The organism is Actinomadura sp. NPDC047616 (assembly GCF_040642915.1).
In the GTDB taxonomy this organism is placed as follows: domain Bacteria; phylum Actinomycetota; class Actinomycetes; order Streptosporangiales; family Streptosporangiaceae; genus Spirillospora; species Spirillospora miaoliensis.
Map to the genome: position 1 here is coordinate 1 of NZ_JBEYTB010000008.1, position 57,671 is coordinate 57,671.

General features: G+C 71.9%; 48 protein-coding genes and 1 pseudogene (1 of these 49 running past the window's edge). 13 read left to right on the forward strand and 36 right to left on the reverse strand.

From position 1 onward, the window contains the following. Positions 1-91 precede the first annotated feature (91 nt). From ABZ801_RS19845 to ABZ801_RS19855, 3 genes and pseudogenes are all read right to left on the reverse strand, one after another. Positions 92-1,657: an ABC transporter substrate-binding protein gene (locus tag ABZ801_RS19845; protein ID WP_360699545.1), complete on the reverse strand. Its 1,566-nt coding sequence runs from the start codon at positions 1,655-1,657 to the stop codon at positions 92-94. Between the two features lie 171 nt (positions 1,658-1,828). After that, positions 1,829-2,458 (reverse strand): annotated as a pseudogene (locus ABZ801_RS19850) (iron reductase); the annotation flags it as partial. A 71-nt stretch (positions 2,459-2,529) separates the two neighbouring features. Then, a complete protein-coding gene (locus ABZ801_RS19855; protein WP_360699547.1) occupies positions 2,530-3,741 on the reverse strand; it encodes a cytochrome P450 in 1,212 nt (403 codons plus the stop codon). Positions 3,742-3,810: 69 nt separating this feature from the next. Between ABZ801_RS19855 and ABZ801_RS19860 the strand changes: the two genes are divergently transcribed. The 3 genes from ABZ801_RS19860 to ABZ801_RS19870 all read left to right on the forward strand — a co-directional run bounded on the left by ABZ801_RS19860 (position 3,811) and on the right by ABZ801_RS19870 (position 8,143). Then, positions 3,811-4,695: a helix-turn-helix domain-containing protein gene (locus ABZ801_RS19860; protein WP_360699549.1), complete on the forward strand. Its 885-nt coding sequence runs from the start codon at positions 3,811-3,813 to the stop codon at positions 4,693-4,695. 374 nt (positions 4,696-5,069) lie between these two features. Further along, positions 5,070-6,641 (forward strand): hypothetical protein, encoded by a 1,572-nt coding sequence (locus ABZ801_RS19865; RefSeq protein WP_360699551.1) that lies wholly within the window; start codon positions 5,070-5,072, stop codon positions 6,639-6,641. A 23-nt stretch (positions 6,642-6,664) separates the two neighbouring features. Continuing rightward, the gene (locus ABZ801_RS19870) at positions 6,665-8,143 is read left to right on the forward strand and encodes an amidase (protein WP_360699553.1); all 1,479 of its coding nucleotides are present in this window, start codon (positions 6,665-6,667) and stop codon (positions 8,141-8,143) included. Positions 8,144-8,150: 7 nt separating this feature from the next. Here ABZ801_RS19870 and ABZ801_RS19875 read toward each other — a convergent pair whose 3' ends face one another. Then, on the reverse strand, positions 8,151-8,612 hold the full coding sequence (locus ABZ801_RS19875) for a heme-binding protein (protein WP_360699555.1): 462 nt from the start codon (positions 8,610-8,612) through the stop codon (positions 8,151-8,153). Positions 8,613-8,860: 248 nt separating this feature from the next. On the opposite strand from ABZ801_RS19875, the gene ABZ801_RS19880 reads away from it, so the two are divergent. Continuing rightward, positions 8,861-10,810, forward strand: a complete 1,950-nt coding sequence (locus ABZ801_RS19880) for a helix-turn-helix domain-containing protein (protein ID WP_360699557.1) — start codon at positions 8,861-8,863, stop codon at positions 10,808-10,810. Positions 10,811-10,859: 49 nt separating this feature from the next. On the opposite strand, the gene ABZ801_RS19885 is transcribed toward ABZ801_RS19880, so the two are convergent. The 8 genes from ABZ801_RS19885 to ABZ801_RS19920 all read right to left on the reverse strand — a co-directional run bounded on the left by ABZ801_RS19885 (position 10,860) and on the right by ABZ801_RS19920 (position 18,779). Next, positions 10,860-12,221 (reverse strand): MFS transporter, encoded by a 1,362-nt coding sequence (locus tag ABZ801_RS19885; RefSeq protein ID WP_360699559.1) that lies wholly within the window; start codon positions 12,219-12,221, stop codon positions 10,860-10,862. Beyond that, entirely contained in the window at positions 12,205-12,618 is a 414-nt protein-coding gene (locus ABZ801_RS19890; protein WP_360699561.1) for a non-heme iron oxygenase ferredoxin subunit, read from the reverse strand. Before ABZ801_RS19890 ends, ABZ801_RS19885 begins: the two co-directional genes overlap by 17 nt. A gap of 10 nt (positions 12,619-12,628) precedes the next feature. Continuing rightward, on the reverse strand, positions 12,629-13,840 hold the full coding sequence (locus tag ABZ801_RS19895) for an FAD-dependent oxidoreductase (protein WP_360699563.1): 1,212 nt from the start codon (positions 13,838-13,840) through the stop codon (positions 12,629-12,631). After that, positions 13,840-14,175, reverse strand: coding sequence for a Rieske 2Fe-2S domain-containing protein (locus ABZ801_RS19900; RefSeq protein ID WP_344939786.1), 336 nt, complete (start codon positions 14,173-14,175; stop codon positions 13,840-13,842). Before ABZ801_RS19900 ends, ABZ801_RS19895 begins: the two co-directional genes overlap by 1 nt. 147 nt (positions 14,176-14,322) lie before the next feature. After that, entirely contained in the window at positions 14,323-15,042 is a 720-nt protein-coding gene (locus tag ABZ801_RS19905) for an iron-containing redox enzyme family protein (protein WP_344939788.1), read from the reverse strand. Positions 15,043-15,185: 143 nt separating this feature from the next. After that, positions 15,186-16,643 carry an aldehyde dehydrogenase family protein gene (locus ABZ801_RS19910; RefSeq protein ID WP_360699566.1) on the reverse strand — a complete coding sequence of 486 codons (1,458 nt, stop codon included), beginning with the start codon at positions 16,641-16,643 and terminating at the stop codon, positions 15,186-15,188. A gap of 2 nt (positions 16,644-16,645) precedes the next feature. Further along, positions 16,646-17,146 (reverse strand): RidA family protein, encoded by a 501-nt coding sequence (locus ABZ801_RS19915; protein ID WP_360699568.1) that lies wholly within the window; start codon positions 17,144-17,146, stop codon positions 16,646-16,648. Next, entirely contained in the window at positions 17,139-18,779 is a 1,641-nt protein-coding gene (locus ABZ801_RS19920) for a gamma-glutamyltransferase (protein WP_360699570.1), read from the reverse strand. Before ABZ801_RS19920 ends, ABZ801_RS19915 begins: the two co-directional genes overlap by 8 nt. Before the next feature lie 316 nt (positions 18,780-19,095). On the opposite strand from ABZ801_RS19920, the gene ABZ801_RS19925 reads away from it, so the two are divergent. Continuing rightward, complete coding sequence (locus ABZ801_RS19925; RefSeq protein WP_360699572.1) at positions 19,096-20,703, forward strand: hypothetical protein; 1,608 nt, start codon at positions 19,096-19,098, stop codon at positions 20,701-20,703. Between the two features lie 8 nt (positions 20,704-20,711). Then, positions 20,712-21,434, forward strand: coding sequence for a DUF1275 family protein (locus ABZ801_RS19930; protein ID WP_360699574.1), 723 nt, complete (start codon positions 20,712-20,714; stop codon positions 21,432-21,434). Positions 21,435-21,514: 80 nt separating this feature from the next. Here ABZ801_RS19930 and ABZ801_RS19935 read toward each other — a convergent pair whose 3' ends face one another. The 3 genes from ABZ801_RS19935 to ABZ801_RS19945 all read right to left on the reverse strand — a co-directional run bounded on the left by ABZ801_RS19935 (position 21,515) and on the right by ABZ801_RS19945 (position 24,149). Then, complete coding sequence (locus tag ABZ801_RS19935) at positions 21,515-22,123, reverse strand: pyridoxamine 5'-phosphate oxidase family protein (protein ID WP_360699576.1); 609 nt, start codon at positions 22,121-22,123, stop codon at positions 21,515-21,517. 160 nt (positions 22,124-22,283) lie between these two features. Next, a complete protein-coding gene (locus ABZ801_RS19940; RefSeq protein ID WP_360699578.1) occupies positions 22,284-22,484 on the reverse strand; it encodes a hypothetical protein in 201 nt (66 codons plus the stop codon). A 213-nt stretch (positions 22,485-22,697) separates the two neighbouring features. After that, positions 22,698-24,149: a hypothetical protein gene (locus tag ABZ801_RS19945; RefSeq protein ID WP_360699580.1), complete on the reverse strand. Its 1,452-nt coding sequence runs from the start codon at positions 24,147-24,149 to the stop codon at positions 22,698-22,700. A 493-nt stretch (positions 24,150-24,642) separates the two neighbouring features. Between ABZ801_RS19945 and ABZ801_RS19950 the strand changes: the two genes are divergently transcribed. Continuing rightward, positions 24,643-26,163 carry a ricin-type beta-trefoil lectin domain protein gene (locus ABZ801_RS19950; RefSeq protein WP_360699582.1) on the forward strand — a complete coding sequence of 507 codons (1,521 nt, stop codon included), beginning with the start codon at positions 24,643-24,645 and terminating at the stop codon, positions 26,161-26,163. Between the two features lie 101 nt (positions 26,164-26,264). Then, complete coding sequence (locus ABZ801_RS19955) at positions 26,265-27,878, forward strand: beta-1,3-glucanase family protein (RefSeq protein ID WP_360699584.1); 1,614 nt, start codon at positions 26,265-26,267, stop codon at positions 27,876-27,878. A gap of 728 nt (positions 27,879-28,606) precedes the next feature. Here the strand turns inward: ABZ801_RS19955 and ABZ801_RS19960 are convergent. Then, positions 28,607-29,341 (reverse strand): TetR/AcrR family transcriptional regulator, encoded by a 735-nt coding sequence (locus ABZ801_RS19960; RefSeq protein ID WP_360699586.1) that lies wholly within the window; start codon positions 29,339-29,341, stop codon positions 28,607-28,609. A gap of 90 nt (positions 29,342-29,431) precedes the next feature. On the opposite strand from ABZ801_RS19960, the gene ABZ801_RS19965 reads away from it, so the two are divergent. Beyond that, entirely contained in the window at positions 29,432-30,466 is a 1,035-nt protein-coding gene (locus ABZ801_RS19965; RefSeq protein WP_360699588.1) for an amidohydrolase family protein, read from the forward strand. Between the two features lie 619 nt (positions 30,467-31,085). On the opposite strand, the gene ABZ801_RS19970 is transcribed toward ABZ801_RS19965, so the two are convergent. The 5 genes from ABZ801_RS19970 to ABZ801_RS19990 all read right to left on the reverse strand — a co-directional run bounded on the left by ABZ801_RS19970 (position 31,086) and on the right by ABZ801_RS19990 (position 36,034). Beyond that, positions 31,086-31,496, reverse strand: coding sequence for a VOC family protein (locus ABZ801_RS19970; RefSeq protein WP_344941049.1), 411 nt, complete (start codon positions 31,494-31,496; stop codon positions 31,086-31,088). A gap of 340 nt (positions 31,497-31,836) precedes the next feature. Next, a complete protein-coding gene (locus ABZ801_RS19975; RefSeq protein ID WP_360700408.1) occupies positions 31,837-32,061 on the reverse strand; it encodes a hypothetical protein in 225 nt (74 codons plus the stop codon). Positions 32,062-33,029: 968 nt separating this feature from the next. Continuing rightward, complete coding sequence (locus tag ABZ801_RS19980) at positions 33,030-33,386, reverse strand: VOC family protein (RefSeq protein WP_360699590.1); 357 nt, start codon at positions 33,384-33,386, stop codon at positions 33,030-33,032. Between the two features lie 835 nt (positions 33,387-34,221). Beyond that, complete coding sequence (locus tag ABZ801_RS19985; protein ID WP_360699592.1) at positions 34,222-35,526, reverse strand: sterol desaturase family protein; 1,305 nt, start codon at positions 35,524-35,526, stop codon at positions 34,222-34,224. Between the two features lie 376 nt (positions 35,527-35,902). After that, entirely contained in the window at positions 35,903-36,034 is a 132-nt protein-coding gene (locus ABZ801_RS19990; RefSeq protein WP_360699594.1) for a hypothetical protein, read from the reverse strand. Between the two features lie 601 nt (positions 36,035-36,635). Here ABZ801_RS19990 and ABZ801_RS19995 point away from each other — a divergent pair. Next, the gene (locus tag ABZ801_RS19995; RefSeq protein ID WP_344939828.1) at positions 36,636-37,121 is read left to right on the forward strand and encodes a hypothetical protein; all 486 of its coding nucleotides are present in this window, start codon (positions 36,636-36,638) and stop codon (positions 37,119-37,121) included. A gap of 1,288 nt (positions 37,122-38,409) precedes the next feature. On the opposite strand, the gene ABZ801_RS20000 is transcribed toward ABZ801_RS19995, so the two are convergent. Beyond that, positions 38,410-38,919, reverse strand: coding sequence for a hypothetical protein (locus ABZ801_RS20000; protein ID WP_360699596.1), 510 nt, complete (start codon positions 38,917-38,919; stop codon positions 38,410-38,412). Positions 38,920-39,825: 906 nt separating this feature from the next. Next, positions 39,826-40,587: a helix-turn-helix transcriptional regulator gene (locus tag ABZ801_RS20005; RefSeq protein WP_360699598.1), complete on the reverse strand. Its 762-nt coding sequence runs from the start codon at positions 40,585-40,587 to the stop codon at positions 39,826-39,828. A 54-nt stretch (positions 40,588-40,641) separates the two neighbouring features. On the opposite strand from ABZ801_RS20005, the gene ABZ801_RS20010 reads away from it, so the two are divergent. Further along, positions 40,642-41,850, forward strand: a complete 1,209-nt coding sequence (locus ABZ801_RS20010; RefSeq protein ID WP_360699600.1) for an MFS transporter — start codon at positions 40,642-40,644, stop codon at positions 41,848-41,850. Positions 41,851-41,874: 24 nt separating this feature from the next. Here ABZ801_RS20010 and ABZ801_RS20015 read toward each other — a convergent pair whose 3' ends face one another. The 12 genes from ABZ801_RS20015 to ABZ801_RS20070 all read right to left on the reverse strand — a co-directional run bounded on the left by ABZ801_RS20015 (position 41,875) and on the right by ABZ801_RS20070 (position 54,437). Continuing rightward, entirely contained in the window at positions 41,875-42,903 is a 1,029-nt protein-coding gene (locus ABZ801_RS20015) for an oligopeptide/dipeptide ABC transporter ATP-binding protein (protein WP_360699602.1), read from the reverse strand. After that, positions 42,900-43,997 (reverse strand): ABC transporter ATP-binding protein, encoded by a 1,098-nt coding sequence (locus tag ABZ801_RS20020; RefSeq protein ID WP_360699604.1) that lies wholly within the window; start codon positions 43,995-43,997, stop codon positions 42,900-42,902. Before ABZ801_RS20020 ends, ABZ801_RS20015 begins: the two co-directional genes overlap by 4 nt. Before the next feature lie 10 nt (positions 43,998-44,007). After that, positions 44,008-44,901 (reverse strand): ABC transporter permease, encoded by an 894-nt coding sequence (locus ABZ801_RS20025; protein ID WP_360699606.1) that lies wholly within the window; start codon positions 44,899-44,901, stop codon positions 44,008-44,010. A gap of 10 nt (positions 44,902-44,911) precedes the next feature. Further along, entirely contained in the window at positions 44,912-45,838 is a 927-nt protein-coding gene (locus tag ABZ801_RS20030; RefSeq protein WP_360699608.1) for an ABC transporter permease, read from the reverse strand. Beyond that, on the reverse strand, positions 45,838-46,908 hold the full coding sequence (locus ABZ801_RS20035; RefSeq protein WP_360699610.1) for a LacI family DNA-binding transcriptional regulator: 1,071 nt from the start codon (positions 46,906-46,908) through the stop codon (positions 45,838-45,840). The genes ABZ801_RS20030 and ABZ801_RS20035 overlap by 1 nt, the downstream gene beginning before the upstream one ends. Before the next feature lie 51 nt (positions 46,909-46,959). Next, the gene (locus ABZ801_RS20040) at positions 46,960-48,468 is read right to left on the reverse strand and encodes an ABC transporter substrate-binding protein (RefSeq protein WP_344939850.1); all 1,509 of its coding nucleotides are present in this window, start codon (positions 48,466-48,468) and stop codon (positions 46,960-46,962) included. A gap of 30 nt (positions 48,469-48,498) precedes the next feature. Next, positions 48,499-48,870, reverse strand: a complete 372-nt coding sequence (locus ABZ801_RS20045) for a hypothetical protein (RefSeq protein ID WP_360699612.1) — start codon at positions 48,868-48,870, stop codon at positions 48,499-48,501. Between the two features lie 14 nt (positions 48,871-48,884). Beyond that, positions 48,885-49,838: a DUF6772 family protein gene (locus ABZ801_RS20050; protein ID WP_344939855.1), complete on the reverse strand. Its 954-nt coding sequence runs from the start codon at positions 49,836-49,838 to the stop codon at positions 48,885-48,887. Further along, positions 49,835-50,962 carry a hypothetical protein gene (locus ABZ801_RS20055; protein ID WP_360699614.1) on the reverse strand — a complete coding sequence of 376 codons (1,128 nt, stop codon included), beginning with the start codon at positions 50,960-50,962 and terminating at the stop codon, positions 49,835-49,837. The genes ABZ801_RS20050 and ABZ801_RS20055 overlap by 4 nt, the downstream gene beginning before the upstream one ends. Positions 50,963-51,193: 231 nt before the next feature. Beyond that, positions 51,194-51,847 carry a sulfotransferase family protein gene (locus ABZ801_RS20060; RefSeq protein ID WP_360699616.1) on the reverse strand — a complete coding sequence of 218 codons (654 nt, stop codon included), beginning with the start codon at positions 51,845-51,847 and terminating at the stop codon, positions 51,194-51,196. Positions 51,848-51,975: 128 nt separating this feature from the next. Then, positions 51,976-53,016: a 3-oxoacyl-[acyl-carrier-protein] synthase III C-terminal domain-containing protein gene (locus tag ABZ801_RS20065; protein WP_360699618.1), complete on the reverse strand. Its 1,041-nt coding sequence runs from the start codon at positions 53,014-53,016 to the stop codon at positions 51,976-51,978. Between the two features lie 8 nt (positions 53,017-53,024). Continuing rightward, positions 53,025-54,437 carry an arylsulfotransferase family protein gene (locus ABZ801_RS20070; protein ID WP_360699620.1) on the reverse strand — a complete coding sequence of 471 codons (1,413 nt, stop codon included), beginning with the start codon at positions 54,435-54,437 and terminating at the stop codon, positions 53,025-53,027. Between the two features lie 1,609 nt (positions 54,438-56,046). On the opposite strand from ABZ801_RS20070, the gene ABZ801_RS20075 reads away from it, so the two are divergent. Both ABZ801_RS20075 and ABZ801_RS20080 read left to right on the forward strand, forming a co-directional pair. After that, complete coding sequence (locus ABZ801_RS20075) at positions 56,047-56,184, forward strand: hypothetical protein (protein WP_360699622.1); 138 nt, start codon at positions 56,047-56,049, stop codon at positions 56,182-56,184. Then, positions 56,185-56,871, forward strand: a complete 687-nt coding sequence (locus tag ABZ801_RS20080; RefSeq protein ID WP_360699624.1) for a DUF4253 domain-containing protein — start codon at positions 56,185-56,187, stop codon at positions 56,869-56,871. It begins immediately after the preceding gene. Positions 56,872-57,620: 749 nt separating this feature from the next. Here ABZ801_RS20080 and ABZ801_RS20085 read toward each other — a convergent pair. Then, positions 57,621-57,671 carry the final stretch of a hypothetical protein gene (locus ABZ801_RS20085; protein ID WP_360699626.1) on the reverse strand. The gene runs 117 nt beyond the window's last position, so only the last 51 of its 168 coding nucleotides appear in the window; the start codon falls outside the window, past its right edge; its stop codon occupies positions 57,621-57,623.

Sequence of the window (57,671 nt, forward strand, 5' to 3'; positions counted from 1 at the left end):
TCTGGCACAACGACAAAACCGCCCAGCCCACCGCCCGATCCCTGACCGCCTACGATCACTGACCGCAACCAGACAGCTTGGAATCAATCATCTAGTTGTAGCGCCAGGTCTCGGCGTTCCAGAAGAAGCCGTAGCCGTGGTGACCGAGGGTGCGCTGGGCCGGCCCGGTCAGGTTCTTCGGCACGGCGTTGATGGTCTTGAGGTAGGCGATCCACACGAACGGCGGGTCGTCCTGCAGGGCCTGCTGGAAGGCGGTGTAGGCGGCCTTGCGCTTGGCCGGATCCAGGGTGGAACGGCCCTCCTCCAGCGCCTTGTCGGCGGCGGGGTTGGCGTAGGAGCCGTAGTTGGAGCCGCCCTTGGACAGCGCCTGGGAGGAGGCGAACGGCCCGTACACCGAGGAGTCGGGGTCGTAGGGGGTGCCCCAGCCGACCACGAACATCTGCAGGTCACCCCAATGCTTGCGCACCCAGTCCCTGGGACGCGGGTTGGGCACCACGTCGAAGCCCTGCTGCTTGAGCTGGGTGGCCGCCACGTTCAGGATGGCCACCCGCAGCGAGTCCTCGGCGAACGTGCTCAGCTCGAACCGGACCGTCTTACCGTCCTTGGCCCACAGGCCCTGGGCGTTCTTGGCGTACCCGGCCGACCGCATCAGCTCGCCGACCTTGGCCGGGTCGTGGGCGAAACCGGGGGCGGCGGCGTAGGGGCTGGTGTCCAGCGGCCCCTTGGCGGGCGAGCCGTAGCCCAGCACGACGCTCTTGGTGATGGCGTCGCGGTCGACGGCGTGGTTCATCGCCTGCCGCACCCGGCGGTCGGCGAAGACCGGATTGGTCATGTTGAACATCAGCGCCCGGTAGTCGGCCGTCGGGTAGACCTCCACGCGGTGCCCGGTGGCCTTGCCCGCCTGCTGGGGCGCGAGGTTGGCGGCGTCGACCTCGCCGTTGCGCAGCTGGATGAGCCGGGCCGAGTCGTCCGGCACGTACTTGATGACGATCTTCTTCAGGCCGGGCCTGCCCTCGTAGTAGCCGTCGAAGGCGGTCAGCTCGGCGTACTGGCCGGGCTTGTAGGTCGTGAGCGTGAACGGCCCGGTGCCCACCGGCTGCCGGCCGAACACCGGATCGGTGAGCTTCCTGCCCTGCAGCAGGTGCTTGGGCAGCATCCCCATCGACAACGCGTCCAGCATCGGCGCGAACGGCCTGTCCAGCTCCAGCCGCACCGTGGCCGGGTCCGGCGTGGTGACCGAGCGGACCATCGCGAAGTTGCGCGACAGCGGCGAGTCCGCGCCGGCGTTCTTGACGGTCTCGATGGTGAACTTGACGTCGTCGGCGGTGAACGGCCGTCCGTCCTGCCACTTGACGCCGGGCCGCAGCGCGAAGGTGTAGCTCTTGCCGTCCGGCGCGACTTGCCAGGAGCGCGCGAGCCCGGGGACGACCCTGTTGTCCTTGTCGTGCCGGGTCAGCCCGCGGAACACCAGCTCGGTCACCGGATCGGTGTGCTCGTCCTGCAGGCCCGGATTGAACGTCTCGGGCTCGTCACCGATCGCGTACGTCAGCACGCCGTCCTTCCCCGAGGCGGGATCGTCACCCTGCCCGCACGCCGACGCGAACGCCGCCACGACGACGGCGACGGCCATCACGGCTACAACCGGACGTTTCACCATGCGGCGCATTATTGCAAACAAGGCGCAGTAGCGACCAATTCGCGACTGGGCCGCGCCTTCGCACCGCGAAGCTCCCGTCCTGTTCGCCGTTCCGGTCGCCGCGGCACGTCTCCGCGCGCGGCTTCGCGCACCCGGTCACCGGCGCCCGGCAGCGCAGGGACCCGCCCGGCATCACGCGGGTGAAGTCTCGACCTCCTCGCGTTCCGCCCTGGCCTGTCGTGAGGACGTGAGGCGCTGTGCTCGGTACACGAAGGCGGTGACCCCGGCGGCGAACAGCGCGAACCCGATCCAGATCAGCGTGCGCGTGACATTGAGCCCGGCGCCGTCGACGCCGGGAGTGCGCCAGCCGTCACGGCCACTGGCGGCCACGACGAGCACCACGACGATCGTCGCCGCGACGCAGGTGCGGCCTATGGCGCGTCCCAGCAGATCGAGCCGGCCCCGCCCGGGGCGGCTCGCCGGTGCCAGCAGCCGGACCAGCAGCAGCGCCGCGACGGGCAGTTGAAGCAGCCAGACGGTGGTGCGGAACCAGCCGTCGAACCACACGTTCGTGCCGTACAGCAGGGTGTGCCAGACGCTGAGCACGTACACCGCCAGGATCGAGGCGTGCAGCACCCGCCAGACCCGCGCGCCGATCGACCTGCGCGCGTAGAAGGCGAGGCCGAGCGGGATGGCGAGGTAGAAGGCCAGCAGTCCGATGAAAATCGCGACCTTTCCCGTTCCGCTGGAATACGCGCCGGGGACGAAGGTGTCGACGAACGCGCTCCAGGTCCGCCCGGCCCATCCGTGCCGGTCCTCGTTGCCGCAGGCATCGGCCGCCGAGGCGGAACTGCCGGGGCCTCGTGGAGCAGCCACCGGCGGGACGCATGGGTTCAGGCGGTGTTCCAACGCGCGGGCAGGGCGGTGGGACCGCGTAGGGCAGCGCCCACCTGGCTGGTGATGCGGACGTGCTCCTCTGTCCCGTCCTGCAGCCGGAGGTTGGGGAGGCGTTGCAGCAGTACGGACAGGGCGGTGGTGAGTTCGGCGAGCGCGAGCCATGTTCCGGCGCAGGTGTGCGGGCCTTGGCCGAAGGCCAGCATCGCCGTCTCGCGTCGGGTGATGTCGAAGCGATGCGGGTCGGGGTAGACGGCGGGATCGCGCAGCGCCGCGTTGATCGAGAAAATCATCGGCGTGTCCGCGGGGATGTCGATACCGTTCCAGGTGGTGGCCCGCGGGCACAGACGCGGCAGCAGGCCCACCGGAGGCTCCCAGCGCAGCCCCTCCCAGACCGCCCAGGCGACGTGCTCGTCCGGGGCCCGGGCGACCGTCTCCAGTTGGTCCGGATGGGTCAGCAGCGCGGTCAGCGTGTTGGCGAGCGCGAGCATGGTGGTGTCGGCACCCGCGGGGAACAGCAGCCGCAGGAACGCGAACACCTCCTCGTCGCCGAGCCGGTTGCCGTCGACGGATTCGGTGACCAGCATGGAGACCAGGTCGTCGCCGGGGCGGCGTCGCCGTTCCGCCAGGATCGGGCCGATGTACTCGGTGAACTCCCCTGAGGCCGTCATCGCCGCGTCCGGCTCGAAGGGGAAGTAGAACAGGTCGTGCGCCCACCGGCGCACCGTGCTCTCGTCCTCCACCGGCAGGCCGAGCAACCGGCTGATGACCAGGACGGGATAGCGGGTGGTGAACTCGGCGACCAGGTCGGCCTCGCCGCGTTCGGCGAAGCGGTCGACCAGCTCGTGGGCCAGCGGCTCGAGAACCGGCTCGACGTACCGGGCGACCCGGTTGCGGCGGAACGGCGGCGAGGCGACGGCGCGGTTGATCCGGTGCTCGGTTCCGCTCATGCACTGCAGGGTCCTGCCGAGCACGGGGCCGGTCGTCAGCGGGTAGATCGCCGCCGCCGGGAAGGTCTCCTCGTCCCTGAACGCCGCGCCGACCAGCTCGTGCGTGAGCAGCAGGACCGCATGCGCGCCCGCGAACGGGACGATCGCGTACGGCCGCACCGCGCGCAGGTCGGCGAGGAGTTCATGAAGGGCCGGGACGTCCTCGAACGCGAAGTCGACACCGTTGACGTCGACGGCGTCCGCGAGCGGTCGGGTGCCCATCGCGTCCTCCCGTGATACGAATATTCGTATCGATGAGATGAATAGTCGCATTCGAGGCTAGGAGGGCCGGTGGTGGATGGCAAGGGCCGGCCGGCGTCCCCGCCGACCGACCGCGCGATCGCGGTGGTGGAACTCCTCGCCGCACGGCGGAAGCCGGTCAGCGCCGCCGAGGTCGCGGACGCCCTCGGGCTCAGCCGCTCGACCGTCGGCGCGATTCTCGGCACGCTCGCCGACCGCGCCTGGGCGCGACGGCTGCCCGACCTCACCTACGAGCCCGGCCCGCGCCTGGCCGCCATCGCCCTCACCTGCGGCCGTCCGGCGGCTCCGGACGGTGCCGACGAGGCGATTCGCCGGCTGTCCGAACGCGTGGGCTGCGGCGTGGCGTTGGGCCTGGTCACTCCGAACGGCTTGACGTTCGTGGCGGTCACCGCGGGCGAGGGCCGTCTTCCCGCGGGCATCACCACCGGCACCGTCCTGCCGTTGCACGCTCCCGCGGGGGCGGCGTCGGTGGCGTTCAGCAGCCGGGAGCGGCAACGGGAATGGCTCGCCACCGCGCCACCCGACTGCCACGCGGCGCTCGCCGAGGTGTTGGAGCAGATCCGGACCGACGGGGTCGCGCTGTGGGGCATCGACGCCGCGGCCCCCGCCGCACTCGACGTGCTGGCCGAGGTGGTCGAACACCTGTCGGACAACCCCGCGTCACAGGACCTTCGCGGACGCGTCCTGGCCCTGCTCGCCGACATCAGCGGACGCCCCTACGGCGCCGCCGACGTCACCGCCGACGCCCCGCTTCCGCTGAGCCACCTCGTGGCCCCGGTGTTCGACGCCGCCGGCCGCGCCACCTGGGAGCTGCAGGTGGGCCCGCTCCGCGCCGCCGTGGGCCGCGCCGAACGCCGGCACTACATGACGGAACTGCGCCGCACGGCCGACCGGCTCAGCCAGACGGCCCGTTGAGTTCGCGCCCGCCCAACCGAGCACCCGCTCTTCCGCGGGACGGCCGCCGGACGCCCGCACCGCACGGCCAGGTCGCCGAGACCAGGGATGCTCTCCATGTGTGATCGCATGACCTACTCTGCGTGACGGCGCCGCGCTTCGTGCACCGCCCCGGCCGCGTCGCCGGCGCGCCGGGGTCCGGAACCCTGCACAAATTGTCCGCCGGGCGGATGTGCACTTTTCTCATTGTTCGTCGATAAACGATCGGCCAGAGTCTCTCCCACCGCCGGTCAACCGGCGGGAACGCCGCCCGCAACAATGCCGAAAACTCCGCTTAACAAATCCTGCCGCCCCTCCCCCGACTCCGCCTTTCCCCCGTCTTGGAAGGTGCCGCTTTGTCCGCTGCCCACTGGATCTATCTGCTCGGCCTCGCCGCCCTCATCGCCACCGTGGTGGCCCGGAGGAACGTGGTGGCGCTGGCCGTCGTCGCCACGTTCGTCACCGGCCTCGCCTACGGCGGCAGCGTCGTCACCGGGCTCGGCTCGGTCTTCAACGCCGCCGTCCTCGCCACCCGGGAGCTGCTCCCGATCTTCGTCATCATCGCCCTGGTCACCGCCATGCTCGGCGCGATGCGGCGGCTCGGCGCGGACGCGATGATGGTCCGGCCGCTCGGGCGGTTCTTCCGCAACGGCCACGTCGCGTACGTGGTCATCGCGGTGGTGACCTACGCGCTGTCGCTGTCGTTCTGGCCGACGCCGGTGCTCCCGCTGATCGCGGCGATCCTGGTGCCCGCCGCCGTACGGGCCGGGCTGGCGCCGTTCGGGGCCGCGCTGGCGATCGCCATCACCGGGCAGGGCATGGCCCTCAGCTCCGACTACATCATGGGCGTGGCGCCGGCGCTGTCGGCCGAGGGCGCCGACGTCCCGGCCGGGCCGATCGCGGACCGGGCGATGGTGATCTCGCTGATCGCCGGGGTGGTCGCGCTCGCGGTGGCCTACCTGCGGGACGTGCGGACCAAGATGCTCGACCCGATGGCCTCCGCCCTGGTCGTCCTGCCCGCCGCCGAGGCGGGTTCCGCCGGGAGCACCTCGGTGGGGGCCGGGTCTCCCGGCACGAACGCCGCCGCCGCGGCGGGGACGGACGCGGCGCCGTCCGCGGCGACGGGCGGAGCCGCGGCGACGCTCACCACCTCACCGGCCCCCGGCGAGGGTGCGGGCGGCGGCTCGGAGGACACGGCGGACGCCGCCGGCCCCGGCTCGCCGTCCAGGGCGCGGATCATCGCCGTGGCCGTGCCGCTGGTGTTCGCGGCGCTGCTGGTCTTCATGCTGCTGGGACGGTTCACCTCGCTGGTGCCGAACATCGACGACGGGCAGGGCGCCCCGCTGGTCGGCGGCACCGCCGCGCTCGCGCTGGTCGTCATCGCGCTGACCGCGAACCGCGCGAACTGGCTGGAGGACGTCTGCGAGCACTTCACCGAGGGCATCGCCTTCGCGTTCCGCACGATGGGGATGGTCATCCCGGTCGCCGGGTTCGTCTACGTGGGCCTGTCGGACTACTCCGCCGACATCCTCGGCCTGCCCGAGGACGCGCGGGCCCCCGCGTTCCTGCTGGACGCGATCAAGCACGTGGAGCCGTACATCCCGCACGTGCCGGTGTTCGCCTCGTTCGCGATGCTGCTGGTCGGAATGGTGATCGGGCTGGACGGCAACGGCTGGCCGGGGCTGCCGTTCACCGGGTCGCTGGCGCACTCGCTGGGCGAGGGCTCGGGCGCCGACGTGTCGACGCTGGCCGCGATCGCGCAGAACGGCGCGAGCTGGACCGGCGGCGGCACGCTGGTCATCTGGTCCTCGCTGATCGTGGTCGCGGGGCTGACCGGGGTGTCGGTGGTCGAGCTGGCGCGGCGGCTGTTCGTCCCCGTGGTCGCCGGTCTGGTGGTGGCCACGGCGATCGCCTCGGTGGCACTGTGACGGGGATGGAGACGAGGAGCCCGATGAGCACGCACGTGGACGACGCCACGTCCCCGAACGGCACGGCCTCCCGCGCCGCGGTCCCGAACCCGGTGGATCCGGCGGGGGCCGGCACCGTCACCGGGACGGCCGAGCTGGTCCGCACGGGCGCGCTGGCCGCCCGCGAGGTGGTCGACGCGGCGCTGGCCCGCATCGCCGAGCTGGATCCGGAGCTGGGCGCGTTCGTGCACGTCGACGAGGACGGCGCACGTGAGCGGGCGCGCGAGATCGACGCCATGGTGGCCCGGGGCGTCGATCCGGGGCCGCTGGCGGGCGTCCCGTTGGGCGTCAAGGAGTTGCACGCGGTGGCGGGCTGGCCGTACGCCATGGGCAGCGCGCTGCACGCCGACCGGATCGCCGGGCACACCTCCACGCTGGTGGCGCGGGCCGTCGCGGCGGGGGCGATCCCGGTCGGGCTGACGGCGTCGCCGGAGTTCGGGCGCGCGTCGTTCACCGCGTCGTCGCTGCACGGGGTCACCCGCAACCCATGGAACCCGGCGCTGACTCCGGGCGGTTCCAGCGGCGGCTCGGCGGCGGCGGTGGCGGCCGGGATGGTCCCCGTCGCCACCGGCACGGACGGCGCCGGCTCGCTGCGGATCCCCGCGTCGTACTGCGGTCTCGTCGGTTTCAAGGGCACCTACGGGCGGGTGCCGCGCGGGCCGTACCACCGGGGGACGGCCGAGAACGACCACTACGGCGTCCTGACCCGCACGGTGCGGGACACCGCGCGGTTCCTGGACTGCGTCTGCGGCAGCGACGAGTACGACCGGTCCTCGCTGCCCGCGCCCGCCGAGCCGTTCGAGACGGCGCTGGCCGGGGTCGACCTGCGCGGGTTGCGGGTGGCGTGGACGCCGGATCTGGGGAACGCGCCGTGCGATCCGGAGGTGGCGGCGGTGGTGCAGGCGGCGGCGGAGGCGTTCGTCGCGGCCACCGGCGCGCGCCGCGTGCCCGCCGAGGTGGACCTGGAGGCGGCGTGCGGCGCGGCGTTCCGCACCCTGTCGGTGCCGGACGTGCACGCCGAGCTGCGGGCCGCGCCGCCCGGCCGGCTCCGCGCCGTCCATGCCACCGTGCGCCGCTACGGGGACGCGGCGGCGGCGCTGGACGCCGACGCCCTGGTGGACGCGCACGAGACCAGGGCGCGGTTGGTGGCGGCGCTGGCCGCCGCGTTCGACCGGTTCGACCTGCTGCTCACCCCGGCCACGCAGGTGCCCGCGTTCCCCGCCGAGGGGCCGATGCCGACCGAGATCGCGGGGCGTCCGGTGGACCACTGGGGCGCGCTGGCGGTCACGTTCCCGTTCAACCTGTCGGGGCATCCGGCGATCTCGGTGCCGGCCGGGACGGCGGGAGGCGCCCCGGTGGGCCTGCAGATCGTCGGGCGGCGGCACGAGGACGTGCGGGTGCTGGCGGCGGCGGCGGCCGTCGAGGGGCTCGGCCTGTGGCCGCCGCCCGCCCCGTCCCGTTGAGCCCGGTTCAGCCGGACGTGGCGGCGGCCCGGGGCGCGATCTTCTCCTCGAAGGCGCGCAGGGCCGCCGCCCCCACCGCCTTGTCCTGTTCGCCGTTGCCGCCGCTGACGCCGACCGCGCCGATGACCTGGCCTTCGTAAACGATCGGGAAGCCGCCGACGAAGATGGCGAACTTCCCGGGGTGCATGTGGCTGATGCCAAATGCCTCGTTGCCGGGCAGCGCGGGCCCGTTCGGCGGCTCGTTGAACTTGTGGGTGTCGCGCTGGTGGCCGGCGGCGGTGAACGCCTTGGCGATGGCGATCTCCACCCCGGTCAGCCGGGCCCCGGTCATGCGGTGCAGGGCGATCGGGTGCGCGCCGTCGTCGGCGATGCAGATCGTCTCCTTGACCCCGATCCGCTCCGCCTCGGCCTCGGCGGCCTCCAGCAGCACCAGGGCGTCCTCCAGGGTGAGCCGATGAACGGTCTGCATTCTTCGCTTCCTCTCTGTTCCCGATTCACGGAATCAATGAATTGCCGTGCGCCGTCGGCCGGTGCCGTTCTCCCGCCATTCGGGGTATTGCCCCGTCCGATTCGATGCCGCAAAATGAGAGGAGCGGAAAAAGGATTCCCTGCCCTCGCCCGCCCGTCCCGTCCCGCGGTCACGGCAGTCAGTCTCCGGGACCTCGGCAAACCGGACTATGTACACTTTGCCGAACTATCGGGACAGGATGTGGGCACATGGCACATCAGCATGCGGAGACCGCCTCCCCGGACCACCTCGGCGACGCGCCCGGCACCGCCCCCGGCGGCGCCGTCCCGGCGGCGGCCCCTCCCCCCGGTGACGACGGCGCGGACGCCGAGGGCCGGATCACCGTCGGCGCCCTGCTCGCCGAGCCGCTGCTGCGCGGCGGCCTGGTCGCGGGCGCGGCCGGGCTGGACCGCCGGGTCGCCTGGTGCCTGCCGCTCTCGGAGACGCGGCGCTACGCCGAGGACACCGCCGGCGCGGCGGACCTGCCGGGCATCGCCGTGCACCTGCCCGCGACCGTGCTGGCCGCCGCCGAGGGGGCGGACGGTCCGGGCGCGCTGGTCCAGGAGCTGGCCCGGCGCGGCGCCGCCGCGCTGCTGGCCTGGCAGCCCCCGGGCACCTGGTCCGACCTGAAGGCCGCCGCCAGGGCCGCCGACCGCGCCGGGATCCCGCTGCTGTGCCTGCGCGAGGAGGCCGACTACCGGACGGTGAGCCGGCTCGTCGGGCAGAAGGCGCTGGCGCAGACCTCGCACGTCCTGGAGTACGGCGCCCGCGTGCACCGCACCCTCGCCGACGTCCTCGCCCGCGGCACCGGCGTCCCCGCCATGGCGCACGCGATCGCCAGCCTGTCCCGCTGCCCGGTGCTCATCCTGGACGAGGACGGCGAGCGGCTGGCCTGGGAGGAGCCGCCGGACGGCGCGGCGAGCGATCCCGGGCCGATCATCGCCGCGCTGCCCCCGGCCGGATCTCCGTCCGCGGCCGGCGACGGAGCGGGGGGCGGTGCCCATCCGGTCGAGCTGGACCTGCGGCCCGCTCCCGGCCGCGCCCCGGTGCGCGTGCTGGTCACCCCCATCGTGGTGGGCGGCGAGCCGTACGGGCGGCTGGTCATGATCGAGCGATCCTGGCCGCCCGACGAGCACGACCTGGCCCAGCACCGCGTCATCGCCGAGCACGGCGCGACGCTGACCGGATCGGAGATGCTGCGGCAGCGCTCGGTACGGGCGGCCGAGGAGCGGGCCCGGGGCGACTTCGTCGAGGCGCTGGTGCACGGCCGGTTCGCCGACCCCTACGAGCTGGGCGCCCGCGCCCGCCACCACGGGTTCGACGTGACGGGGCACTTCGCGGTGCACGTGGTGGCGGCGTCCTCGCTGCTGCCGGTCGGCCGGGACTACCTGCGCCACACGCTCACCGCCGCCCGGATCGCGCAGTCCATGGAGCCGGAGGGCACCACGCTGACCGCCGCGATCGGCTCCACGATCGTGGTCATCCGGCAGCTGGCGTCCGACGACGACCCGCTGGCCGGGCGGCAGGAGGCGGGCCGGTTCGCCCGGCGGCTGCGGCGGCGGCTGCTGGACGCGCTGGGCGACGACCTGCGGGTGACCCACGGCCGTCCGGGCCGGGGCGCGGCCGGGGTCGCCACCAGCTACTACGAGGCCCGGCTGGCGATGGGGCTGGCCTGGCACACCGGCGCCGACCACGTGTGCGGTTACGACGACCTGCGGGTCTTCGCGGCGCTCAAGGAGGCGGCGGGCAGCGCCGAGGGGCAGGTGTTCGCGAGGGAGACGCTGTCCCCGTTGCGGCAGGCGGGCGGCGACGACCTGGAGGCGATCGTGCTCGCCTACATCAGGGCGTCCGGGAACCTGAACGCCGCGGCGCGCTCCCTCAACCTGCACCGCAACACGATGCTGTACAAGCTCGACCGCGCCTCGCGAGCGCTGCGCATGGACATCCGCACGGCCGAGGCGCAGTTCATGTTCTGGCTCGCGCACCACATCGAGACGCTGAGCTCGGTCACCCAGACCCTCGCCGACGAGCTGTCCCCGCCCGCCGGCGACGCCCAGGGGCGCGCGCCGGGCGACGGCGGCGAGGCGGCACGGACGGCGCGGGCCAGAGAAGGCAGTGACGGCCCCGGGCGACGGCGGACGCCCCGCGCGGGCACCTGACGGCACGTCACCGCGAAACCGGAAAACCCGGTCGTGCGTGCGGGAGGCGCTACGCGGCGGGGGCGCGGCCGGCGAACGACGCCAGCAGCCCGAGCACCGCGATCGCGGCGCAGCCGGCGAAGACGGCGCCGAACGCCGGGCCCCGGTCCAGCACGGCCGCGACCCACGCCGCGCCCAGCGCCGAGCCGCCGAAGCGCAGCAGGTTGAACAGGCCGAGCCCGGCGCCGTACCCGCCCGCCCGCGAACGGGTCGCGCCGGTCGCCGCCGGGGTCTGCACCAGCGCCACGCCCGCGCCCGTGAGCAGCAGCGCGGCCAGCAGCCACGGGACGGCGGCGTGGACGACGAAGACCGCGCACACCAGCGCCTGCCCGGCGACCAGCAGCACCAGCCCGCCGCGCAGCACCCGGCGAGGACCGGCCCGCTCCATGAGGACGCCGACGACCGGCGCGAGGACCGACATCGCGATCGGCAGGCACAGCAGCAGCCCGCCCGCGGCGAAGGTCGCCACGTGCCGTTCGGTCGTCAGGTAGAGCGGGACGCCGAGCAGCGTCGCGCCGAGGCAGAACATCTGCGCCAGCACGGTCAGGCACGACCGCAGATACCGGACCTCCAGCAGCAGCCGCGGCGGCAGGAACGCGTCGGCCCGGCCGCGTTCGGTGAGCAGGAAGGCCACGGCGGCCAGCAGCCCGGCGGGCGCGCCCAGCCACACCAGCGGGGAGGACAGGCCCAGCGGGGCGACGGCGGACGCCGCGCCCAGGCCGAGCGCGGCGGCGAGGGTCAGCAGGACGGCGCCCCGCCAGTCGAGCGGGACCCGCCGGGGCCGGTCGCGCGGTACCAGCCGCAGGGCGAGCACGGCCGCCGCCAGTCCCAGCGGGACGACGGGCCAGAACACCGCGCGCCAGCCGAACCAGGTGGCGAGCCCGCCGCCGAGGGTCGGCCCGGCCGCCTGCCCGACGCCGTTGGCCGCGGCCCACAGCGCCAGCGCCCGGCCCCGCCCGCCGCCGGGGAACAGCGTCACGATGAGCGCCATCACGGTCGGGAGCATGGCGGCGGTCGCGACCCCCTGCACGGCCCGTGCCGCGACGAGCGCGGGCAGGCCGGGGGCGAGGGCGGCGGCCGCCGAGGACGCGCCGAGGACCGCCATCGCGGCGGCGAACACCCTGCGGTGGCCGTACCGGTCGCCGACCCAGCCGGAGACGGGCAGCAGCACCGCGAAGGTGACGGTGAACGCGACCACCAGCAGCGACCCGGCCGACACCCGGACGCCGAGGTCGTCGAGGATGTCGCTGAGCGGCACGTTGACGATCGTGTTGGCGACAGTGCCGGTGAACGTCCCGGTCAGCAGGGGGACGAGCGCGGCCCACGGGCCCCCGCCGGGGCCGCGTCCCGCCGGTTCATCGCTGGTGGACACCCTGCCGCCGGCGTCGCGGGCCGGGCTGCTCCACGCCCGGCGGGATGGCCACCAGGATCCTGCCGTCCTCCTCCCGCACCGGGTAGACCCGCACGGGACGGGTGGCGGGCGGCGTGATCGGCTCGCCGTCGGCGAAGTCGAAGACGCTGCCGTGGCAGGAGCACAGCAGCCCGTCCTCGGTCACGCGCCCGGAGGACAGCAGGCAGTCCAGGTGCGTGCAGTAGTTCGACATCGCGTGCACCACGCCCTCCGAGCGGGCGACGGCGATCTCGGCCTCCCCGACGAAGAAGCGGCGGACCACGCCTTCGGGCACCTGCCCCGACCGGGCCACGTACTGGTACTCGGGGGCTTCGCCCGCTCCGGTCGCGGGGGACTCGGGCAACTCGGCGGACTCCATCGCGGGCTCCTCAGCTCAGCAGGTCGGTCAGGTCGGCGTCCTCGTCGCGCAGGACGTCCGGATCGGGGGCGGCGCCCGCGGCGATCAGCTCGCGCGCCACCGCGACCTCGCCGCCGCGGTCGACGGCGAACACGCCTCGCAGCACGCCCCCGGCCAGGTAGAACGCGGCGAAGTCGAAGTCCTCGACCCGGCCGCGCACGACCAGCCGGTCGGCGCCGCCGGTGAACCCGGCGCACTGCAGGTTGCGGTCGAACTGGTCGGACCAGAACCAGGGCGGCGCGGTGTGCGCGGTCTCGCGGCCGAGGATGGTCTTGGCGACGGCCATGCCCTGCGCGTTGGCGTTGTCGAAGTGCTCGGCGCGGATCCGCCGGCCCGCGAGCGGGTGGTGGAAGACGGTGACGTCGCCGGCGGCGTACACGCCCTCCTGGGTCGTGCGGCAGTACTCGTCCACGACGATGCCGCCGGCGATCTCGACGCCGGTCCCGGCGACGGGTTCGACGTTGGGCACCATGCCCGCGCCGACCACGACCAGATCGCCCTCGACGGTGGCGCCGCCACTGGTGGTGATCACGGCCGCGTCCGCCGTCTCGCGGTACGTCTCGACCTTCTCGCCGGTGCGCAGATCCACGCCGGCGTCGCGCTGGAGGGCGGCGAGCGCGTCGCCCACCGGCTCGCCGAGGACGTGCCCGAACGGCTGCCCCGCCTGCTCGACCACGGTGACCTCGGCGCCCAGCGCGCGGGCGGTGGAGGCGACCTCCGAGCCGACGAACCCGGCGCCGATGACGATGACCCGCGCTCCCGGCCGCAGCTCGGCGCGCAACCGGTCGGCGTCGGCGACGGTGCGCAGGTAGCGGACGCGGTCGCCCGCCACGCCGGGCAGCCGGCGGGGGCGTCCTCCGGTCGCGACCAGCACGACGCCGGCCGTCTGGACCGTGCCGTCGGCGTACTCGACCGCGCGGTCGGCGGGGCGGATGGCGGCGACCCGGGTGCCGGTCCGCAGTTCGACGGCGTTGTCGGCGCACCACCTCGGGGTGAGCAGGAACAGCTCGTCCCGGTCCTGGTCGCCGGCCAGGTAGTCCTTGGACAGCGGCGGCCGCTGGTAGGGCGCCTCGGGCTCCTCCCCGACCAGGGTGAGGCGGCCGTCGAAGCCGCGGCGGCGCAGCGTGCGGGCGGCGACGGCGGCGGCCTGCCCCGCGCCGACCACGAGGACGGACTCGATCATCACGACTCCTTGGTGGGGACGCGCGGCCGCGGGTCCACGTAGACGGTCCCGCCGTCGACGCGCACGGCGTAGGTGGGCTGGCACTCCTCGCGGTCCTCGACGCGGCCGGTCTCCGGGTCGATCTTCCACTGGTGCCCGGGGCAGATCACGCGCCCGTACAGCAGGGTGCCCTTGGTCAGCCGGCGCTGCTTGTGCACGCACAGGTCGTCGAGCGCGTACACGGTCTCGCCGACCAGGAACAGCGCGATGTGCCGTCCGGCGACGGTGACCGCGAGCCGCCGGCGGCGGCGCACGTCCGCCAGGGCCGCGGCCTCGACCCAGTGGTCCGTCGTCATCTCTCTCCGTTCCGTTCCTCGTTGCGGGGCGGTCCGCCGCGGACCCGGCCCCGACCCGCTCCGGGTACCGCGCGGGGCGGGTCCGGGTGCTGCGGGGCCGGGCGGCGGCGGGACGCGCCCCACCGCCGCCCGGCCGCGGCCGGTCCGTCAGGCGCCGGACCCCACCAGGTCCGGCTTGACGTAGTAGTCGTAGAGGCCCTGCGTGTAGGAGAAGCGCATCTCCGCGCCCCACCGGCACATCTGCAGGCAGCGCTGCTGGAGTTCCGGCGTGTCGGCGTGGTCGAGCACGATCTGGTAGCCGCGCTCGCCGTGCACCACGTCGGAGGTGATGTGCAGGTCGAAGAACTCGATCTCGTCCTCGGTGAAGCCGTACACCTCGCGCAGCGGCACGATCTGCTTCTTGTAGATGCTGGGCACCTGCGACTCCAGCCCGACGACCAGCGCGGCGGTGGCGACCACGAAGTGCTCGCGCATCGCGACCGAGTAGCACCACGCCTGCAGGCCGCGGGTGATGGGGTTCATGTTGGCCGGGTCCTCGACCCGCTCACGGGTGGTGCCGCACGCCTCGGCGAACCGGATGAGGAGGTCGGTGTGCCGGATGTCGGCCAGCTCCTCCTCGTACATGTTCTGGAGGGTGAAGTCCTTGGCGCCGGTGAACTGGTCGGGGGTGTTGGCGTAGACGTAGCCCAGGTAGTCGGCGAACGGGCCCACGTAGTGGTAGTGGTTCTCCGCCCAGCGGGCGAAGTGCTCGCGCTTCAGCTCCCCTTCCGCCCAGGCGCGGCTGAACGAGGCGTTCTTCGCCTCCCGCCCCTTGATGGCATTCTCGAGTTCCTTACGGAATTCTTCCTTGGACAGCAGTTCCGCCATTTTGGGCTCCTTTCTCTCCGTCAAGCTAAAAGCGCGCCGGGGTCGCCTGCCATGGCCGGAGCGCACAGCGCCGGGCGGATCCGGTGTGCACCTTGCACGAGGCGGCGCCACGCCCCGTCCCGGGGTCGCCGTGACGCCGCCGGTCACGGCGAGATGTAGACGCTCTTCTCCTGGGTGTAGAAGAGCATCATCGATTCACCGGCCTGTTCCTTGAATGTCTGCGTGCTGGATTCCTTGAGGCCGCCGAAGGGCACGGTCATCGCCATTCCCGTGGTCGGCTGGTTGACCTTGACCAGGCCGCTGCGGACGCGCGCGGCGAAGGTGAGGGCGCGGTCCAGGTCGCGGGTCACGATGCCCGCGGAAAGGCCGTATTCGGTGGCGTCGGCGAGCGTGATCGCCTCGTCGAGATCGGCGGCGCGCTGGAAGGCCAGCACCGGCCCGAAGATCTCCTCGCGGGCGATCCGCATGTCCGGGGTGACGTCCGCGAAGACGGCCGGGGTCACGAACAGGCCCCGGTCGAGTCCGGGCCCGTCCGGCCGGCGTCCGCCGGTCACGAGCTTGGCCCCTTCCTCCTCGCCGACGCGCACGTACTCCAGGACCTTGCGGAGTTGGAAGTCGGCGGCCAGCGGGCCCATGTCGACGCCGGGGCGCATGCCGTCGCCGACCGTCCGCGCCTCGGCCAGCCGGACGACCCGTTCCAGCAGGGCGTCGTGGACCGATTCGTGGACGATGACACGGCTGGTGCCGGTGCACGCCTGGCCGCTGAGCCCGAACGCGCCCTTGGCGACGATCTGGGCGGCGCGGTCAAGGTCGGCGTCTTCCAGGACGATGACGGGGTTCTTACCGCCCATCTCCAGCTGGCAGCGCCGCGACGGCCCGACCGCCGCGTGCACGGCGCGCCCGGCCGCGGTGGAACCGGTGAACGTCACCGCCGCCACGTGCGGGTCGGCGGCGAGCGCGGCCCCCGGCTCCGCGCCGCCGTGGACGAGGGCGATGACGCGCGGCGGCAGTCCGCCCGCCAGCAGCGCCTCCACGAGCCGCTGCGCCATGAGCGGGGTGACCGGCGAGGGTTTGAACACCACCCCGTTCCCGGCGGCCAGCGCGGGGCCGATCTTGCGGGACGGGATGTTGAGCGGGAAGTTCCACGGCGTGACGGCGCCGACCACGCCCACCGGCTCCCGGCGGGTGTAAACCAGCCCACCGTCGTCCGCCGGATAACTGCGGCCCGTGATGCGCAGCGCCTCGCCCGCGTAGTAGCGCAGGTTCTTGGGCGTGCGGCTCGTCTCGATCGCCGCCTCGGCGCGGGTCTTGCCCTCCTCACGCACCAGTTCGGCGGTGAGCTGCTCCGCTCGTTCCTCCAGCCACGCGGCGGCGGCCTCCAGCACCGCGGCGCGGCGCTCGGCCGGCGCGGCGGCCCACTCGGCGGCGCCCTCGGCGACGGCGGCGACCGCGGCGCGCATGTCGGCGGCCGAGGAGTCGGGGAACTCGCCGACCACGTCGTCCTGGTCGGCCGGGTTGCGGCGGGCGAAGGTGCGGCCGCCGGCGGCGGGCGTCCACTCCCCCGCGACGAGGTTGAGCCCGGTGTGCGGTCGGGTCTGCATGCTCAGCGGTCCTCCACAGGGATGTCGCCGGCCGGGGCGAGGGCCAGCGCGGTCAGTTCCACCTCCACCGGCGCCCCGCCGGGCAGCGCGCGTACGCCGATGGCACTGCGGGCGGGCGGCGCGACGTCCGGGGTCAGCTCCGCCAGCGCGGCCGAGGCGCCGTCGGCGACGGCCGACAGCGCGGTGAAGCCGTCCGCGCAAGCCACGTACACCGTCATCCGCAGCCAGGTCCGGACCCGCCCGGGGCCTCCCGCAGCCGCGGCCACGGCGGACACGGCGTTGCGCGCGGCGATCCCGGCGGCGTCGTGTGCGGCGACGGCGTCCACCTCGCGGCCGACCAGCCCGGTCACGCTCAGCTCCCCGTCGCGGCGCGGGGTCATGCCCGCGCTGGCCACCAGCACGAGTCCGGCGCCGAACGGGGCGACGACGGCGGGCGCGTAGTCGCCCTGGGGACGCGGGGGCCGCGGCAGGGCCCGATCTTCGGCACCGCGCTTGTCAGACACCGAGAGCCACCCCGTCCTGGCGTGGGTCGGAGGCGCCGAGCAGCGCCCCGGTCCCCTCGGCGACCGAGATGATCTGGGCGCTGCCGCCCGCCGCCCACGGACCCTGGACCCGCACGTCGTGGCCGAGCTCGCGCAGCCGCTGCAGGCGCGCCGCGCCGAGCCGGGACTCGCACCGCAGTTCCGGCGGCTCGCCGATGACGTCGGCGTCGCTGCCCGGGTGCGCGGTGAAGCGGGGCGCGGCCACGGCGGTGGCGGGGTCGAGGCCGTGATCCAGCAGGTGGGACAGGAGCTGGGCGTTCCACTGGACCTGCCCGTCCCCGCCCGGGGTGTTGCCGACGTGCAGCAGCCGCCCGTCGTCGCCGGTGACCAGCCAGGCGTTCAGGGTGTGCAGCGGGCGCCGCCGCGGCCGGACCTCGTTGGGATGGCCGTCGATGAGGTAGGCGCCGCGGCCGAGCCGGTTGTTGAGGACGACGCCGGTGCCCGGCACCGTGACGCGGGCGCCGAACGTGAAGGCCAGCGAGTGGATGAGGCTCACCGCCATGCCGTCGCCGTCCACCGCCGCCATGGACGTGGTGTCGCCGTCGACCGGCACGGCCGGGGTCGCGGGGGCGGGCAGGTCGCCGGCGAGCAGGCGGGCGCGGGCGGCGGCGATCGCGTCGGGCGCCAGCAGGCCGCGCCAGTGGTCGTTGTCGGATCCGCAGCCGGCGAACCGGTCGGCGAAGGCGAGCCGTGCCGCGCTCGCCGACCGGTGCACCGCCTCGGCCGACAGCCAGGGCAGTTCCGCGAGGCGCCCGTCGTTCAGCGCGATCTGCTGGAGCACCATCCAGCCCGGCGTGGGCGGCGGCGTCTGGTGGACGGTGACGCCCCGGTACGAACCGGTCAGCGCATCGCCCACCAGCGCCTCGCCCGTCGCCGCCCACTCGTCCCCGCTGAACGGGGCGCCCGCGGCCGCGAGCGCGGCGACGGCCCGTTCGGCCGGCTCACCGGTGTAGAAGGAGGCGGGGTCGGCCGCCAGGCGCCGCAGGGTGGCGGCGAGCTCGGGTTGCCTCAGCGGCGTCCCGACCGGCGGCGGCGCGCCCGCGGGCAGGAAGACCCTGGCGGTTCCCGGGTCGCGGGCCAGCGCCTCGCGGCGTTCGACGATGTCGTCGCGCGTCTTGTAGGTGCACGGCACGCCCCGTTCGGCGGCGTCGGCGGCAGGCGCCCACAGGCGCGGCAGGTCCCAGGTGGCCGCGTCGGCGTGCAGCGCGGCCAGTGCCGCGACCGCCCCGGGGACGGCCACGGCCAGCGGGCCCTCCAGCGGAACGGCCGCCAGGCCGCGCTCGCGGTAGAAGCCGGGGGCGCCGCCGTCGGGCCCGAAGCCGCTGCCGCCGAACGCGGTGACCGTTCCGTCGGGACGGCGCAGCAGCGCGAACGCGTCGCCGCCGACCCCGCACTGCCCCGGCAGGGCGAGCCAGGACATCGCGGCCATGGCCAGCGCCGCGTCGACGGCGTTGCCGCCCGCATCGAGGACCGCCGCCCCGGCCCGGCTGACCGCCGGATGGCTGGAGGCGACCATTCCCCGCGTGCCGACCGTGGGGCCGCGCCCCTGGCACCCGAACTCCGCCGCCGCGGATGCTGCTGGTTCTGCTGCCATGCGCCCAGTGTCGGGCGACGGCCCGCCGCGCCGACATGGACCGAATGCCGAAGATCGGCGGGATTCCTTGGGCAGTCCGCACATCGGACGGCGCGGATCCGTTCCCTGTGCGGGCGCTCCGACACGGTGCACAAAACGACCGGGTCGCGGCTGTGCACGTTCCTCATTGTTCACCGGCCGGCAATCGACCAGATTCTCTGCAACCGCTCACGAACCTCCCGCCCCTGCCCCCCAGGTTCGACAAGGAGGTGGTGGCGTGCAGCCAGGCGCCGCCCACTGGGTCTTTCTGTCCGGGATCGTCCTCATCATCGGGGTCATGATCGCTCGCAGGAACGTCGTCGTCCCCGCGATCGCGGCGACCTTCTGCACCGCCCTCGCCTACGACGGCGACCCCGTCCGCGCCCTGCAGGCGGTGTTCAACGCCAGCCTCACGGCGGCCACCGAGCTGTTCAACATCTTCCTGATCATCGCCCTGGTGACCGCGCTGCTCGGCGCGCTGCGCGGGCTGGGCGCCGACCGCCGCATGGTGGAGCCGTTCCGGCACGTGATGCGCGGCGGGCACTCGGCCTTCTGGGTGGTCGCCGGGATGACGTACCTGATCAGCCTGTTCTTCTGGCCCACGCCGGCGGTGCCGCTGATCGGCGCGGTGCTGCTGCCGGCGGCGATCTCGGCGGGGCTGCCGCCGGCCGGCGCCGCCCTGGCGATGGCCGTCGCCGGTCAGGGGATGGCGCTGTCCAGCGACTACGTCATGCAGGTCGCGCCCGGCCTGTCGGCCAAGGCGGCCGGGGTGGGCACCACCGAGGTCGCCGACCGCGCCATGGTCCTGTCCCTGATCACCGGCGGAGTCGCGCTGGCGCTCGGCTACCTGATGACGCGGCGCGAGATGCGCGAGCCGGACGTCCGGCACCTGGTCCGCTGGGAGGCCGGCGTCACCGATCCGGAGGTCCGGGGCAGGCGGCGGTTCCCGTCCCTGCGGCGTCTCACCGCGGCCGCCGGAGCGGACGACGCCGGACGGATCGACACCGCGGCCATCGCCCCCGGTACGGCCACGGCCGTCCCCGGCACGGACGCGGCCGGCGGAACCGACCCGGCCGTCGAAGCCGCCGCCCCCGCCGCGGCGACAGCCGTCATCGACCAGGACCCGCCGGACCGTGGAACGCCGGGCGCCCCGGCCGGCGACGGCGCCGACGCGGCCCCGGCTCCCGGGGACGGCAACGAGCGGCGTTCCAAGGCGTTCGCGCTGATCGTGCCGCTGGCCCTGGCCGGGCTCGTGGGCTACATGATGCTCGGCAAGTTCACGGGTCTGGTCCCCGAGGTCGTGGGCGGCGACGCCGCGGCCCTGGTCGGCGGCGTGACCGTGCTGCTGCTGATCACGGCCGCGCTGTCGCTGGACGGCCGCGGCTGCCTGGAGTCCTGCGCCGAGCACATCGTCGACGGGCTGGTCTTCTCGGTGAAGGCGATGGGCGTGGTGATCCCGATCGCCGGCTTCTTCTTCATCGGCAACGCCGACTTCGCCGGGAAGATCATGGCGCTGGAGGAGGGGCGTCAGGCGCCCGGCTTCCTGTTCGACCTGGTGACCCGGATCGAGAGCGCCATCCCCGACGGCGGCCTGGTCGTCGGGTTCGGGCTGCTGCTGGTCGGCCTGGTCACCGGGCTGGACGGGTCGGGCTTCGCCGGGCTGCCGCTGACCGGCTCGCTGGCCGGCACGCTCGGCCCCGCCTCCGGCACGGACCCCGCCCTGCTGGCCGCGATCGGGCAGATGGGGTGCGTGTGGTCGGGCGGCGGCGTGCTCATCGCCTGGTCGTCGCTGCTCGCGGTGGCCGGGTTCGCCCGCGTCCCGGTGCTGGACCTGGTCCGCCGTTCGTTCCTGCCCGTCATGGCCGGCCTCGTCGTCTCGACGGCGGTCGGTATCGCGATCTTCTGAGGAGTCCGTTGACCGCCACCACCGGACGGGAGCGGCCCGCACAGGCCGGGCCGGTCCCGTCCCCCGGCCGGGGCCGCGCGACCCGGGCGATCCTGCTCGTCGCGCTGACCTTCGGCGCGGGCACCACCGACATCGTCGGGTTCCTGGGCATGCACCAGGTGTTCACGGCCAACATGACCGGCAACATCGTCCTGTTCGGGCTGGCCGCCGGGGAGGGCGCGGGGGTCGATCTCGCGCGCTGCGGCGTGGCAACCCTGGCGTTCGCGCTCGGCCTGCTGCTCGGCTTCCTGCTGGCGGGCCGTGCCGGCGCGTCCCTGCTGTGGCCTCCGGGAGTGACCCGCGCCCTGGCCGCCGGGCTGGTCCTGCAGACGGGCTTCCTGGCGGGCTGGGCGGCCGCGGACGCGCGGCCGGACGGCTGGGCGCTGCTCGCGCTCATCGCCCTGTCCTCCGCCGCCATGGGCGTCCAGACCGCGGCGGCGCGCAGCCTGGCCGCCGACGGCATCACCACGACGTTCGTCACCGGGACGCTCACCTCGGTGATGGGCGCCCTGGCGGTCGGCTCGACGGCCGCGGCGGGACTGCGCACGGCGGTCATCGTGGCGCTGGCCGCCGGTGCCGCGGCGGGCGGCGCTCTGATGGGACCGGCCCCACTGGTCGCCGCGGGAATCAGCCCACTGATCACCGCAGTCGCCATGGCGGCCGGATTCCGCCTGCAGCGCCTACCGTCCTGAACCACGCGAGCCCGGCGCCCCTGCGCCTCGTCGCCGCCCGCGCACCGGACCCCGTCGCCGACCGAACCTGCGGATCGAGGTCAGTAGAGGTTCTTTTCGGCGTCCAGGGCGAGGGTCTCGTCGATCGCCGCCACGGACATCTTCTTGATCCCCAGGTGGTCCTTGGCGATCCGTCCGAGCGAGGGCAGGCTCTTGCGGTCCGGCCAGGTCTCCGGTTTCCACAGTGACGAGCGCAGGAACGCCTTCGCGCAGTGCATGTACAGCTCTTCGACGTCGACGAGGAGCGCCAGCCGCGGCCGCCTCCCCTGGACCGTGAGGTCGTCGAAGAACGGCGCGTCCGACACCAGCGCGGCGCGCCCGTTCACCCGCAGTGTCTCGTTCATCCCCGGCACGATGAACAGCAGCGCGACGTGCGGGTTGTCCAGCACGTTGCGGAAACTGTCGACCCGGTGGTTGCCGGGGCGGTCGGCGAGCACGAGCTGGTGGTCGTTGAGGACCAGCACCGACCCGGCGGGGTCCCCGCGCGGCGAGACGTCGCAGGTGCCCTCCGAGTTCGAGGTCGCCAGTAGCACGAAGGGCGAGTGCGCGATGATCGTGCGTGCGTGCTCGTCGATCCGGGCGATGTCCTTGTCCCAGATGTTCTGCGGCGGCTCTTCGACGATCTCCCGAAGCTCGGCCTCTGTCGTCACCTTGCGAATCTCAGCAGGCTGCACCCCCCGAATATAAGGTAAGCCTCACCAGCGAGCCCGCCGTGCCGCATCCGGCACTGCGAAGACGCGGCTTCTTGGAGCCGCCCGGACGGACGAGTCTCCAGCCGGGAAAGGCGCCCGCCGATCGCATCGGTGGGCCCTATGGCGAGCCCTTGCGGACGTCCGGCCAGGTGGCGGTGGCGTCCCCTTCCGCCGCGGCGGCGAACTCCGCAGGGATCGGAAGCGGTCGTTTCCCGCGACGGGCGTGGCGACTGGCGACATACAGCATGACGAGGCAGATGACACCGAGCATGACGGCCAGCCAGTACTTGTCGAACGCATTGCGGTCGGCTTGGAGCACGGAAACAGGGTCGTCCGGGTCGTAGCGGACCCTGACGGTCTCCTGTGTGACGCGCCTCTCCGCGGATCCGTTGGCCACGTCGCGGCGGCCGCGCCCCCGACCGACCCGCACCTGACGGAACCGCCGAACCACTCGATGACCGGCATCCACGTCCGCCCAGCACGACGTGCCCCCTCCAAACCGCGGCGGGTGGTCTTCGCCGCCCGTCGCCTGTCAGCCGTTGGCGATGCGGACGATTCCGGTCGTGGTGCCCTGGTAGACGACTCCGGGGGTGGTGGTGCCGACCATCTGGAGGGTGTCGTAGAGGAAGCCGGTGCCGAGGGGCTTGGTGCGGACGATCGCGCCGGTGGCGGGGTCGATCTCGGTGTAGACGTACGTGTCGAGAATCGAGGTCCAGGTCGTGCCGGGGATGAGCGGCTTGCGGACGACCGTGCGGAGCAGGCCGTCCGCGGTCGACAGGCGCGGGACGGCGGCGGAGCGGACGACGGTGTCCCAGGCCAGGGTGCAGCCCGAGGCGGTGACGTTCACGCGCGACAGGCCGCCGGTGAAGTCGGCGGACGCCGGGACGCTGGTGCCGGCGTCGTCGGGCAGCGCCGGATAGGGGTAGCCGTAGGTGCCGGCGACGAAGACCGCGCTCCCGGCGGCGACCGGCGAGTTCTCGCTGCCGCTGCCGCCGGCCTTCAGAACGGGCACTTTGCAGAGCCGCCGCCCCGTTGCACTGGCGTACACGAGCAGGTTCACCGTCGGGGCGGCGTTGTCGACGATGGTGAGGTAGCCGGTGCCGTTCGGGCCGAAGAAGGTCGGGGTGGAGCCCGACCCCCAGCTGAGCTGGCCCGGCTTGCGGCCCGGCCCCCGGTCGTAGGGCTGCCGCCACACGACCGAGGGCGTCCCGGCGGCGTCGGCGCGCAGCAGATAGGTGGCATGGGTGGTGGTGACGGCGGTGCCCTCGGGCGCGGTGGAGATGCTGTTGGCGATCTTCTCCCCGGCCGGAAGCGCGACGGACCTCACGACGCCCGTGGTGTCGTCGGCGGTGCCCACGACGCCGCCGCTGGTGGCGAACCACACGCGGCCCTGCCAGTCCGGAGAGAGCCCGACGACCGAGTCGTCCCCGGCGACGACGGCGTCCAGGGGCAGGCGGCTCGCCACGTAGAGCTCCCAGCCGTCCGAGGAGGTCTTCCGGTGGCCGATGCGCAGCAGGTCCCGGGTGCCGTCGACGACCACAAGGCGGTCGGCGTGGTCGAGGTAGGCGTAGACGCCGCCGAGCAGCGATCCCTTGGTGAGGCCGAATTCGGCGACGGAGTCGCCGGATGCGGGGTCGAGCAGGTGGACCGTCGGCGCCTGGCCGAAGATCTCGGTGCACAGCGCCACGGGGTACCCGTCCGCACCGGCCAGGACCGTCGGGCAGGCCGAGGCGAGGGCGACACGGCGCGAGGTCAGCGGCCCGGCGTCGGGCCCGGGGAGCGGAGTGGCGTCTGAGGACCCGGTGTCGCCGTGCATGGTGGCGGTGCCGAGGGGGCCGGCGTAGGGATTGCGGGGCGGCAGCGGCTCGAAGGGGCCGGCCGCGGACGCGGGCGACGCGGGCAGGGCGACCGCGGCCAGCAGTGCGACGATGACGGCGGCGCGGGTCAGGACGGCACGGAACGAGACGGTGGGACGCAACAGCACTCCCGGAGGGTGACGGGACCGCGGGGCGGCCGCCGGACGATGGGCACGCGCCGATGATCACATAACTATACTTTGCATACCGTTTGTATAGGGATCGTCGCCGCAGCACGCAGGCATCGAGTGCCGCACCACAAGACCTGAGCTGCATGTTCGCCTCAAAGTGCTCGGTCAACGCTACGGACGACAAGACCCCGAGCACCCATGGCGAGGCCGCGGACGGTCGATGTTCGCCCGTCGTTCGCTCCGAGGCACCGGGCATGGAAGTGCACCTTCGGAGATTCCGATTGTCTGCGGCCTTCCCCGCGCCGGGAAGAGCGCCGCGAGAACCGATTGGAGTGTCGACGCACCCGACTCCAGCGCGCTCGCCGCGACTCCGCCGCCGCATCGGCGTGCGGCACTTCGGTCGAAACGGTAGATCCCGACCGGCAAGTAACTGTAAAGTCTCTTTACAGAGAGCGCTCTCACGATCTGCCCCCGCCCCGCAGGGATCGTTATGAGACTCACCGTGCCGACCGGTGCGGCGGTGTTCGCCGCCGCACTCGTCTTCCCGTCCGCGGTCGCTCAGGCCGCCCCGCCCGATGATCCTCGTCCGACCCCCGTCCCGCCCGGGGTGTCCATGCAGCAGGCGCTGCAGCGCGACCTGCACCTGACCGCCGCGCAGGTGCGCGTGCGCCAGGCTCACGAAGCCGCGGCGACCCGGGTCGAGCGCCGGATGCGCACCCGGCTGGCCGGCCGGTTCGGCGGCGCCTGGTACGACGCCGCCCGGCAGCGGTTGGCCGTCGGCGTCCTGAACGCCAGGGACGCCGGCCTCGTCAAGGCGGCCGGCGCGGAACCCGTGCCGGTCCGGCGCACCGAGAGACAACTGGACGCCACGAAGGCGCGGCTCGACCGGGCCGCCAAGGCGGCAGGCAAGGACGTCTACGCCTGGTACGTCGACGTGGCGGCCAACACCGTCGTGGTGTCGGCGGCCGATCGCGCCGCGGCGGAACGCTTCGCGAAGGCCGGCGCCGTCGACACCGCGGCGGTGCGCATCTCCGTCGGCCAGGCGGCCCCGCACCCCGTGTACGACATCCGGGGCGGCGACCAGTACGTCATCAACGGCAACGTCCTGTGCTCGGTCGGGTTCTCGGTGAACAACGGCGGCTTCGTCACCGCAGGCCACTGCGGGCGCACCGGGAATCCCACCCTCGGCTACAACAACGTCGGCCAGGGCACCTTCGCCGGTTCGTCGTTCCCGGGCAACGACTACGCCTGGGTGCGGACGAACGGCGACTGGACGCCGCGTCCCTGGGTGAACGACTACGGCGGCGGCAACGTCGCGGTCGCGGGCTCCCAGGAGGCCCCGGTCGGCGCGTCCATCTGCCGGTCCGGGCGCACCACCGGCTGGCGCTGCGGGGTCGTCCAGGCCAAGAACGTGACCGTCAACTACTCCGGTTCACTGGTCGACGGGCTCACCCAGACCACCGCGTGCGCCGAGGGCGGCGACTCCGGCGGCCCCTATGTGTCCGGCGACCAGGCGCAGGGAGTCACCTCCGGCGCGTCGGGCAACTGCACCACCGGCGGCACCACGTTCTTCCAGCCGGTCAACGAGATCCTCGGCGCGTACGGCCTGACCCTCACCACCACAGGCGGCGGAAGCACCAGCCGGATCATCGGCTGGCAGGACAAGTGCATCGACGTGCCGAACTCCAACGGCGTCGACGGGCAGCGCCTGCAGCTGTGGGACTGCAACAACACCGCCGCCCAGAACTGGACGTTCCCCGGCGACGGCACCATCCGCGCCTTCGGCCTGTGCATGGACGTCGCCTGGGGCTCCACCGCCAACGGCGCCGCCATCCAGCTCGCCCGGTGCAGCGGGAACCCCGCACAGCAGTTCGTCCTCAGCGGCGCCGGTGATCTGGTCAACCCGCAGGCCAACAAGTGCGTGGACGTCACCGACTGGGGCGGTGCCGGCACCCCGCTCCAGCTCTGGGAGTGCTCCGGCGGCGCCAACCAGAAGTGGCGCCGCGGCTGACCCGTACGAGTCCGTCATGACGGCCGGGGGCGGTGCCGCACACATCGCCCCCACGATTCTCATGGAGGCCCGCCATGTCACAGAAAGTGAAGAGATCCCTCGTGACAGGGACGTTGAGGTCCGCCGGCCGGAGACTGCTCACCTGGCTGGCCGCGGCCACGGTCACGGTGTCGGTCACCGTCGCGACGGGGACGACGCAGGCGCACGCGACCGGACCGGACCTGCTGCCCGTCACGGTCACCAACAACACCGGGCGCAGTGAACCGGTCTACCTCTACGTCCTCGGCAAGGACACCCGGCCCGGCGGCCGGCTGGGCTACGTGAACCAGAGCGGGGCGTTCTCTCCCTGGCCGGCCGGCTCGCTGCCGCCGTCGCCGGCGCCCGACGTGTCCATCCCCGGCCCGGCCAACGGCGGCCGCACGACCATCTACTTCCCGCGCTTCCTGTCGGCCCGGGTGTACTTCTCCATCGGGGAGAAGCTCAAGTTCTTCCTCACCCCGGACGGCCTGGTGCAGCCCGCGCCGTGGGCGGCCGGGGACCCCAACCGCGACATCCTCTTCGACTGGAGCGAGTTCACCTACAACGACGCGGGCCTGTGGCTCAACAGCACACAGGTCGACATGTTCGCGATCCCGCACGCCGTCAGCGTGACCGGCGCCAACGGGGTGACCAAGCGGACCGGCGACCTGGTAGACAACGGCCGGGACAAGGTGATCAACGCCATCAAGGCGCAGCCCGGCTGGGCGAACACGGTCCACACGCGCAACGACGGCACGGTGCTCCGGGTGCTGGCCCCCGGCAAGGCCGCCGACGCAGGGCTGTTCGACAGGAACTACCTCGCCCCCTACATCGACAGCGCGTGGAACGCCTACACCGGCAAGACCCTGACCGTCGTGCCGTTCCGAGACCAGCCGAACGTGAAGTACTTCGGCCGTACGTCCGGGAACGTCATGAACTTCACCGACGCCTCCGGCAGGCAGGTCCACTCGATCAACAAGCCGAGCACCGCGGACGTGTGGGGCTGCAGCGGCGCCCTCTTCGCACCCAACGACCAGGTCCAGGGCCCGATCGCCCGCACGGTCTGCGCGGCGCTGCACCGCTCCACCCTCGGCACCATCGACACCCAGCCCAGCTACGACCCGGCCGAGTTCTACCGCGGCTCGCTGACCAACCACTACTCGCGGATCATCCACGCCAACATGGTGGACGGCAAGGCGTACGGGTTCCCCTTCGACGACGTCGGCAACTTCGAGTCGCTCGTGCACGACGGTGACCCGCGCTCGGCCTCCATCACGCTGACCCCGTTCGGTGCGGGCGGCTCCCCCGGCGGTGACACCAGTGCGCTGGTGAGCAACTGGAACAACAAGTGCATCGACGTGCCCGGCGCCAACTTCAGCGACGGCGTGCCGCTGCAGACGTACACGTGCAACGGCACCGCCGCGCAGCGGTGGACCTTCACCGGCGGCACGCTGCGCACGCAGAACGACAAGTGCATGGACGTGGCCTGGGGCTCGCGGGACAACGGCGCAGTGATCCAGATCGCGAACTGCAGCGGAAACCCGGCGCAGCAGTTCGTGCTGAGCGGGGCCGGTGATCTCGTGAATCCGCAGGCGAACAAGTGCGTCGACATCAAGGATTGGAACGGCAACGACGGCGCTGCCCTGCAGTTGTGGGAATGCAACGGCGGCGCCAACCAGAAGTGGCGCCGCGGCTGACCGGTAGGAGTCCCGCGTGACGGCTGGGGCGGTACCACAGCACGTACCGCCCCAGCCCTGACCGTCCATATCCCCCCGGATAGCCGACCTGGCGAGCCGGGTGCCGGATCATCTTGTCGTCACACGAAAGCCACCTCCCCACAGCAAGCCGTCCGCGCCGGTGAAGCGCATCGGAGTAACCGCCCCCACTCGGCCTCGCCCTCTGAGACGGCGATTCGCCGTCAACAGAGACCGCCGCCCTCAAAAGAAACGTGGACCTCTTGACGGGGCTCGCCCTCGCCGTCGCAGACCGCCCACGCAGAAGCCGGCACCGTCCTCATCGCCATCCGCGTCTTGTGCGAGGACCCGTCACGGCAACAGGCCCAGCCTGCTGACGGGAGTCGACTCCCCCGGCACTCTCTTCAAATCGCCAGATATGTGCCCATTGACCGTCCCCGCGACAGCCTGGCCGGCCTGTCGGCGTGCTGCCCGTCAATGCGCCGCCAGCGACCATCAAGAGACGTGAACCACGGCTACGCCACGACCAAGGCGCCGGCCCAGAGCCTATCCATCCCAAAGGTCACCGGTCGGCCGTAGCCGAGGAGGGCCGCAGTTGGAAAGTGAGTGCGTAGAAGTGGCGGCAGGCTAGTCGCGCGTGTGGATCATGCAGGACGTGGGTCGTCGTCACCAGCTGACCGACGCCACATGGGCCATATGGAAGGCCGTTGGGCGGGCGGGGCGCCGACATCTCAACTGGCGGCGGCAAGGCGGTCCAGCCACTCCCTCAGGAGCTGCTGCTCGGCGCTGCTGAGGGTCGTCTGTTCGGGCAGCGCGGCGCGCAAGGCGCGGGCGGCGCCTGCCGGGCCCGTGTCCCGCACGGCAGGCTGCTGGTTGGTGACGGCGGCGACCATGGATTCCCGCAGCGTGGTCAACAGGGCCGGGTCGCGCCGGTCCTCGGACAGGGACAGCCAGGTGAGCACTGCGCCGCGCCCCGTCGCATGGACGATCTGGGCTGCGAGTTCCTCGTCGACCCGAAGCAGGCCGTGGGCGGCGAGGCGGCGGATACGGCCCATCAGGATTTCCATTCCGGCCCTGAAGGCGGCCGAGTTTGTCCTCGTGGGTTCGCTGTACATGAGTGTGTACAGCGCGGGATTGGCCAGCCCGAACTCGACCGCGGCGTCCCATCCGGCTCTCAGGTCCTCGATGGGGTCCGCTGGGTCCGGGGCGACGACCTTGGTGGCGAGAAACGCGGCGAAACCGTGTTCGGCCAGCGCGTCGAGCAGCCCGTCCTTGTCACCGAACAGTCGGTAGATGGCCGGCGGCCGCAGGCCCGCCGCATCAGCGACCGCGCGGGTGGTGACCGCGTCGCGCCCCCCGCGCGCCAGCAGTCCGATGGCGGCCTCGATGACCCGCTGCCGGGTCTGTTCGCGGCCCCGCGTCGCGGCGTCGGCGGCGCGGCTCCCACCATGCGGACGTTGTGTCATGTAGCGACGATACAGCATTCATGGTTCCACTGTTTGTATCAGTGATACAGTCAGATCGTTTCCATTGATACAAACCTTGAGGAGCGGTGCATGTCCCACCGACTGCGGATCATCGCGCTGGAGGAACACGTCGTCCTGCCCACGGTCATGGAGGCCTGGGCGCGGGCCGGAGTGCCGGAACTGCCGAACCTCGGGTTCGGCGACACCCCCGTCGCCCAGCGACTGCGCGACACGGCGGACACGAGGCTGGCGCACATGGACGACCAGGGAGTAGACGTGGCAGTGCTCTCCATCTCGTCACCTGGTGTGCAGAACCTGCCTGCCCCAGATGCGGTCGCCGTGGCCCGCGACACCAACGACCAGCTCGCGGAGATCGTGGCCGGCAACCCCGACCGCTTCCAGGCGTTCGCGGCGATCCCGACGCAGTCGCCGTCGGCCGCGGCCGAAGAACTGGAGCGGGCGGTCACCGAACTGGGCTTCCCGGGCGCCATGCTCTACGGACGCACCGGATCCAAACTGGCCGACGACCCCGTGTACGACGAGCTTTACGCCGCTGCCGAGCGGCTGCAGGTTCCCCTCCACTTCCACCCGCAGATGCCCGTGCAGGCGGTGGTCGACGCTTACTACTCGAACATCGGTCCCATCGGGACCGCGCTGGCAGGGCCTGCGATCGGCTGGTACTACGACCTGGGCGTGCAGTACCTGAGAATGATCTTCTCCGGCGTCTTCGACCGATACCCCGAACTCCAGGTGATCGCTGGTCACTGGGGAGAGGTCGTGCTCTTCTATCTCGACCACACCGGATACTTCGCCGACGCCGGTGGCCTGGCCCGCCCGCTCGCCGACTACTTCAAGCAGAACTTCTGGGTCGCCGGCAGCGGCACCGTCAGCCCCCGCTACCTCCGCTGGACAGCAGAAGTCGTAGGGACCGAACGGATGCTCTACTCCACCGACTACCCCTTCACCTACGGCTCCCGCCCCGGCGGCTTCCCCTTCGTGGACACCAGCGACGGCGTCGCCCGCTCCTTCCTGGAGAACGCCCCCTTCACCGACGAGCAGAAGGCCGACATCGCCCACCGCAACTGGGAACGCCTCACATCCCACGCCACAAATCTCAACCACTGACCCTCAACACCCCGGCAGCAGACCCGCCATCCCCAATGGCCGGAAGCCTCATCCTGAAAGCCGTGAGCTGCCTATCCGCCATGCAGTGGGAGCCCGCCCCGATGGGTCTGATGCGTGACCCTGGCGGCAGCTCTCCTGGCGAGACGTTCTCGTATGAATCCGAGATGCACAGCACTGGCCGTCTGGCGTTCCGCCCCTACGGTTGAGGAAATCAGAGATCAGCCAGCGCCTGCGCCCACGCCGACCCCGGAGACAGATGCGTGTTGTGAACCAGCACTACTCATGACAGCGGAACGAGCTTCGGCCCAGCACAGCAAAGAGCACAAGCGCACGACAATGAGGGTGGCGCGCATCCACGACTTCGGCGGGCCGAGGTGATCCCCTATGAGCCGGCGCCGTCCTGCCCCTGGACCAGCCAAGGCGTTGGTGTGTGTCGCCCCTGCCGGGTTCACCCCCGTCAGACGCCAACTCCCAGGCCGGTTACTTGCGGAACTCGTCCAACTAAATCTCCCAATCACTCCCGGCTGGGCCTCCTACGGCACCATGGGGCGCCTGGTGAATTGCATCTGAGCCCGATCTCGTCTCGACTGTCGGTCGGGTCTGCGCTTCGCCTGGCGGCTCAGCGGAGTTCGTTGATGCGGATCAGGTTGCCCGCGGGATCACGGACGGCGCAGTCACGAACGCCGTACGGCTGCTCGGTCGGCTCGTGGACGATCTCGGCGCCGCCGGCCCGCAGCCGCTCGAAGATGCCGTCGAGGTCGGCGGTGGCCAGGAGAATGCCGGCGTAGGTGCCCTTGGCCATCATCTCGGCGATGGTGCGGCGTTCGTCGTCGGTGATGCCCAGGTCGGCGGCCGGGGGCTCCAAGACGATGGACGTGTCAGGCTGACCAGCGGGACCGACCGTGATCCAGCGCATCCCGTCGTATCCGACGTCGTTGCGGACCTCGAAGCCGAGGACATCGCGATAAAAGGCCAGGGACGCATCCGGGTCGTCATGCGGGAGGAAGCTCGCGTGAATGGTGATGTCCATGGCAGTCACGCTAGGTGCCGCTCGCTGACCGGCGCTTCTCGAATCCTGATCGCTCTGCTTGCCCGTTCCAGCCGTGGAAGCCCCCAGGACGGCGACTCACCGAAGGGCCAAACTCATGCTGGGCGCCTAGCCGACATTTGCGCGTTACAAACGAGCCCCTCAGCCTCCGGCGCCGCAGGCCGATCCGGTCGCCGGACACGACGCAGCGGCGCGAGGTCGCGTGAGCACCGCGTCCGTGGCAGGTCGCTGGTCAGCTGCGAAAACTGCTCTCCACGTGTGCGCGCGGGGCTCGGTCAGGCGCCGCCATAGGTTGCAGGCGTTCGCCGGTAAGGTGAAGCGCTCAGCGACAAGGTCGGCGGCGCTGCCCCCGACGACGATCCAGCCAGCGCCGGGACCGGTGGGCGTGAGCCATGTCCGCCTGGTGGCGCTCGATGACGAAGACCGACTTGCCGGAGCTGGCGAGCCGGTCGAGCAGGCCGAGCGACCGCTCGACGTCGGCCAGGTTAGGTCGTTGATCGGCTCGTCGAGGAAGCCCGACACCGCCGAACTTGATGAGGGCGTGCACGGCCGACGTACGTACCCCGCCGACGTTGAAGAGACGCCAGCCGCCCCTTCGGGCTCAACGCGGACGTTCTGGAGGTTGTTCTCACACAGCGTCATGCACGCGGCTCAAATCGTGGCCGTCAGCGACATGCAGCACAGACAACTGCGCGGCCGTTTCCCAAGGCGTCGCTTACCGTGTCCCCAGCCGCCCGGGGCCACCTTCCCTGTTCCCTTTCAGCCGACCTTCGGGCCTCGACGCTGACGCTCTCGAAGTTGTCCTCACACAGCGCCGTGCACCCGGATCAAAGCTGCCTGTCAGCAACATGCGGCACAGACGACAGCACGGCCGTTCCCCAGGGCCATCGCTAACCGTGTTCCCAGCCGCCCAGGGGCCACCTTCCCGGTTCCGTCGGCGTCGCTTGGTGCAGTCTGACCAGCTTCGAGCAGTACGTCTGGTGGGTCTTCGCCGGCGCGGTGGTGGCGATAGTCCATCGTCCACTGATCGGCGATGTCGGCCGGGATGATGCGCCCGGTCCAGCGACGTCCGTCTGGCGACGCCGGCCGACCTCGTTCGGCTGATGGAGCCGCTGGGGCCCGCCGATGCGGCAAGCGCGGAGGAGGCGCCAGGCCCACGAGCGGCTGTCGCACATCAGCTCGCGGCCGGGCATCTCGTCTCCTCGCGCCACCCGAATGCGGCGCGAGGAGACGCGGAACCTACCAGTACGGCGTGGCGGGCGCACGCAGGTTGAAGCTGGTGCGCCTGACGAGCGGTCGCCCCGCTCCGGCGGCAGCGCGCCAATCTCGAGGATCGACCTCACCCTCGGTCATGGACACGTTGCGCCTTGGCCAGCAGCGGCGCCTCACCGTCCAGTCGAAGGCGGCACCGGGTACGGCGCACTGTCCGGCAAGGCGCTGGCTCCCAGACGTCCGTGTTGTGGGCGCCGAAGCTTCCTGTCGCGGCGCGCTGAGCGCGGGAGCGGGGCGCGGCGGTCAGCGGTCCTGAATGAGCCCGAGGACATTGCCGTCGGGGTCGGTGACGGTGGCCACCAAGCGGCCGCCGCCGACGTCGTTCGCGGGATCCTTGACGGTGGCGCCTGCGGCGGTCAGCTCGGCCAGCTTCGCCTCGATGTCGGACACGTGCCAGTAGGCCACCGGGGAGGTCAGGCCCTGCGGTCCGCCGCCCGGCACCAGCCCGATGTGCTGGCCCTCGGCTTCGAAGCCGACGTAGTAGGACCCGTCGGTCTGCGGCTGGATGCCGAGCAGGGCGGCGTACACCTCCTTGGCCTTCGCGAGGTCGGACACGGGATGCAGCACGGTCTTGATTCCCTGGGTGGAAGAGCCGGTCATGGTCACTCCTGAAGTCGCGGGTCGCGCAGACCCGGTTGTCTTGTCGAACGTCGGGATGAAACGGGAGGCCCCGAGATCAGTGTTCGGCCTGGTCAGCGGGGCCGCCGTGTTTCAGCCGCACTTACGTTAGGCGCGGCTCCGTGCCCCGCGCTTCTCGAATCCTGACCAGTCTGCTCACCTGTTCCGCCGGGCACGACGGCGTTCCCGCCCGCGCGCTGAGATCGCCACGACGGGCGGCGGGCCTGATGGTGGCCTGCGCGGAGCTGTCCGGGGCGGGGTGGAGGTGTTGAATCGTGAGGCCGCGGGTGATGCGTGTTCACCGTGTCGTTCTTGCCGCAGTTCGTTCTGGCATCGGTGCCCGCAGGGCGGCCGGTGTTCAAGGGGTTTGCGGTGGCGATGCCATCGCGCGCTTGATACGCCACGTCATCGGGTTCCCGCACCCACCGTTGGCAAGCCGTGACTTACGGCCGGGTGCCCCGCCGACACTTGCACAGGCGCTGCAGGGCAGAACTCCTCGCGGTGCCTTCATGTCGAACCATTAATGCTGGTGGACGGTGTTGAGGATCGGTGGACGCGGTGGTTTGCCGGGCCCACGAAGCGTCGTGACGACGCGAGTTGCGGCCTACTGCCGTCCAGGCGACCTTCACCGCGCGGACGGCCTCGCGCCGCTCGCCATGCCCTTGCCCGGACGCACTGCAGCCCCACGAGCGCCTGGCCGTGCCCGAGGGCGCCCGCCTCAGCCGCCCCCGCCACGCCGCCAGGTCCATCTCGTCCAGCGGAACACCGTCCACCAGCGCTCGCCCCGACTCCAGCGTCACCAGCACCGCCAGCAGTGTCAGCTTGCCCGCACCCGATGGTCCCGTCGCGCCAGTTGCAATGACACCGCCGCTGCGCGGGGCCGCTCGGCACCGGTGTCCGGTACCCCAGCCGGATGTTGTCGGCCACCGGCGCGGCGAACAGATGCGGGCGCTGCGGCATGGGTGAGCGTGTCGTGGTGGCGTGGACGAGTTGGTGGGGCGTCATCGGCGATGTCGTCGATTACGGCGATCCTTGTCAGGCGGCCGATCACCTCAACCGGCGGTTGACGGCTGCCCGGTGCTGTGGCCGGTTGCGGGACTGGTGGTGCAGGCGCCGGTGGGCTTGAAGGGTTCGGCGAGCTGGGCCAGGTAGCGCACCGGATAGTGGGGTTTGGCGGCCATGCCAGATCGTCGGAGGTGAAGCGGCGGGCGCCGTCGTAGGAGTAGGTGCGCAGCAGGTGGTCCCAGATCAGGGTGAACAAACCGAAGTTGACGTCACCGATGCCGGCCCACTTGAGATGGTGGAAACGGTGGCCCTCGTTGAGCGCCAGGACGTGCTTGGCCGGGCCGATGCGGTAGTCGGCGTTGGAGTGCTGGAGGAGCAACTGCACCGCCACGGCCAGGGCGAGCGCGGAGGCCACGTCGACGGGCAGTCCCGCCAGCAGGAGCGGGGTGACACTGGCGGTCATCTCGATGGTCTGGTGGAGCGGGTGCTTCATCAGCCCGTTGAGGCCGTAGAAGCGTCTCACCGAGTGGTGGACGGCGTGGAAGCGCCACAGCACGCCGATCTTGTGGCTGGCGTAGTGCACCAGGGTGATCCCGGCGTCGGCGGCAAGGACGGCCGCCAGCACTTGCGCCCATATCGCGCGCGACGCCGAGGTCAGGACGGCGGCCACCGCCGGATGCAGCCCGGCCCGCGTGACCTGGGCCCCAAGGTCGTGCGACAAGGCAAGAAGCTGGTCGGTGGATGTGTCGGCTGCGGCGGCGATCCATGCGCTCACCTGATGCCGATCACCTGCCGCCCGAACCCGGGCCGCCACGGCCGTCGCGGCCCTCCCGGCCGGATCCAGGTAACAGGTCGTCCCGTACGCCTGCCCGTCGACGGGGTTCGGAGCCTCGACCGCGTGCACCACCCCGGCCGGAATGATCGCCGCCGCCGCTCGCTGACGGCCGCCGTAGCGGTCCCTGAACACGACCGTGCCGGCGGTGAGCGTCACGACCTGCACCGCGGCGTGGGCGTGCGCCGCCGTGCCGCCAAGACGACCGGCGAAGGACAGCATTCCCGGCTCCAGGCGGGCCGTGCCCGCCCACCCGGCCGCCTGGTCAGGGTCAACGACGGTCATCGCCGCACGCGCCCCCGCCACCGTCGCAGAACAGCCAGCCCTCCCGAGCGTCTTTGCCCTCCATGACGGCGAAGGTACGCCGACTCTGCCTGGTTCTCACACTCCGCCCCCTGCGCCGAACTCTTTCCGCCTGGGGTTGATCACCAATGTGGCGAATCCGAAGGCGGGGGTCGCGGTTTCGTTCTTGCCGCAGTTCGTTCCGGTGTCGGTGCGGGCGGTGGCCGGTGCTGCTGATGCTGGTGGGTTTGGCGGTGGTGTGGGCGCTGGTGGCTCAGGTGGCGGCCGGGCGGGACGGCGGTTCTGGGAGTGTTGCATTCTGTGAGCCTGGGTTGGCGGCGACCGGCCCCGCTCTTGGCGAAAGGGGAAGGCTTCCGCCTCACAGAGCCGAGGCGTCAAGCGGTCGTCCGCGCAAAGTGTTCAGGTCGTCCAGCAGCAGCGTGTGCCCGGCGGGCTCGTCCAGCAGCGGGACCGCCAGCCGCAGACCTCCTCGGCGTGCACGTCGCGGCATGGGACTCGCGGACCTTCCTGCGGTTCTGTGTTGCCGCCGGGCACCGCCACGCCGACGCCCTCTCAAAGCGGCAGGTCAACGGCATCGACGAGCTGCCGTGGGGCCACAGGATTCGACGTGGCGTTGCAAGCCTGTGGCGGCCACACACCGATGCGGACAGCGCGCAGACAGGATCGTGCGCAACACCGCGTGGTCGTCCAGAGCGGGGCACGGCAGCAGGGCTTACCTGGATCCGGTCGGTGAAGCCGAGCCGCCGGTTCGCCGCGTCTCCCCTGCTCCAGGCGTTGGGACGCGGATGCCACCGAGCAGGACGAACCCAGCGAATGTGATCGGTGTCACAATCCGGCCATACCAAGCTAGCGCTTGTGTATTGATGAGCTCGCCGAGCGAGGCTTACTTTCGTTGCGAATCCAGATCGGCGACGCAAAGGAGGCGCCAGACCCCGAAGGCTTTGACCGCAACAGCCGACCACGACAGCAATCGGTCCCGAGGCGCGCGGGACCCAACGGCGCCCAGCGACATGGGCGAAACCGAACATCCGTCGGCTTGGCCGACCATCCCACCCGGGTGTTTCACGCGCCCACTCCAGAAAGAGAGACGCATGTCTCGCGTAACGAAGCTGGCCGCGATCACCGCGACCTCCGCCGCCGCCGTCGCGTTGACGGCCACCGCCGCCTCGGCCGACAGCTGGACCAACGGTCCCTTCACGGCCAAGGCCAACTCCAACAGCCTGGTGGTCAAGGTGGGCGGCACCACTGTCGCCACCTGCAGCGGCTCCACCCTGAGCGGCTCCATGACCAACACCGGCGCCTTCTCCGTCACGGGGGCCAACGCCACCGGATGCGGTGTCACGGTCACCCCCACCGGCTTCCCGTGGAGCGGAAGCTTCACCAGCGGCACCACCAAGATCAACGGCTTCAAGATGACCGCTCTCGGCTGCACCTACACCGGCAACCTGAGCGGCCCCTACACCGGCACCGCTCCCCCGGCCACGGTCACCTTCACCAACCAGCCCGTCACGGGATCGGGTCTCCTGTGCGCGAGCAACGTGACCGTCAGCGTCACGTACGTCTTCACGCAACCGTGATCCCCGGATCCGGCTGATCCGGCAACCGTAAGTCCACCCCCTCGCACGGTGACCCCTGCGGCATCCCGCCGCCGGGGTCACCGCCTTTTGGGCATCTCCACAGGGATGGCCACTGACGTGGACGGGCACCGGATATGGAGATTCCCCCTGTCAATAGTTCCTCTCTGTGACGAACCTGTACTGCCCGCCATTCAGATCGACAGAGGGCATTCATCCTCGTGCACAGTGACACGCCTGTACTGTTTTGCACCGCCGGGACGTTTTCGCCCGCCGGCGCCGATCTGAAAGCGACTCAAGCTCCTCGGCAAGCGTCTTGCGCCTGAGCCGCCGCCCGCACCGCCTCCTGCGCATTGACGATCGCGCTCTCCAGCCCGGGGCGACGCGAACGCAGGGAAGCACCCCCGCCCCAGCCGGAACCAGCAGCCCAACGGCGGCAGCAGGGGGACGCCGCCCGTGTTCCCGGTTCTTGGGCTACCTGGCGAGCAGGCGCTCGGCCATCCGACCCGCGTTGTGGAAGTGGTGCTGGCGCAGCTGCGGGGACTCGCAGCGCCAGGGTGGACGGTGCGCGTACCCCCAGCGGAGCCACCGCTCGGTAAATGCGGGCAGGGCCCAGTGCGGCTGGGCAGAGGAGTCGCCAACGGCGATCTGTGCGCAGGTGAAGCTTCATGCCGGCCGCATAGTGGTCCGCGAACGGCTTTCCCGCTCAGCGCCTACCGCCACGGGACATTGGACGAGCGTGAGCCGGGGACGATACTCATCATCTTCGGCGGCATAGCAGGTCGGGGTCGAGACCATCAAGGCCGCGGTGCGCGCTGGCGAAGAGGCGAGGCTGCTATCGCGGATCGGCATGAAGATGAAGATCGCCGATGAGGCGATTGCACTGCTCCCGCTGACTCCCATCGACACCAAGGGCGATCTCATCGCCGACATCCTGGACCGGTTGCCCCGACGCATGGCCGGACGAACCGCAACGTTGAGGGTTCGCCGGGGAGTGGCCGTGGACGGCGTCGAAAGCAGCGTCTTCCGGCGCGAGTCCGTGCGCCGACCGGGAGGAGGATCAGTGCCCGCCCGGCCACGCGCTGTCTGCATTCGTGGGTGCCCGATACCAGACACGTCCACCATCGCCGGGCCGCGGGAGGCACCGCCGTCGCGTTTGGCGACCACGGCGGTGTGTCGTTGCACACCGCCCGTAGACCACCGTCGTCCGTTCCACGTCCGCGCCCGGTCCGGCACGTCTCCTTGGTGAACGCGGCGAGTCCTCAGCAGGCCGCGCGGGGCGGTGGTGAACTCATCGCCGACGCAGACGGAGCAGGGCCACCACAGCCACGCCACCCACGATGGCCGTCCCTACCGCGAGCGAGAGAGCGAGGTCATCACTGTCCTCAACGTCCTCGCCGGGCGTGGGCGGCCGACCCGGCGCAGACGGCACCGCAAGCGGCTTGCCGGCCTGGCGGGTGCCGCCGCACAGGTCAGACCGCAACCTGCCATCGACACGATCGGCGAACACCAGGTACTTCTGCCCCTTCTGGGCGGCGATCCCGCAGCTGCCTTCGGAGGATGCGGTCACCAGGCTCTGCCGACGCGCGGCTTCCCCTTTGTCGACCACCTCCACATCGAAGACGAGTGTCACTGGATCATCAGAGCCGTTGGACAGCCGCAGGGGTCGGACGCGGTCGACGAGCCGCCCGGTGAACACCACATCGGCATTTCTGAACGCTTCTCTCTCGGAGACGGCCGCACAACTGCACGCACAGGCTTGCCTCGGCGTCATGATGCCCCCGAGGAGCACCACCGCCATCACCGACAACAGTCGGGCAAGCAATCGCAATCCGGTTGCCAGGGGCACGGCTGGTTAGACGCATCCAGGAAGCAACGGTTCCATCCATGTCCTCGACCGCACCCTGCGAGAGGTGAGCGTCCATCTACCAGCCGAAGCCCAGGGATGAGGCGGCGGCAAAGCCGTCGGCGTCCGGCGCCTTCTCCAGGACTTCGACCCGATGAGGAAAGGCGACCCTCAGCTCGGCATCGAGACCTCGTGTTTGGTCAGGATCGGGTCGGCGGAACTGTATGTGGACCAGTGCCCTGCCGGTGTTGTCGTGGGGCGCTGGCGGCCGGGATCGCGGCTAAGAACGGCGACCCGGCACGGTCAGCCAGTATGGATCTTCACCCCGTTCTTAACCCGATCGACAGGCTTCGGGCTTGGACAGGGCGTTCATTCGCGGTTCGGGCGCTGACCGAGCGAGCGCACCGCGACCAGTCCCCCGATTCCAGCGCGTCCAGAATCAGCCGCTGCAGCCCCCGACCAGTTCTGGGGAGCCCGTCCGCTCGGTGAGCGATTGAGCGCACGCGTGTTCTGTCTGTTGGACGGCGCGGCTTGGACGCCTTCCCACCTGGTGCGCTCCGACCACGCGCAGAGTCCCGTTTCGTGCGGCCCCAACGCCCCAACGCCCGAACGCCCAACGCACCACCTGACGCAAGGCGAGCGGAGTGTCGCCCGCCCCAGGAAAATAACAGGCTCCAACGGCTCGATCCACTTGACGGCCGTCATGGTCGCCGTCGACACGGCGACGCCCAGTGGGAGCGGCGCTCCGCACCAGCCCGCCGTGCGTGTACACCGAGCACGCGGTGTCTCGTGGGTGTGGGCATCGGGGCTCGGCGCTTCCGCTTGGGCCAAGGGCTGCCGCCGCCGGCCGCCAAGGTTCGTTTATGGTGTGGGCCTTTGGTCGGATGCTCGGTGCGCTCCTGGCGTGCATCCGAACGTGCGGCGGAAGACGTCGATGAAGGCGCTGGCGGACGACCAGCCGCACGCGTGTGCCACGGCGGTCACGGGGGTGTTCTCTGCCAGCAGGATCAGAGCGTGGTAGAGGCGCAGTTGGGTTCGCCATTGCGGGAAGGTCATGCCGATGTCGGACCTGAAAAGTCGCGACAGCGTCCGGCTGCTCGCGCCGACCTGCTCGCCCAGTGCGGCCAGGGTGCGGTTGTCGGCCGGGTCGTTTCGCAGGATCTCGCACAGCTCCCTGAGCTGCGGGGCGGTGGGGGTGGGCAGGTACAGCGGCTGCTGAGGCGAGGCGCGCAACTGGTCGAGCAGTACGGCCCGTAGACGCTCGTGTTCGGGGCTGTCGTCGTGCGGGTCGCGGGTGTAGGCGAGGATCAGCTCGCGCAGCAGTGGACCGACGGACAGCACGGTCGGCTCGTCCAGGCCGAGCGGGTTGTCGGTCGCCGGCAGGCCGACCAGGTGCAGTTCGAGTTCGCCGTGGGCCTGGTGCGCGTGCACCGTGCCGGCCGGCACCCAGACGGCGCGGGTGGCCGGCGCGATCCAGGAGCCCGCACCGGTCGTGACGGCCACCACTCCGCGGCCGGCGTAGACGATCTGGTGGTCGTCGTGGCGGTGCGCGTCGATGCCGGCTCCGGACGCCAGCCATTGGCTGCGGGTCGGCGCGACCGGCATGTGGCGGACTTTCGTCATTGGTTGGCAGCTTATCGAAAGCGCGACAACCGCCCCAGCGGCGACCATGGCGCAATGCCGAGGAACAAACCCATCATCCTGCTGTCGGTCGGCCATGCCTGTGTGGACGTCTACCAGGGCGCCGTGGCCTCGCTCGTCCCGTTCTTCGTCGCCGAGCGCGCCTACACCTACGCCGCGGCCTCGGGCATCGTGCTCGCCGCGTCCCTGCTGTCCTCGGTGGCGCAGCCGTTGTTCGGCGCGCTCACCGACCGGTGGGCCATGCCCTGGCTGCTGTGGGTGAGCACGATTCTCGGCGGGCTCGGCATCGCCCTGAGCGGGCTCAGCGGATCGTACGCGCTGACGCTGGCGTTCGTGGCGGTCTCCGGGATCGGGGTCGCGGCCTACCATCCCGAGTCGGCCCGGGTCGCGCGTCTCGCCAGCCGAGGCAGCCACACGGCGATGGGCTGGTTCTCCCTCGGCGGCAACATCGGCTTCGCGGTCGCGCCACTCATGGTCACCGCCGTCATCGCCACCGGCGGTCTTCGGCTGTCACCGCTGCTGGTGGTGCCGGCCCTCGCGGGCAGCGTGCTGTGTCTGCCCGTCCTGCGCGCACTGGGGAAGACGGCGCGTCCCGGCCATGACACCGCGGTCCCGAAGGGGACCGACGACAGGGTCTCCTTCGTCAAGCTGTCGCTGGCCGTGGTCTGCCGGTCGGTGGTCTTCGTCGGCCTGAGCACTTTCGTCTCGTTCCACGCCCGGCAGCAGACGGACGGCGGCACGGCGGCGGGCACCTCCGCGCTTTTCGTCCTCTACCTCGGCGGTGCCGTGGGCACGGTGCTGGGCAGCCGCCTGGCGGACCGGTGGAGCCGGGTCGCCGTGGTGCGCATGGCGTATCTGACCACTGTCGCCGCCGTCGCGGGCGTGGTGTTCGTCCCGGGGCCGGCGATCTACCTGTTCGTGGCGCTGACCTCCATGGGCCTGTACGTCCCGTTCTCACTGCAGGTCACCCTCGCCCAGGACTACCTCCCCACGCGTGTCGGCACGGCCAGCGGGGTCACCCTCGGGCTGACGGTCAGCGTCGGTGGTCTCGCCAGCCCCGTCATCGGCCGCCTGGCCGACGCGACCTCCCTGCAGACGGCGCTGATCCCGCTGATTCTTATGCCCGCCCTGAGCTGGCTGCTGTTCCGCACCATGCCCGAACCGGCCGCGCCGAAGGCCCTGACGGCGACCCCTCGGACCGAGGGCGACGCCGAGGCCGGACACCCCGCCGTCCAGCAGGGATGACCTGGTCGCCTGCCGCGCGTCCGGTCAGCGTCCGGGCGGTGGTGCCGTGGAGCCGGAGGAGTCCGCGAAGTGGCAGGCGACCGACTGGGGAAGGCCGTCCCGGACGGTCAGGGCCGGCACTTCCGCCGCGCAGGCGTCGGAGGCCATGTAGCAGCGGGTGCGGAACCTGCATCCGCTCGGCGGCGCGGCCGGGGAGGGCACCTCGCCGGTGAGGACGATGTCGTCCGCGGCGCTGCCGGGCCGGTCGTGGACGGACGGAGCCGCCGACAGCAGCGCACGCGTGTACGGGTGCTGCGGGTCGCCGAAGACGTCGGCGGCGGTGCCGTACTCCACGACGGTGCCGAGGTACATGACCGCGACGTCGTGGGAGATGTGCCGGACGACGTCCAGGTCGTGGGAGATGAACAGGTACGCCACGCCGAGTTTGGACTGCAGGTCGGCGAGCAGGTTGAGGATCTGCGCGCGGACCGACACGTCCAGTGCGGACACCGCCTCGTCGCACACGATGAGCCGGGGTCGCAGCGCCAGGGCCCGGGCGATGGCGACGCGCTGGCACTGGCCGCCCGACAGTTCGTGCAGGTGCCGGGAGCCGTGCTCGGGCCGCAGCCCCACCAGGTCCAGCAGCCGCGCGACCTCGGCGTCGCGCCGGTCGCGGGGGACGATGCCCGGGTGCACGCTCCAGCCTTCGGCGATGACGGCGGCGACCGTCATCCGGGGGTTCAGCGAGGTGTAGGGGTCCTGGAACACCATCTGCAGGTCGCGGCTGAGGCGGCGGCGCCGCCGGGGCGGCGCGGCGGCCAGATCGGACCCGGCGAACTCGATCGTCCCGGCGAAGGGCGGCCGCAGTCCCACGATCGCGCGCGCGAGCGTGGACTTGCCGCAGCCGGACTCGCCGACGATGCCGAGGGTGCGGCCCGCCCTGACGGTCAGGTCGATCCCGGCGACGACGGGCACGCGGGTGCGGCCGAATCCGTGCCGTCCGGGCCGTTCGTATCCGGCCTCCAGGCCGCTGACCCTGAGGACCACGTCGGTGTCGGGCGCGGTGACGGTCATGCGGTCTCCTCGGTCGGCGGAGTCGGCGGGGTGGCGGTGGCCGGGGCGGGGGCGGCGGGCGGCGCGGCGGTCACCTGGTCGGAGTGGTGGCAGGCGACGGCGCGGCCGCCGCCGGTCGCCACGAGCGGCGGGTCCTCGGCGCGGCAGACGTCGGTCGCGAACGGGCAGCGCGGGTGGAACGCGCAGCCGCCGGGCGGGCGGCGCGGGTCGGGCGGCAGGCCGGGGATCGGCTTGAGCCGGGTGCCCGGCAGCGCGCCGGCGGCCTCCGGCATCGCCTCCAGGAGGCCGAGCGTGTACGGGTGCGCGGGCCGGGTGTAGACGGCGTCCAGCGGGCCCTGCTCGACGATCCGGCCCGCGTACATGACCGCGACGTCCTGGGCGAGCCGGGCGACGACGCCGAGGTCGTGCGAGACGAGGAGGGTGGCGAGGTCGTCCTCGCGCTGCCGCCGCGCGAGCAGTTGCAGGATCTGCGCCTGGACGGTGACGTCCAGCGCGGTCGTCGGCTCGTCGGCCAGCAGCACGGACGGGCCGAGCGCCAGCGCCATCGCGATCACGGCGCGCTGCCGCATGCCGCCGGAGAACTCGTGCGGATGGTCGCCGAAGCGCGCCGCCGCGTCGGCGATGCCGACCTCGCGCATCAGCGCGACGGCCCGCTCGCGGGCCTGCCCGCGGCCGAGGCCGAGCCGGCGCCGGAACGGCTCGGCGATCTGCCAGCCGACGGGGAAGCCGGGGTTGAGCGCGGCCGTCGGGTCCTGGAAGACCATGGCGACCTGGTCGCCGCGGGCCTCGCGCCAGCGGCGGGCGGAGAACCCGCCGGTGTCCTCGCCGCCGAGCAGGACGGTGCCGGCGGTGATCTCGGCGCCGGGCGGCAGCAGCCCGATCAGGGCGAGCGAGGTCAGGCTCTTGCCGCTGCCGGACTCGCCGACCAGGGCGAGCACGCGCCCGCGGCGCAGGGTGAGGGAGATGCCCCGCACGACGGGGGTGACGTGCCGTCCGGAGCGGAACCCGATGTGGATGTCGCGCAGTTCGGCGGCGGGCTCGCCGGCGGGGTCCGGGGGCGAGTCCGGGGCGGGGTGGGTGGCGGAGATGGTCATGGGGTGCCTCTCAGAGCTGGGCGCGCGGGTCGGCCAGGTCGCGGAACGCGTCGCCGACGACGCCGACGCCGGTCACCACGGCGGCGAGCGCGAGCGCGGGCACGGTGGAGATCCACCAGGCGGAGCCGAGGTAGTCGCGGCCCGCCGAGACCGTCGCGCCCCACGACGCGGCGTCCGGCGGGATGCCGAGGCCGAGGAAGCTCAGCGACGCCTCGGCGACCATGGTCAGGCCGATCTGCACGGTCGCGGCGACCAGCAGCGGCTGCCAGCAGTTCGGCAGCACGTGCCGGACGAGGATGCGCAGGTGGCCCGCGCCGAGGACGCGGGCGGAGTCCACGAACTCCAGGTGGCGGGTGGCCAGCGCCGAGGCGCGCACGACGCGGGCGAAGATGACCCAGCGGGTCACCGCGAGGGTGATGACGACGTTGGTGATGCTGGGGCCGAGCACCCCGGCGATCAGGATGGCCAGCAGGATCGAGGGGAAGGCGAGCTGGACGTCGCCGATCCGCGACAGCACGGTGTCGGTCCAGCCGCCGAAGTAGCCGGCGGCCAGGCCCGCGACGAGCCCGATGGCGCCGCCGATGAGGACGGTGGCGAGCGCGACGATCAGCGAGACGCGGCTTCCGGCCAGCAGCGTCGCGAGCATGTCGCGGCCGACCTGGTCGGTGCCGAGCCAGGCGACGGAGCCGTCGCCGAGGCGTGAGCCGGGCGCCAGCAGGCGGTGCGGCAGGTCGGTCGCGACCGGGTCGTAGGGCCGCAGCAGGGGGCCGACGATCGCGGCGAGGACGAACAGGGCCAGGACGGCCAGGCCGATCCAGGCGGTCACGGGCAGGCGGCGGCGCGCCGAGTCGCCCGGGGCGGTCGCCGCGGCGGGAACCGCGGGGGCGGGTGCGATGGTGCTCATGGGCGATCCCCTATGCGTTCTCGGGGGTGAGGCGCGGGTCCAGTGCGACGCACAGCACGTCGACCAGGAGGTTCAGCGCGATGTAGGAGACGGTGATCGTCACGATCGTGGCCTCGACCACCGCGTAGTCGCGGTTGGTGATGGCGTCCACCATCAGCGACCCGATGCCCGGCCAGGAGAACACGACCTCGACGATGACGGCGTTGGCGATGAAGTTGCCCATCAGCAGCCCGAGCACGGTGACGACGGGCAGCGCGATGTTGCGGGCGACGTGCACGTACATGACGGCGGTCTCGCCGGTGCCCTTGGCGCGCGCGGTGCGGACGTAGTCCTTGGCGCTCTCCTCCAGGGCGCCGTTGCGCACCAGCCGGGCCAGCCAGCCGACGAACGGAAGCGCGAGCGTCACCGACGGCAGGATCACCGCCAGGGCGCCGCCGCCGGCGGTGCTGGGCAGCCAGTTCAGCCAGCGCGCGAACACCAGGATCAGCACGATGCCGACCCAGAAGGACGGCAGCGCCTGCCCGGCCAGCGAGCCGGTGGACACCAGCAGGTCGGCGATCCTGCCGGGACGGCGGGCGCACGCCATGCCGAGCGGGAACCCGACCGCGATGGTGATCAGCAGCGCGAGCGCCGCGAGCGCGAGCGTGGCGGGGAACCGGTCCAGCGTCGCGGCCATGGCGCCGCCGCCGAGCCGCCACGAGTCGCCGAAGTCGCCGTGCAGCACCTCCCCCATGTGCGTCAGGTACTGCCGCCACAGCGGCTGGTCGAGGCCGAAGTCGGCGCGCACCGACGCGATCTGGTCGGCACTGGCGTCCGGGCCGAGGATGAGGGTGGCCGGGTCGCCGGGCACCACCCGCACGACCACGAACACCAGGCTGATCGCGCCGAGGGCGACGACGATCGCCTGCCCTGCGCGGTGGAGCAGGAACCGGCCCATCAGGGCACCTCCGGGGTGGAAGCGCGGACGACGACCTCGGCGGGCAGCAGGATCTGGCGGGGCGAGCCGGAGACGTCCCGTTCCGCCCGGGCGCCAGGGCGCGCCATCAGCTCGAGGAGCCGGTCCACGGCGGTGGCGCCGACCTGCGCGGCGGGCAGCCGCACGGTGGTCAGCGGAGGGGCGAGGTAGGCGGCGAAGGGATGGTCGCCGTGGCCGACGACCGCGACGTCACCCGGGATGCGCAGCCCGTGCTCGCCGAACGCCCGGTACAGCCCGAGCGCGAAGTAGTCGTTGCCGGCCAGGACGGCGCTGCCGGGCCCGATCCGCCGGGCGAGGTCGCGGCCGATCGCGTAGGAGTCGATCGGGTCCCAGGGCTGGGAGCTGGCCTCGCGGCGCCGCGTGGGCACCTTGATCAGGTGGTCGTCGCCGACCGTGAGGCCGTGCTCGGCCAGCACGTCGCGGAACCCGCGGACGCGCTCGGCGACCGGGGAGATGTCCAGGTCCTCCTCGACCAGGTACAGGTCGCGGGCGCCGGCGGCCACCAGCAGTTCGGTGGCGCGCCGGGCGCTGTCGCGGTAGTCGACGCCGACCAGGTCGGCGTCCAGGCCGGGCAGGTCGCGGTTGAGCAGCACGACGGGGGTGCCGGACTTGCCGAGCCGCTCCCAGTGCTCGGTGCCGTGCTGCACCGGGACGGCCAGGACGCCGTCCACGCCCCAGCGCATGAGCTCCTCGGCGACGCGCCGCTCGTTGTCGACGCTGTCCTCGGTGACCATCAGCATCAGCGAGTAGCCGTGCACGCGTCCGCGCGCCTCGATCGCGCTGATCAGCCGCGCGTAGAACGGGTTGGACGGGTTGGTGATGACCAGCCCGATCGTCATCGCGTTCTGCAGCACCAGGGACCGGGCCATCGTGTTCGGCACGTAGCCGAGCCGGTCGGCCTCGCGCCGCACCCGTTCGCGGGTCTCCTCGCTCACCGCGTCCTTGCCGGCCAGGGCGCGGGACACGGTGTTGACCGACAGGTCGAGCGCGGCGGCGATGTCGCGGAGGGTGGCCCTGCGGCGCGGCGTCATGGCGTCCTCCCGGGTGCGGCGGGGGCGGCGGTTCCGGCGTGGTTCATGGCATCACCCTCTGCGGACCGCGGACAGGTCCGGCTGGTTGTTCGCCGCGGGCGTGAAGCCGGTGAGGTCCGACCGCAGCCCGTACGCCGTGGTGAGCGCGGCCGGGAAGATCCCCACCGCGTCCGACCAGATGGTCTTGCAGGCCTCGGCGTACAGCCGTGCCCGGGCCGCGGTGTCCTGCTCGGCCCCCGCCGCCGCGAGGACCTTGTCGAGCGCGGGGTTCTTGTAGCCCATCCGGTTGGCCTTGGAGGTGTACAGGCGGCCGAGGGTGAAGGCGGCGTCGCCGGTCGTCACCGTGTTGGTCTGCAGCTCCATGTCCCAGTCGAGGGCGTTGAGGCGCTGCAGCCACTGGGCCTTCTCGATGCTCTGCGGCGTGACGGTCACGCCGATCTCGTCCCACGCCGAGATCATCGACTGGGCCAGCTCGCGGGCGAGCGGGCCGGTCGCGTCGAACCACATCATGGTGGTGGTGAAGCCGTCCGGCAGTCCCGCGTCCCGCAGCGCCCTGCGGGCGGCGCCGGGGTCGTGGGGGTACGGCGGCTGCTCGGCGAACCCGAACACGGTGGACGGGATCGGGGCGCGCATCCGCTCGGCGCCCGCCCCGAAGAGCTTCCCGACGATCTCCTCCAGGTCCAGCGCCTGGATCATCGCGCGCCGCACCCGGGGGTCGGTGAACGGCTTGCGCCCGCAGTTGAACCAGGTCAGGTAGTAGGTCCAGCTCGGCACCGCGGCGACCCGGACGCCGCGGTGCCCGCGGACCTCGCCGAGCTGGTCGGAGGGGACCGGCCACAGCAGGTCCACGTCGCCGTTGCGCAGCGCCGTGATCGCGCTGGAGGTCTCGGCGATGAACGGCATGGAGATGCCCGGCAGCGCGGCGGGGCCGCCCCAGTACCCGTCGAACCGGGCCAGCTCGACGTTGGTCGACGGGGTGAACCCGGTGACCCGGAACGGCCCCGAGCCGATCGGCCGGCGTTTCTGGGCGGGGTCGGCGACGAGCCGCGCCGGGACGATGAACAGCAGGGTCAGGTTGACCGGCAGCGTCGCCATCGGCCCGTCGGTCTCGAACGTGACCGTGTGGTCGCCGTCCGCCCTGGCGGACTTGACCGTCGCCCACAGCGCGCTCTGGGCCGACTTCACGGCCTTGGTGCGTTCCAGGCAGGCCACGACGTCGCGCGCGGTGACCGCGCCGCCGTCGTGGAACCGCACGCCCTGCCGCAACTGGAACACCCAGGTCGTGTCGCCGACGCGTTTCCACGACGCGGCGAGGCCCGGGACGAGCCGGTCCCCGTCGCGGCGGACCAGGGTGTCGAACACCAGCCGCTTGACGATCAGCGACGCCTCGTCCACCGCCGTGCCCGCGTTGTAGGGGTCCAGGTCGGTGACCGGCTGCCCGAACGCGGCGCGCAGCGACCCGTCCGGCGCGGCCGCGCCCGCCCGGGCGCATCCGCCCAGCGCGACGGCGGACGCCGCCAGCCCGGTCAGGGCGAGGAACTCGCGCCTTCCCAGCTCCATGCCGCCTCCTCTCAGCTCCGCTCGGGCGCGCTAGCTCTTCAGCGCGAGATAGATGAGCACCTTGACGCCGGGGGTGTCGGCGCCTTCGGCGTCGCCGGCGTTGTCCGAGGTTCCGGCGTCGGACTCGACCGTGCCCTTCAGCCGCAGCCAGCCGCCGAAATTGGTGGAGGCCCAGCTTTCCAGGTCGTCGGTGACCTCGCGGGCGGGCTCGAGGTCGCACCAGTGCAGCCCGTCCGGGGAGATCTGCGTCGTGACGCGCAGCCGGGCGCCGGGGTGGGTGCGTTCGAGCGTCCGGACGAACCAGCGCGCCTCGGCGGCCCAGGCCGCCTCGTACGGCTCGGTCGCGAACTCGCCCGACAGGGTGCGGGCGCGTTCCAGGACGGCGGTGAACGACTCGCGCATGTTGGTCGGGCTCCTCACCAGTCCACCGAGATCAGTACCGAGTCCAGGTACAGGAAGTTGCGCACGTCGGTGTGCGTCCTGACCGAGACGTAGAAGTTGAGCAGGTTCTCCAGCGAGCCGTACTCCTCGTCGTACGGCGGCACCGGCACGTCGCGCATGTCGTACACGACGTCGTTGACCTGCAGCTCCACGTTGGAGCGGGTGCTGGTGTCGATCACCCAGCGGACGTAGTGCCAGTTGACCTTGGTCGGCACCTCGTTGTAGCAGAGCTCCTGCGGCCCGCCGAACGGCTTCCAGTGCTCCGGGTCGGGCGCGGTGAAGTCGGCGGTCGGCGGCAGCTTCACCTTGCCCTGGAAGTGCTCGCGCGGCGTCGGCTCCGGCACCGTCGGGTACACCCACTCGCGGCGCAGCTCGTTGTCCAGGCCGGTGTTCAGGTACCGGGCGACGCAGTGGTAGCGGACGCCGTCGCAGATGTCGGTGGCGATGGTGAACGCGCCGAACTGCTGCTCGGACGGGTGCAGGTTCGCGTCCCACTCGCCGGCGCCCGCCTTGGTCGCCGCCTGGTTCTCCGCCGAGTGCGCCTCGGTCTTGAACGTCAGGTACGCCTCGAACTGCACCTTGCCCCGGCCCGCCATGGTCAGCCGCCGGATCGCGACGGCGGTGTGCCCGGCGAGGGGACGGGTCGCGACCTTCAGCGCGTAGGTGCCCGACATCGCGCCGTGCGTCCCCACGTCGAAGAAGTTGCAGGAGCTGAGCTGCGGCGGCCGGAAGTCGCGCATGTGGTCGTCGACCGTGTCGAGGTTCCCGTACCCGTCGTAGTTGCCGAGCAGCTCGATCCAGCCGTGCGTGCCGGTGTTGAACTGGTCGTAGGTCAGGATGCGCCGCAGGGGGCTGAACCGGGAGATCTCCGGGTCGGCCAGGCGCAGTTCGGCGGCGAGGGCGCCGGGTTCGATCGCGGGTACGGTCATCGGGCGGGCTCCTCGATCCGGACGGTCGCGTGCACCATGTTGTGGTCCGAGCGCAGCAGGTCCCACGCCGCGCCGGACTGGGCGGTCGTCTGCGGGACGAGGGTCCACTGGCGGACCGGCGTCCCGGCCTTGACGAAGATGTGGTCGATCTTGTCGGGGCCCTGCGGAAGCGGGATCTTGCCGCCGTTGAACGACATGTACTCGTCGCCGTGGCGGCGGTTGGCCGGCGCGGTGTCGTGGGCGTCGCTGTAGCCGAGGTCGGCGAACGCGTCGTAGGCGCTGGCGCCGTCCTCCTGCGAGGCGGAGTTCATGTCCCCGGCGAACACGACCGGCAGCGTGCGCGTGTAGGCGTTGTCGCGGGTCAGGTACTCGGCGGTGCGGCGCGCGTCGGCGTACCGGACCTGGTCCCAGTTCTTGGTCCAGCCGTTGGGGTCGGTGGCGCCGTTCTTGCGGTACTCCAGGTGCATGTTGACCACGACGAAGCGCATCCCCGTGACACGGTCGCGCAGGGTGTTCCACGTCATCGTCTTGCCGTAGATCTCGGTGGAGTCGGGCAGCCACAGCAGGTCGTGCGGCAGTTCCCGGCCGCGTTCGTCCAGGTGGGAGAAGCGGCGGGCGTCGTAGTAGGTGTAGCGCCCGGCGCCGGACTTCAGCGGGTAGCCGTACTGCGGGTGGCGGGCGCCGGCGTAGTCGGCGGGGGCCTCCTCGTACCCGCGGGCGCGCATCGCGTCGGTGAGCGGCTTGCGGTAGGACTCGACGTCCACGATCGGCTGCGTCGGGGTGGCGTTGTTGCCGATCTCCTGGGTGACCACGACGCCGGCGCGGGCCCGGACGATGTCGTCCGCCACGGCCGCGGCGCGTCCGTCCGCCCACGGCGGGAGCTTGGTCGCGCAGTCGCGGCCGATGGTGGCGACGCAGATCTCCTTGGTCGGCAGGCAGCCGTGCCCGCAGACGTTGTAGGTCGCGATCCGCAGGTCGAGCTTGTGGGCCGGCCGTCCGGCGGCGGGCCCGCCGCCGGACGCGGGTGAGGCGGACGCGGGCGAGGCGGACACGGCCACCGCGGCGGCGCAGGCCGCCGCGGCGAGCGCGCCCGCCAGGCGGGCGGGGGGACGGAACGTCCTCATGCGTGAGGGGACCTTTCCATGTCGGCTGGATCACATTAACGTTAACGTGATCGTTCACACACCATGGATGGTTCGCCACTGCCCTGTCAATAGCCGAAAAGGAAGCGACCCGGCCGTCCTCGCGATCGGACAGCCGGGCCACAGTCGTTCCGTCACCCGGGACGCGGTCGCCTCCCTGACGCCGCGGGCGGCCGCGCCGGGCCGGTGGGTGGTGCGGTGACGCGCAGACCGCTAGGCGGCGCCCGCGCTGCCCGCACGGCGAGCGTCGATGAACTCGGCGAACGCCCCCTGGTCGTTGCGGTGCGGGAACGGCTCGTCGGGAACCTCGACGCCCAGGAAGCCGCACAGCGGCTCCCATCCCTGGCGAGCCTCGAACACCAGCAGCCGCTCGGCGGGCAACGCGCGTCGCACCGCCTCGTTGTGCTCGGTGAACATGCGGACGGCGTGCTCCCTGTCGGCGAAACGGCCGCCGAACACCCCGTCCCACACCACCTCATGGGACATCTCTCGTATGCCGGCGAACACGGGGTCGACACCGGACTCCGGGAGCGGGGCCATGGCCGCCTCGTAGATGCTCCGGTGAGCGCTGTCGTACCAGCTCTCGGGGTCACGGGTGGTGAGGATGACCTTCGCGGCGGGAAACGCGTCGGCGATCTCCCGCCAGAACCGCGCGCCCGGCCAGTCGACGGTCGCCCGGTAGTTCTGGTAGATCTCCGTCCAGTCCACCGCTTCGCCCCGGGCGGCCCGCTTCCACAGCGCGATCTGGCCGGGGTCGTCGAACAAGGCCAGCATGTGGTGGCAGGGGCCGAAGCCGAGCCGTTCCAGCGCGGCCTTGAGAGAGAGTGTTCCGGTGCGTCCGAATCCAACGCCGATCACGTCGAGCATGGTGACTCCTTGAAGTCTGGATTGGCCGATGTGGCGCCGGGCCCGCCGCCGTCCGAGCGGCGCGTCCCGGCCCGGCCTGCGGTGGGACGCGCCGCCAGGGGCGCTGTCGGGCCTCGCGCGCGGGGTCCTCAGGCGCCGCGGAGCAGCATGACGCAGACCGTGGCTCCGGGACCGAAGGCCATGGCGACGCCGTGTTCCCCTCGGCCGAGGGGCCTGCCCTTCTGCAGGTTCTCCAGGACCCCGAGGACGGCGGGGGCGGCGGTGTTGCCGTAGTCCCTCATGACCGCGCGGGACGCCGCCAAGGACGTTTCGGGCACATCGCACACCTCCCCGACCCGGTCGATGATGCGGCGGCCGCCCGGATGCACCGCCCACCAGGTGACGTCGGCGCCGTCGAGACGGTTGCGCGCGAGCAGCGCGTCGACGGGCCCTCGCACGGCCGCGGCGACGACCTCCGGCATGGTGGGCGCGAGCCGGATGTACATCCCCAGGTCCCCGACATGGACCTGAAGGTCGTCGGCATGGGCCGGCACCGTGAGCTGCTGGGTGTCGACGATCTCCATGCCGTCCGCGCCGTCCCCGCCCGGTGTCAGGACGACGGCGGCCGCGCCGTCGCCGAACAGGGTGAGGCAGACGGCCTTCTCCTTGTCGTACGGGGGAGGCTGCAGGTGCGGGGAGAACAGGTCCACGGCCAGCAGCACCGCGGGCCTGCGGTGGGTCTCGACCCAGTCGCGGCACGCCGACAGGGCGGGCAGCGCCGCGTAACACCCCATGGGCCCCAGCGACAGGGTCGCGGTGTCGTCACGCATCCCCACGGCGGGTGCGAGGGCGTCCAGCCCGGGCGCGGAGTGGGTCGTCGTGGTCACCGTGGCCAGGAACCCGATCTCGTCCGGACGCAGACCGGCGCGGCCGAGCGCCAGTGCGATCGCCTCCGTGGCGAGGCTGCGGGCCTCCAGCAGACCGCGGTCCATCCGTTCGCGGGTCGGCCACCATCGCGGGTCCTCCGCGAAGGGGTTCACCGCCATTCCCTTGGTGTCGATGGCCGAGTTGCGCACCACCCGGGCGACGTCGTCGCCGCCGACGTCGGTGGCGAACAGCTTGGCGAACTCCTCCGTCGGCATCAACGGCGGTGCGCAGAAGGAGATGTCGACGATCCTTGTCGATGGCACGGCGCCCCCTACGACCCCGAGGCCTGGGCCGGCGTCACGGCCGACACGCCGATCACGCGGCCGCCGGCGTCGAGGGCCTCGGCCTTGACGAACCGCGTGCCGGACGCGGCACCGGACGGCAGTGTGGCGGCGGTGTCGAACCCGTCCCACGCCGCCTGGGCCACCGGCCGCAGATCGGTCCGCGACGACCCGGCCAGGATCCGCCAGCGGGCGACGCCGGTGGCGCCGTTCCAGACGACGCGGGCGGCCGAGCCGGTCAGCGACACGGTGGGCGGCTTGGCGGGACGCCCGTGCCATGGGAACCGGTACGCCCGGTAGGTGCTGAAGCCCTCGGCGAACGTGGCGTCCAGCAGCAGCTCACCGGTCCTGGAGAACTCGGAGAAGCCGCCGGCGCTGCCCCAGGAGACGACGGTGTTGCCGTTGGGCAACTCGGCGGCGCCGCCCTCCGCCACGGCCGCCTTCACCTGCGGGTGGACGATCTGCCGGACCAGGGAGGCCAGGCGCCGCTCGTGGTCCAGCTTGATCCACACCACGCGGGACAGGCCGTTCTCCCCCTGGTTGTCGAAGATCCGGATCGTGTCGCCGCCCACCGCCCGGGCGTCGTGCTGCCGGTTGAAACGCGCGCCGTCCGCCAACTGGAAGGTGCTGGAGCGGCCACCGAGCCGCCAGATGATCCGGCCGGTGCTGCGGTCGATCTTGTACACGGTGCTGGTATTCAGGCTGGAGACCAGCAGGTCGCCGTCGGTGTCGACGTCGACCGAGTTGACGTGGAAGTAGTCGAACGGGTGGGCTCCCGGCGGCGGCTCCAGAAAGCTTTCGGTCAGCGGAACGTGGGCGAGGCTGCTCCAGCGCAACAGCACCTCACCGGTCTGCACGTCGATCTCCTGGACGATGCTGTCCAGCGCCGTGCCGTCCTTGGCGCCACCGACCGGCGACAGGTCGTACGGCACCTCGCGATACGCGGTGACCAGCGCCGTGCCGCGGGAGGTCAGGCGGAACTCGTGCATGCCCGGCGGGTCGCCCTTGGGAGCCTCCACCTTCGCGATGACGCGGTAGTGCGAGTCGGCGATGTACCCGGCTCCGCTGGTGATACCCGTCCCGGGGATGGTCTGGGTGCCCTCCCACCAGGTCAGCACCCGCTGGCCCCGGTAGGTCTGCACACGGAAGTCGCTGCTGAAGTATCCGTCGGGAAGCCGGCGGAACCACACCGGCCGCCCGCGGTCGTCGACGATCTGGGGTCCGCGCGCCGTGGCCACCACGGGATTCTGCGGTCCCACGAACAGCAGCCCAGGCGCCGTCCCGGGCCGGTGGACACTCATCGTGATCTCGGGCGGAGCATCGGGCCCGGCCACCGAGGCGGACGCCGTACCGGCGGACATGACCACTCCCGGCCCGGCCACCAGCAGCGGTGCGGCTGACACGACCAGGCCACCGAGCAAGGCGACTCGTCGCCGAATTAACGAGGGGAACAACGCCATACCTCCGTGCTACGAGCGGACCCAGGAGCCTGGACTCGACGGTCCGGGCGGCGATTGCCCGACACGGGGGCGGACACCCGGCCGGACCAGTGCGGAGCGGAGGAGTCGACGCGTCCGGCGGCGCCCTTGCCGCCCTCCGGTGACGGCGGCGGACCATGGGTCATGGCCGCCGTCACGCCTGCACGAACGCACCCTCCTCGGCACCGCCGGGCCGGTGCACGGTGATCTGCGGGAGCTCGGCGTCGGAGGCGACCGTCATCGCGCGCCCGCCCGGGCTGCGCGCCGCGATCCGCGGCGCGCTCCCCGACCGGCGGCGAACTGATCGGTGCTTCCTCTGCCGGATGAAGATCGGCTTGACCGGATACGGATTCCAAGTGGCACTCCTCAAAATCTGAAACTCACCCCTGGCGGCAACGGAACGAACGTCGGCGCTCCGAGATCGACTTCCTTGAACGTTCCATTGAGGGCGGGCGGGCACAGCGAAACCTGTGCTTCCGCAGAACGATTCGGCTGATCGGCGCTGATCAGCAGTCAGCACAGAAGAAGGGCGTCCCGCCGAGGACAGGCGATTGCACCGACGAATTTCGCGCACGTGGCCGTGCTACCGCCCACCCAGGAACCTGGCCCTCCTTCGTCATGGACCGGATTGCAGGGAACTGGATGGTTCCGCTGCCGTCCACTGACCGGAGTTGATGCTAATAAATCTTGGCTATCGGTCCTACGGCTAGGCCGGATGCGGCCATGTAACCGCAGCGAAACCCGGGCGACATCATCATCCTGCTCCCGCAATCCGCATTAACCGTTCAATTGGGGTTCGCCACCTTCTCTACTCGCCGGCGCACAACCGAGTTGAGCAACCTCGACCGGGGAGTCGACAACCGAGTAAAGACATTCCCGCTGCGGGGATACCACCATGATCGAGGATGCGGAGCCGCAGCCTTTCGCACGGCGCCGGTTCCGTCGTCACGCGGGCCGAGGAGGCGCCCCACCACCGAACCGGTGCCGGTGGCCTGCCGCAGTGACCGGACACACCTGTCCGCGCACGCCCTGTGCCGAGGCCCTGGCGGACGCCCCCTCAGCGGCACCTCAACGGACTTCATGACGCTCTTTGAGGCCCCGCGGTCCACTCCGCTCAGAACGACCTCGTCGCCGAACCCGACGCCGTCGCCGCGGTCACGCCGGTGAGCGGGTATGCCATCGCGACATTGAGGGCCGTCTGCCGCCCCCAACCGGAACGCGCCCACCCGCCGCGACGAGGCCGAGTACCGCCTACCCAAAGCCCCGACCACCGGCTTCACAGACCTGCGACGCTGCGTACCAAGTGCCCGCCGACGCCGCCGCAGTTCAAGGGGTGGAGCCCGTTCGCAGGGATTGGAAAATCGACCCGAAGGCGGCCTTACTTGCCGAGGGAACAGCCCGTCGCCTCAGATCTGACGAGCCCGCGCGGCAGTCGCGCCAGGCCGACGTGGAAATCCTCCTTTGCACCTGGACCACCGGTCACCCGCCGCGAGGACATGCCGTCTTGACGGTGCCCTGCCCTATCGTGCCCTGGATGAATGACGAACAGCCGTTTCCAGCCGAGCTGGCGAAACTTTTCGAGGGCGGGACCGGCACGCGGGCACTGGCGGTTCCATTGCCTGACGGCCGGCTCGTCAACACCGCAGAAGGCGATGGCCCTCCCGGACTGTAAATGACCGAGGATGCCGTTCCTACCGGATTGTGGGCCGAGCTTCACGCAGAGCATTCCCGGTCGGGACTGTGGCCTCTGCTGCTGGGCGCCCTGCGCAGTCTTCCCGGGGTTGAAGACGATTTCAGGCCCTGGGAGTCCGGAGAGCTCTTCCCGGAGTCGGTCACTCCGCCGAACCTTCACGATCCCGCGTCCGTGCTCGCCGGTTGGTGGGACGACTACGCCCGCTGTGATGACACCACCGCCCCGTTCCGGCGCTGGCCGGGGCTCGCCCCCGCCAAGCGGCTTGCGGCCGACCCCGATGAGGTCGCGTGCGAGTACGCGACCCGCCTGCCGTCCCGGTTTCCATCCATGCGCCTGGGCCTGATCGCCGCGGATCGGGGCGCGGACGCCATGGCCGCCGCCGGATGGAACGGCCCGGTGAACTACACCAACGACACCGGCGAGATCGCTGCCGTGCTGCGCAGTTGGGAGGAGCGCTTCGGCGTCCGCGTCGTCGGCGCGGGCTTCGCCAACCTCCACCTCAGCGTCGCGGCCCCGCCGACCGCCCTGGAGGAGGCGATACACGTCGCGGCCGAGCACTTCGCCTTCTGCCCCGACAACATCTGGCAGAACAGCCACCCTCATACGCTGATCGGCTACGCCGAAACCCTTGTCGGACGCACCTCATGGACGTTCTGGTGGGACTGACCGGACCAACGGCCCGCCAGCCCTTCGGCAGCCGGGCTGCTCAGGCCGGCGAGGGACCTGGGCACGCGCTGGCCCAGCGGACGGCACCCTCCGGATCGGCAGCCAGCAGCCACGGGTGGCCACTCTCCAGCCGGTAACGCACCACACCGTTCGCACACCGCAATCTCGGCGGAGGCCCGGCGGTGGATAGAGGCCGCCCGCCACTACTCGCGTATCCGAGCGCCGACAGTCAACGTTGCGGCTCTCAACCTCGCTACGGCCCGGCGAGGCCCAGCGACGGGATCCGCTGCCGGAGCCCGGAGCCGCACCAAGCCGTCCCGCGTTTTCTGCGCGCAGCGGGGCCCGCTGACCGAACACGAGTGGCGGCTCCAGATCTTCGACGTCCCTACCGCAAGACCCACTGCCCCTGAACCCGCCACCGGTCAGCCGAGCTGCTGTTCCCGGCCACGGGGGGTGGCGCGGCCAGGACCGATCCCGTCTGACCGTTCGCGCCCCGCCTTATCGTCCGCGTCAGTCGTCGCCCTCGCCGTGCCCCCGCTCGGGCACCTTCACCTTCGCGTCCGTCACCCGGACGCAGCGACGACTTTTCGCACCCGCTGGCGGCCCCACCGTTGGAACCGGCCCCGGTCGCACGCCCGACCAAGCCGCCCCACGCCGCCGCGACCATCGCTCTCTGACGAGTCGATCGTTTGGCCCGTCTGACCTGGACGTCTACGGGTCCGCGGCAACCTGCCGCACCGGCGGTCGGCTCAGCGTTCGTTCTTCTCCTTCTCATACCGGTCGCGAGCCTTGAGGAGAAT

Bases quoted from the DNA above. Each gene is read 5' to 3' on its own strand.
- ABZ801_RS20045 (WP_360699612.1), bottom strand. From the start codon at position 48,870: ATGCGCGAGTCGTTCACCGCCGTCCTGGAACGCGCCCGCACCCTGTCG.
- ABZ801_RS20050 (WP_344939855.1), bottom strand. From the start codon at position 49,838: ATGACCGTACCCGCGATCGAACCCGGCGCCCTCGCCGCCGAACTGCGC.
- ABZ801_RS20035 (WP_360699610.1), bottom strand. From the start codon at position 46,908: ATGACGCCGCGCCGCAGGGCCACCCTCCGCGACATCGCCGCCGCGCTC.
- ABZ801_RS19985 (WP_360699592.1), bottom strand. From the start codon at position 35,526: ATGACCGTCGTTGACCCTGACCAGGCGGCCGGGTGGGCGGGCACGGCC.
- ABZ801_RS19910 (WP_360699566.1), bottom strand. From the start codon at position 16,643: ATGCAGACCCGACCGCACACCGGGCTCAACCTCGTCGCGGGGGAGTGG.
- ABZ801_RS19960 (WP_360699586.1), bottom strand. From the start codon at position 29,341: ATGACACAACGTCCGCATGGTGGGAGCCGCGCCGCCGACGCCGCGACG.
- ABZ801_RS19875 (WP_360699555.1), bottom strand. From the start codon at position 8,612: ATGCAGACCGTTCATCGGCTCACCCTGGAGGACGCCCTGGTGCTGCTG.
- ABZ801_RS20015 (WP_360699602.1), bottom strand. From the start codon at position 42,903: ATGACCGTCACCGCGCCCGACACCGACGTGGTCCTCAGGGTCAGCGGC.
- ABZ801_RS19950 (WP_360699582.1), top strand. From the start codon at position 24,643: ATGAGACTCACCGTGCCGACCGGTGCGGCGGTGTTCGCCGCCGCACTC.
- ABZ801_RS19920 (WP_360699570.1), bottom strand. From the start codon at position 18,779: ATGGCAGCAGAACCAGCAGCATCCGCGGCGGCGGAGTTCGGGTGCCAG.
- ABZ801_RS20000 (WP_360699596.1), bottom strand. From the start codon at position 38,919: ATGGCGGTGGTGCTCCTCGGGGGCATCATGACGCCGAGGCAAGCCTGT.
- ABZ801_RS19965 (WP_360699588.1), top strand. From the start codon at position 29,432: ATGTCCCACCGACTGCGGATCATCGCGCTGGAGGAACACGTCGTCCTG.
- ABZ801_RS19870 (WP_360699553.1), top strand. From the start codon at position 6,665: ATGAGCACGCACGTGGACGACGCCACGTCCCCGAACGGCACGGCCTCC.
- ABZ801_RS19880 (WP_360699557.1), top strand. From the start codon at position 8,861: ATGGCACATCAGCATGCGGAGACCGCCTCCCCGGACCACCTCGGCGAC.
- ABZ801_RS19855 (WP_360699547.1), bottom strand. From the start codon at position 3,741: ATGGGCACCCGACCGCTCGCGGACGCCGTCGACGTCAACGGTGTCGAC.
- ABZ801_RS19995 (WP_344939828.1), top strand. From the start codon at position 36,636: ATGTCTCGCGTAACGAAGCTGGCCGCGATCACCGCGACCTCCGCCGCC.
- ABZ801_RS19980 (WP_360699590.1), bottom strand. From the start codon at position 33,386: ATGACCGGCTCTTCCACCCAGGGAATCAAGACCGTGCTGCATCCCGTG.
- ABZ801_RS20025 (WP_360699606.1), bottom strand. From the start codon at position 44,901: ATGAGCACCATCGCACCCGCCCCCGCGGTTCCCGCCGCGGCGACCGCC.
- ABZ801_RS20010 (WP_360699600.1), top strand. From the start codon at position 40,642: ATGCCGAGGAACAAACCCATCATCCTGCTGTCGGTCGGCCATGCCTGT.
- ABZ801_RS19900 (WP_344939786.1), bottom strand. From the start codon at position 14,175: ATGACGACGGACCACTGGGTCGAGGCCGCGGCCCTGGCGGACGTGCGC.
- ABZ801_RS19970 (WP_344941049.1), bottom strand. From the start codon at position 31,496: ATGGACATCACCATTCACGCGAGCTTCCTCCCGCATGACGACCCGGAT.
- ABZ801_RS20075 (WP_360699622.1), top strand. From the start codon at position 56,047: ATGAATGACGAACAGCCGTTTCCAGCCGAGCTGGCGAAACTTTTCGAG.
- ABZ801_RS19845 (WP_360699545.1), bottom strand. From the start codon at position 1,657: ATGGTGAAACGTCCGGTTGTAGCCGTGATGGCCGTCGCCGTCGTCGTG.
- ABZ801_RS20020 (WP_360699604.1), bottom strand. From the start codon at position 43,997: ATGACCATCTCCGCCACCCACCCCGCCCCGGACTCGCCCCCGGACCCC.
- ABZ801_RS20060 (WP_360699616.1), bottom strand. From the start codon at position 51,847: ATGCTCGACGTGATCGGCGTTGGATTCGGACGCACCGGAACACTCTCT.
- ABZ801_RS20005 (WP_360699598.1), bottom strand. From the start codon at position 40,587: ATGACGAAAGTCCGCCACATGCCGGTCGCGCCGACCCGCAGCCAATGG.
- ABZ801_RS20030 (WP_360699608.1), bottom strand. From the start codon at position 45,838: ATGGGCCGGTTCCTGCTCCACCGCGCAGGGCAGGCGATCGTCGTCGCC.
- ABZ801_RS19925 (WP_360699572.1), top strand. From the start codon at position 19,096: ATGATCGCTCGCAGGAACGTCGTCGTCCCCGCGATCGCGGCGACCTTC.
- ABZ801_RS19890 (WP_360699561.1), bottom strand. From the start codon at position 12,618: ATGGAGTCCGCCGAGTTGCCCGAGTCCCCCGCGACCGGAGCGGGCGAA.
- ABZ801_RS20055 (WP_360699614.1), bottom strand. From the start codon at position 50,962: ATGAGGACGTTCCGTCCCCCCGCCCGCCTGGCGGGCGCGCTCGCCGCG.
- ABZ801_RS20080 (WP_360699624.1), top strand. From the start codon at position 56,185: ATGACCGAGGATGCCGTTCCTACCGGATTGTGGGCCGAGCTTCACGCA.
- ABZ801_RS19895 (WP_360699563.1), bottom strand. From the start codon at position 13,840: ATGATCGAGTCCGTCCTCGTGGTCGGCGCGGGGCAGGCCGCCGCCGTC.
- ABZ801_RS19905 (WP_344939788.1), bottom strand. From the start codon at position 15,042: ATGGCGGAACTGCTGTCCAAGGAAGAATTCCGTAAGGAACTCGAGAAT.
- ABZ801_RS20040 (WP_344939850.1), bottom strand. From the start codon at position 48,468: ATGGAGCTGGGAAGGCGCGAGTTCCTCGCCCTGACCGGGCTGGCGGCG.
- ABZ801_RS19990 (WP_360699594.1), bottom strand. From the start codon at position 36,034: ATGCCGCGACGTGCACGCCGAGGAGGTCTGCGGCTGGCGGTCCCGCTG.